Origin of the sequence: Mycobacterium sp. NPDC050041, assembly GCF_049541695.1 — a bacterium.
In the GTDB taxonomy this organism is placed as follows: domain Bacteria; phylum Actinomycetota; class Actinomycetes; order Mycobacteriales; family Mycobacteriaceae; genus Mycobacterium.
Window position 1 is genome coordinate 1 of record NZ_JBMVDG010000002.1, and the last position, 57,671, is coordinate 57,671.

A 57,671-nucleotide genomic window follows, 5' to 3' on the forward strand; every position below is an offset into this window, starting at 1 on the left:
CGGTACCCCGGGCCCCCGGGTGGTGCGGCCCCCCACCCCGACCGGTGTGAAACGGGCTACGTGTGGGGGGGCTAAAACGCCCCCGACACTGGGGGGGGGCGCCGCGCGAATCGCGCGGCGCCCCTTCTGTGAAGCGTGTGACGGCCGAAGCCGACCCGGCCCCTAACCGAGGATGAGCCCCTTGGCTGCACCGGTGGCGGTGGCGAACCGGTTCTGCACGTCGGCCCAGTTGACGACGTTCCAGAAGGCCTTGACGTAGTCCGCCTTGACGTTCTTGTACTGCAGGTAGTACGCGTGCTCCCACATGTCGACCTGCAGCAGCGGGATGATGCCGAGCGGCACGTTGGCCTGCTGGTCATAGAGCTGGAAGGTCAGCAGGCGCTGGCCCAGCGTGTCGTAGCCGAGCACCGCCCAACCCGAGCCCTGCAGGCCGTTGGCGGCGGCGGTGAACTGCGCCCGGAAGTTGTCGAACGAACCGAAGGCGTCGTCGATGGCCGCGCCCAATTCGCCGGTCGGCTTGTCACCGCCGTTCGGGGACAGGTTCTTCCACCAGATGGTGTGGTTGACGTGCCCGCCGAGGTGGAAGGCGAGGTTCTTCTCGTTGAGGAAGATCGCGGAGTGGTCACCGCTGGCACGGGCCTCCTCCAGCTTCGACAGCGCGTCGTTGGCGCCCTTGACGTAGGTCGCGTGATGTTTGCTGTGGTGAAGCTCGTTGATTTGTCCGGAGATGTGGGGCTCTAGGGCTCCGTAGTCGTAATCGAGTTCGGGCAGGGTGTATTCGGCCACGAGTTTCCTTCCTCTTGCTGATCGATGAAGCTCGACATCCTCGGTATCAAGGTCAACATTGCTCCATCACTGCGCGCACCGCAAGGACACGCGGCGCACCTACAGCAGTACCCGTCGGAGCCGACTTCAGAACAGGACGATCAGCGCGAGAATGCCCAGCAGCACCAGGGCGATCGCGCCGGCCCGCATGCAGGCCATCAGCTGGCTGCGGTTGTAGACGTGAGTGGACGTGTGCCATTCAGAGGGCGGCATGGCCGAACCCGAGCCCATCGGATGCGATGCCATCAAACGCTCCTGACCAGCACAATCAATGTCCGCCCCCAGGTGAGATCAATCACAGAAACCTCGTGTGACGCTGATCATAGCCCTTTGCGGGCCGACAGAAAAATCGGACCCGCAAACCCGCCGTAGGCCGCGTCGGCGGCGTTGCGATCATCCTGAGGCGATGTCGGCCGCGGCCCCTCCGCCGCCGGTGGCAAGGGCCCTGACGCCGGCAGGCCCGCCGGTGCACTCCGGCGCCCGACGGCGCCCGCGCGACCGTCGGCGAACGGCCGTCGCAACCTTCCGGGCAGGCCCACGACGCTGCCGCCGCCGCGCGAGCGGCAGGGTGCCGGAGCACGCGCGGCGGATGCCCTCGACGGCTGCGACCGGCGGCGCGGGTGATTAGCTCGGCATGTTGATCACCGGCCCGTCGGACCCCGCAGGTTATCCACAGCGACACGCAGCCCCGACACAGATTCAGCGGCTCACGAGGCGTTGCGGCAGCTGGTCACCCTGTGGATAGACCTGTGGAAACTGTGGATAGCCCCGAGATAGCTGCCGTCGCGGGCTGCGGCGTCGTTGGATGCGGCAGCCGGCCGGCCGTGCCAGCATGGGGGACATGGACGACGTGGAGGTCGCACAGGTCGGCGTCGCGCAGCTGCCCGACGCCTTCGACGACTCGGTGATCCTGCTCGACGTACGCGAGGACGACGAGTGGCAGCGGGGGCACGCCGCCGACGCGCGGCACATCCCGATGGGTGACGTCCCGTCCCGGCTCGCCGACATCGACACCGGAGCCCAGGTGTACGTGGTGTGCCATGCGGGCGGGCGGTCCCAGCGGGTGGCGCAGTACCTGGTCCGCAACGGCTACCAGGCGGCCAACGTCAGCGGAGGAATGCTGGCGTGGGCGGGTGCCGGCCGTCCCGTCGTCACCGACGCCGGCGGCGTGGGCAGCGTCTGACCAGCAGGTGCCCGACCGACTGCGCTACGACCACCACCGCCATCGCTAGGCTGATCGGATGATCCAGGTGTGTTCCCGCTGCGGGACGCGGTGGAACGTGCGCGACCGGCAGCGGCAGTGGTGCCCGCGCTGCCAGGGCGCGCTGCTCGCGCCGTCGGGTCCCGCGCCGGTCTCGGAGTGGAGCGCGCCGCCCGGGGAAGGCGCATCGCGATCCGCCGGCCAGAGCCCCTCGCCGAAGATTCCCCCGGGCTACCGCTGGATCGCCGTGCGGCCCGGCGCGCCGCCGTCGAGACGCCGCAGGCGCGGCGCACTCGGACCCACGCCCCGTTACAGCACCATCCCGCCGTGGGGGCTGGTGGATTACTTCCCTCCGGACGATCAGCAGATCGAGCGCACCCGTCCCGGGCCTTCCCTGCGCGCGGTGCGTCGCCTGCTCACCGCCACGACGATCGCGTTCGGGATCGCCGCGTTCCTGCTGCTCCTGCGCTACGTCCTGCTGCTGGTCAACCGCAGCATGCTGCTCGCCCCATGGCTCGCCGACGGCGTGACCTGGCTCGGCGTCGTGGCGGCCGTCGTCGCGTTCTTCCTGCTGCTCGCCCTCGCGATCGTGCTGTCCAACTGGCTGATCGCCCGGCGGGCGGCGGCCTTCGCCCACCGCGGCCAGACGGATCCCCGGCCGGCGTGGACGCTGCGCTGGGGATGCCTGCTGCCCTTCGTCAACCTGGTCTGGGCGCCGGTGTTCGTCTACGAGCTGGCCCGGATCGAGAGCCGGGTCAGCCTGATGCGCCGGCTCCTCCTGGTGTGGACGATCCTGTGGACGCTGTGCACGATCCTGGCCGTCTTCGCGTTCGCGACGAGTTTTCCCGACACGCCGCAGGGCGTCGCCGACAACACGGTCACCACGACGATCGCCTACCTGCTGTCGGTGGCGGTTCTGCTCCTGACGAGGCGGATCTACCTGGGCTTCGAGCGCACCCCGGTGGAGCGGGCGGCCCGTCGCTGGGTGCTGGTCCCCGACGACCGGGCGGAGCCGGCGGGTGCCCGGCAGGAGCACGAGCGGGTACCCGAATCCGCCGTTGCGGTTGAGACCTGAGGGCAGCACCCGGCAGCATGGCCCTATGGATTCGGGTGATGCCGGAACCGCCGGGGCGGCGGAGTCCGGTCCGGCGCTCAGCGGACACCCGTTCGTGGTGGCCCACCGCGGTGCGTCCGCCGACCGCCCGGAGCACACCCGGGCGGCCTACGAGCTGGCCCTGAAGGAGGGCGCCGACGGCGTCGAGTGCGACGTGCGGCTGACCCGCGACGGCCACCTGGTGTGCGTGCACGACCGCCGGGTGGACCGTACGTCGACGGGCAGCGGTCTGGTCAGCGAGATGACGCTGGCGCAACTGCGCGAACTCGACTACGGGTCCTGGCACGCCGGCGGCGCCATCGGTGACACGGGGCTGCTCACGCTCGACGACCTCGTCGGCCTGGTGCTCGACTGGCACCGGCCGGTCAAGCTGTTCATCGAGACCAAGCACCCGGTGCGCTACGGCGCGCTGGTCGAGAGCAAGGTGCTGGCGCTGCTGCACCGCTACGGCATCGCCGCACCGGCGTCGGCGGATCTGTCACGCGCGGTGGTGATGTCGTTCTCGGCCGCGGCGGTGTGGCGCATCAGGCGGGCGGCGCCGCTGCTGCCGACCGTGCTGCTCGGGGAGACGTCGCGCTATCTGGGCGGCAGTGCGGCCACTACCGTCGGCGCCACGGCGGTGGGCCCGTCGATCGCGACGCTGCGCGAACACCCGGAGCTGGTGGACCGTGCCGCGGCGCAGGGCCGCGCGCTCTACTGCTGGACCGTCGACCATTACGAGGACGTGCAGTACTGCCGTGACGTCGGGGTCGCGTGGGTGGCGACGAACCACCCCGGCCGGACCAAGGACTGGCTGCAGAACGGTCTGACCGGGGCGGAACGCGACTGATTACAGGTTGCCGCCGGCGGCGCGGGGCGCGGTCGGGTCGGCGGCGGGCACGCTGATCTCGCGGGCCACGAAGTCCTCGAGGTGGAACAGGTCGGTGCCGGCCCGGTCGGCGATGCGCACCAGGGTGGTCATGGTCGCGACCTCTTCGACCTGCTCCTTGAGGAACCACTGCATGAACTGCTCGCCGAGGTAGTCGCCCTCGTCGCGGGCGACGCTCGCGAGCCGGGAGATCTGCTCGGTGACGGCGCGCTCCTGGTCGAGCGCCAGCTTGAGCGCGTCACGCGGGGTGTCGAAGCGGTTGCACACCGCGTCGACACCCGGGATCGCCACGTCCACGTCGCGGTCGAGCAGGTACTGCACCAGCATCATGGCGTGGTTGCGCTCCTCGACGGCCTGGCCGTAGAAGTGCTTCGCCAGCTGCGGCAGGTCGGCGCCGTCGAAATGCACCGCGATCGCGATGTATTGCTGGGCGGCGGTGAACTCGCTGCGCACCTGGTCCGTCAAGAGCTCGTGGAACTTGGTGTCGAGTGCGCTGTCAGTGCTCATGAGAGCGAGGATATAGCAGGTCAGAGGGGGTTGTCAGCAAAGGTCTGCCTTATTGAGGCGAGGTTTCCCTAAGTGCTGTGAGCCCGCTCACGCGCATGTGACACCGTTTGCTGAGGGTCGCCTAACCGAACTCACGGCTGCGCGTCGATGGTGTCGGCGGGGATCGCAGAATCCGTGGCGAGCGCGTCGAACAGCCGGCTCGCTGCATCGCTGTCCCACACCACGACGGCGCCGGAGTCGCTGCCGGTGAACTCGCCGATCGGCACGGTCGTCGTCGTGACGTCGCCGCGCAGCGCCCACGCCAGCCGGGCGAGGTCCCACACGTGTGCGCCCTCGTCGACCGCCAGCGCGCCACCAGCGGCGTGCACCAGGGGATACCAGCGCAGCGGGTTGAGCAGTACTGCGGGGCTGGCGGCGCGGTGCAGCAGTGCCGACATGAAGGCCCGCTGATTGGTCATCCGGTCGAGGTCGGCACGCGGGGTGGCGCGGGTGCGCACGTAGCCCAGCGCGCTGCGGCCGTCGAGTTCCTGACAGCCGGCGGGCAGGCTGATCCCGGCCAGCGGATCGTCGATCGGCTCGGGCGGGCACATGGTCACGCCGCCGACCGCGTCGACGGCCTCGGCGAAGCCGTCGAAGCCGATCTCCGCGTAGTGGTCGAGACGCAGCCCGGTCGCCTGTTCGACCGTCTGTGCCAGCAGCGGCGCGCCACCGATCGAGAAGGCGGCGTTGATCTTGTCCTCGCCGTAGTCGGGGATCGGCACGTAGGAGTCGCGCGGGATGGACACCATCGTCGTCGGCGCACCCGAGAACAGGCCGGGGACGTGGACGAGCAGGATGGTGTCGGTGCGGCCGGCGCCGATGTCGCCGCCCGTCGCCAGTTCGGCCTGCTGTTCGGGGGAGAGATTCTGGCGGCTGTCCGAGCCGACGAGCAGCCAGGTGGTGCCGCGCCCGGCGGCTGGCCGGTCGGGGTAGTCCGCCAGCGCCGGGATCCGGTGCAGCGAGGTGTCGATCCACACCGCGGCGCCCACCAGGACGAGCACCGTGACCAGCAGCAGTGAGGCGATGATCCGGCCCCAGCGTCGGCGCCGTCGGGGCTTGGCCACCGGCGCGGGCGGCCGCGGGGGCGGTGTGGCCGGCCTGCCTGCGGGCTCGGGGACCCGTGGCGGAGGGGGTGGCCGCCGTCCGGCGTCCGGCGGGCCGGGCCGGCGTCCGGGCGGTGCGGGCGGTGGCGGCAGCCGGCGCGGGGGAGTGGGCGGACTGGGCGGCCACACCGGTGGGGGCCGGTGCGCCGGGTTGCGGCGGATCATCTCCGGCGGCTCCCGTGGCGGCTGCCGTGGTGTCGGCCGGTTGTCGTCCACAGCAGAAATGTACGTGCCCCGGGTGCCCGTACCCCGGCGACGGGCTACGCGAGCCAGCCGAGTCGGTCGGCCAGCAGGGCGTAGCCGACGAAGGCGACCGCGTCGATCAGCGCGTGCGCGAGGACCAACGGCCACAGCCTGCCGGTCCGCTGGTAGACGTAGCCGAACACCAGGCCCATCGCCACGTTGCCCAGCCCCGCGCCGAATCCCTGGTACAGGTGGTACGCGCCGCGCAGCAGGCTGCTGATCACCACTGCGGCCACCGGACTGAGCTTCAGCTGGCGAAACCGGGTGAGCAGGAAGGCCACCACGATGATCTCCTCGGCCCAGGCGTTGGCGAACGACACCGCGAGCAGCACCGGGATCCGCCACCAGGTGTCGTAGAGCTCCGCGGGTTCGACGTCGGCGTTCGCGCCGAGCACGCGGGCCACCTGGTACAGCGCCAGGCCCGGCAGCCCGATCAGCGCCGCCAGCCCGAGCCCCCCCAGCACGTCGCTCCGGCGGGGTCGGCCGAGGCCGATGCGTGCCGGGCCGAACCCGCTGCGCCACAACAGGTACAGCCCGAGGGCGCCCCAGGCCAGCAGCTGGAACACGCGGGTCAGGTTGAATCCGAGGTCGATCAGGTCGAACGGCGAACGCTTCGGATTGAGCGCGATCACCTGGCCGGACAGGCCCTGCAGCACCGATTCGATCAGGCTCAGGGACGCGGTGTAGGCGCTCAGGCCGAAGGTGACCGCCAGCACGACGGCGATCTCGATGCTCAGCCCGCGCCGCTGCGGCACCTGCGGGTCGGCGGGCTCGGTCACCGCCACAGGCTAGTGCGGCGTGGGGTCAGACGCGGCGCGCGCGCAGGCCGTTGAGGAACGGGCAGCCCATCAGGACCCGGATGGCCTGGCTCAACCCGGTGACGTCGTCGACGGGTTTGGCGAACGGCAGCCGCACGTCGTGGTCGCCGTCCTCGTTCTCGACACGCAGTTGGACGCCGTAGCGGTCCAGGCCGAGCGGGCGCACGCGGCCCCGGCGCAGCGCGGTGGGCAGCCGGGTGGCCAGCCGCTCCACCACGTCGCGGTGCGCGGAGTCCATGTGCTGCAGCCAGCACGACTCCATCTCGCAGAACGGGTCGGGCCGCGCCTCGAGCAGGGTGTTCAGGCCGACGGCCTCGGCGCCGGTGGAGTCGGCGACCACCACCGACTCGATCTCCAGCCGCATCAGCGCATAACGGGTGTCGCCACCGCTGTTCTCGCCCGAGTTGACTTGGAGCAGAGCCGGATTCGGGTCGGACGTCGCGATGAGGTCGAGCATCGGCGCAACGTGCACGGCGGCCACCTCCCGCAGCCGGCCGCGGATCCAGACCAGCGACCGCACCGGCTCGCGCAGCGGCAGCGGGGCGTAGTCGGTCATCTCGAGAACCGCCTGGACTCCCGCGGTGCCCGAGCCGACGACCATGCCCGCGACCATGCCGTCGACCGGGACGGTCAACGCGAACGAGCCGTCCTCGAGGAGGTGGTGGATCGGCGTGGCGACGGGTTCGACACCCTCCACGGCCAGCATCGCGCCGCCGCCGCGCGCACATGCGCTGCGGATCCGCTCGGCTGTCGTCGGTGCCGCATTCGTCATCGCTCGCCCTCCCGGTAGATAAGGTGAGCCTAACTTAACTAACGCCATGCGTAGGGCGCAAGACCTTCCCTCCAGCGGAACGGCGTTACCACGGCCACCCGATAGGGTTGAGACGTGCCGAGCATCGCCTATCTGGGGCCCCAGGGAACCTTCACAGAGGCGGCGTTGCTGCAGTTGACCGCCTCGGACGCGATCCCCCTCGCAGGTGCCGTCACCCCGCTGCCGGTCGAGAGCACATCCGCGAGCCTGGAGTGTGTCCGCGCGGGCACCGCCGACTACGCGTGCGTCCCGATCGAGAACTCGATCGAGGGCTCGGTGCTGCCGACGCTGGACAGTCTGGCCGTCGGCGCCCCGCTGCAGATCTTCGCCGAGACCGTCCTCGAGGTGTCGTTCACCATCGCGGTGCGGCCCGACCACACCGGTGACGTCACGACCGTCGCCGCCTTCCCGGTGGCCGCCGCGCAGGTCCGGCGGTGGCTGGCCGACAATCTGCCGGGCGCACAGGTGGTGCCCGCCCAGTCGAACGCCGCCGCGGCGCACGACGTGGCCGACGGCCGGGCCGATGCCGCGGTCAGCACCGTGCTGGCCGCCGAACGTCTCGGGCTGCGGGTGCTCGCCTCCGGCGTCGTCGACGAGGCCAGCGCCCGCACCCGGTTCCTGCTCGCCGGCCGGCCGGCGCCGCCGCCCGCCCGCACCGGCGCCGACCGCACCTCGGTGGTGCTGCGGCTGGCCAACGAGCCCGGCGCGCTGGTCACCGCGATGACCGAGCTGTCCGTCCGCGACATCGACCTGACCCGCATCGAGTCCCGGCCCACCAGAACGGGACTGGGCACCTACATGTTCTTCCTCGACTTCGTCGGCCACATCGACGACGACGCCGTCGCCGAGGCACTCAGAGCGCTGCACCTGCGTTGTGCAGATGTGCGCTATCTCGGATCCTGGCCGACGGGCGTGGCCGTCGGTGCGCCGCCGCCCCAGCTCGACGACGCATCGCGCTGGCTGGCCGCGCTGCGCGACGGCACACTTGGTGATGCGGAGGTGAACGAATGAGCGGACGGCTGGTACTGGTCCGGCACGGGCAGTCGCTGTCGAACGTGGAACGGCGGCTGGACACCCGCCCGCCCGGCCGCGAGCTGACCGAGCTGGGTCGCGAACAGGCCAGGGAGTTCGCCCGCGGGCTCGCGCAGCCGCCGGCGATGGTCGCCCACTCGGTCGCGGTGCGGGCGGTGCAGACGGCCGCAGAGATCGCCGCGCACGCCGGGCTGCCCGCCCACGAGTTCGACGGCCTGCACGAGGTCCAGGTCGGCGCGCTCGAGGACCGCAACGACGACGACGCGGTCGCCGAGTTCGAATCGATCTACCAGCGCTGGCACCAGGGTGACCTCGACGCCGTGATGCCCGGCGGCGAATCCGGCAACGAGGTCCTCGACCGCTATGTCCCCGTCCTCACCCAGCTGAGGTTGCGCCACCTCGACGACGACGCCTGGCGCGGCGACATCGTGGTGGTCAGCCACGGCGCGGCCATCCGGTTGGTCGCGGGGGTGCTGGCGGGCGTCGACGGCGGCTTCGCGCTCGACCACCACCTGGCCAACACCGAGGCCGTGGTGCTGGCGCCCGTCACCGACGGCCGCTGGAGCTGCGTGCAGTGGGGCACGCTGACCCCGCCGTTCTATCCCGAGACCGACGTGCACCCCGTGCAGGACGCGCTGGAGTCCGCCGACCCGATGGGCTGACCCGCGCGGCGGTGGGCGTCAGCCGACGCGGACGACGGACCCGCCTGCGGCCTGGCCGCATTCGCAGCCGATCGCCTCGCAGTCGATCTTGAACGTGTGCAGCACCTCGGGCGTCTCGCAGCCGTCCTCGGTGCACTCCATACGGAACCGGACGTGGTGGACCACCGTGCCATGGCAGTGCTCCAGCCCGGCCCGGCACTCCCGGCACTGGAAACTCATGGCCCGTTCATAGCACCGCGGGGCGACATCACACGGTTGCCGCGCCAATTACCCCCACCCCAACTCGTGCAGGCGCTCCTCGTCGATGCCGAAGTGATGGGCGATCTCGTGGATCACGGTGATCGCCACCTCGTCGACCACCTGCTCCTCGGAGTCGCAGACGTCCAGCAGCGCACCGCGGTAGATCGTGATCGTGTCCGGCAGCGAGCCGGCGTACCAGGAGTCCCGCTCGGTCAGCGCGATGCCCTCGTAGAGGCCGAGCAGGCCGGGCTCCTCGTCGTGGCGGTCGGCCACCAGCACCACGACGTTGTCGATGGCAGCCGCGAGGTCGGCGGGAATCAGGTCGAGTGCATCCGAGACCAGCTCGTCGAACCGCTGTGGGCTCATCCGGACGCCCACCCGGTTACGGCACCGGGGGAGGCGGCGGCCCTGGTGCCGGCGCGGGCGGCGGCGGTGGCACCGGTTCGGGCGCGGGCGGCGGCGGCGGGGCGGCCGCGGGCGGCGGCACTGCCTCGGGCGGAGGCGGCGCACCGGGCGGCGGCGGTGCCGGTGCCGGCGGCGCGCCGTTGAGGAACGTGTTGCCGCCCCCGGGCGGGGCATCCGCGGGCGGCGGATCGCCCGGGGCCGGCGGGGTGGCCTGCTGCGGGCCGTGCTGGGTGCCCTGGGACTCGCTGCCCGAGTCGCTGGACCCACTGGAGCTGGAGTCGTCGGTGCTCGACGAGGACGAGTCCGACGACGAGCTGGACGAGTCCGACGACGAGTCCGACGACGAGTCCGACGAGGTGTCGACGGCGTCGGGGAACGGGATCGGCGGCAGGTTGAGCCGCTCCTCCGGGATGTCGGGCGGCGGCACCGGCGGCTGACCGTTGATCTGCAGCGGGCCCTTCGCGCTGTTCAGCAGCGTCGACCAGCCGCCGTTGCCCAGCGTCGCGCCGATGCTGCACGACACCTGATGGCTGCCCGCAGACCAGCTGGGCAGCGAGATCGTGCTGTAGATGAGGGTCAGCGTGGTGTTGCGCAACTGGATGGGCGCCAGGTAGGCGTCGGTCATCCGGGTGCAGGCGTCCTTGATGAACGTGTCCTGCTCCGGTTCCGCGGGCAGGCCGGCGGGCCACTTCTCGGCCAGGTTCACCGAGCCGGTGACCTCCATGGCGTGCGGCGCCGCGCAGTCGACCGGGATGTCGGTGGGCTGATTGGTCGACGGGTCGATGCCGAGGCAGGTGCCTGCAGGCCAGACCTTGGACTGGTCGATCTCGGCGACCTTGCCCTGGAACGCCAGCTGTTGGTTGTTCGGGCCGGGCAGCTGCAGCCCGCACAGCATCCGGCGCTCGCCGTTCTGACGCCACGCCTTGTCGCCGGACCACAGCATGCTCACGGTGAAGCGGCTGTTGGGGTCGAACCGCTGCCCGAGGTAGCGACGGACGGCCGGCTGGCACTGCTCCTGACTGATCTGCTGGATGCGGGCGGTCGACGGGGGCGGGGCCTCCGGGCCGTACTCGCTGCCCGGGAACGTGCGCATGTCGACCGACTCGGCCACCTCGAAGCGGTGCTCGTCCTTGCAGTCGACGATCTCCGCCGCGTCCGGGGTGCGGTCCGGCCAGTTCAGGCAGGCGCCGTCCTTCGCTTGGTTGAACGTGTCGTTGCCGCGCGGTCCCAGGCTGATGGCGCTGGCGTTCAGGCCCATGCCGTTGGCGCCCTCGCTGCGCGGCAGCGCGGTGATCAGGCCGGCGATCAGCAGCCCTCCCAGCGCCGTCAGCAGCAGAGCGCGACGGGTCGAGGCGGCCTGCAGACTGTGCCACCATGCCACCCGCTGTGCGGGCGCATCGGGCCCGTCGGCGCGCGGGTCGTGGTGCTCTGGTGCCTCCAACATCCGCTCCATTGTGACAGGCGTGTCAGGTGCTGTGACAAGTGATGCAGTTGTAACGTTATGGGGTTGTGTTGGGAGCCCGGTCCGGCGCGCTACGTTGACCGGTGTGCCGGCACCCGACGAGGACATCGACCCGGCGCTGAGCGAGCTCGCCGGCCGCCTCTTCGACATGGCCCGCCGCGGCGACGCCGACACGCTCGCCGCCTACGTCGACGCCGGGGTGCCCGCCGATCTCACCAACGGCAAGGGCGACACCCTGCTGATGCTGGCGGCCTACCACGGCCACCCTCGGACGGTGCGGGTGCTCGTCGCCCGCGGCGCCGACGTGGACCGGCCCAACGACCGCGGACAGACCCCGCTGGCCGGGGCGGTGTTCAAGGGCGAGGACGCGATCGTGGCATTGCTGCTCGACGCGGGCGCCGACCCCGAGGCGGGCGCACCGAGCGCGGCGGACACCGCGCGGGTCTTCGGACAGACCGGCTACCTCCAGATGTTCGCGGCCACCGGCCGAAAGTAGGGTTGACGTCCGTGATCGACCTCAAGGTGCTGCGCGAGAACCCGGACCTCGTACGAGCCTCGCAGCGCGCGCGTGGCGAGGACCCCGACCTGGTCGACGCGCTGCTGCGCGCGGACACCGCCCGCCGCGCAGCGGTGTCGGCGGCCGACAACCTGCGCGCCGAGCAGAAGTCGGCGAGCAAGCAGGTCGGCAAGGCGTCGCCGGAGGAGCGGCCGGCGCTGCTCGACCACGCCAGGGCGCTGGCCGACAGGGTCAAGGCCGCCGAGGCGCAGCAGGCCGAGGCAGACGCCGCCTTCACGGCCGCGCACATGGGCATCTCCAACGTCATCGTCGACGGCGTGCCCACAGGCGGCGAGGACGACTTCACGGTCCTCGAGACCGTCGGCGAGCCGCCGCGCCTGGACGACCCGAAGGACCACCTCGAACTCGGCGAGGCGCTCGGCCTGATCGACATGGAACGCGGCGCCAAGGTGTCCGGTTCCCGGTTCTACTTCCTCACCGGCGCAGGGGCACTGCTGCAACTCGGGCTGATGCAGCTCGCCGTCCGGCTGGCCACCGACAACGGTTTCACCCTCGTCATCCCGCCGGTGCTGGTGCGCCCCGAGGTGATGGCGGGCACCGGCTTCCTGGGCGCCCACGCCGACGAGGTCTACCACCTCGAGGCCGACGACATGTACCTCGTCGGCACGTCCGAGGTGCCGCTGGCCGGCTACCACGCCGACGAGATCCTCGACCTGTCCGCCGGGCCGCGCCGCTACGCCGGCTGGTCGTCCTGCTTCCGCCGCGAGGCGGGCAGCTACGGCAAGGACACCCGCGGCATCATCCGGGTGCACCAGTTCGACAAGGTCGAGGGCTTCGTCTACTGCCGTCCCGACGAGGCCGAGGCCGAGCACGAGCGGCTGCTGGGCTGGCAGCGCCGGATGCTCGAGCTGATCGGCGTGCCGTACCGGGTGATCGACATCGCCGCGGGCGACCTGGGCTCGTCGGCGGCCCGCAAGTTCGACTGCGAGGCGTGGGTGCCCACCCAGCAGACCTACCGCGAGCTCACCTCCACGTCGAACTGCACCACTTTCCAGGCGCGCAGGCTGGCGATCCGCTACCGCGACGACAGCGGCAGGCCGCAGATCGCGGCGACCCTCAACGGCACCCTGGCCACCACGCGGTGGCTGGTGGCCATACTGGAGAACCACCAACAACCCGACGGCAGCGTCCGCGTCCCCGAGGCGCTGGTGCCGTTCGTCGGCAGGGAGGTACTGGAACCGTGATCGAACTCGAACTCGACGAACTACGTTCCTGGTTCGGCTTCGGCGTGGCGGGAAACTTCGCCGGTCACCTCGAACAGGCCGGTGAGGCAAGCGATTTCGTGAACGTCACCTCCGAAGGTGGTGCGCCGAAGGGGATCTTCCCGTGGTACGCGCCCGGCCATGATGGATTCCTCGGCGAGTTCCCGCTGTCGCACGACTCGATCGTGCTGCCCGCCAGCGACACTCCGCTCAACCTGCAGATCGAACCCGAGGTCGGCCTGGCCTGCCGGGTGAACTGGAGCGGCGACACCGTCGCGAGCCTGGAGCCGTTCGCGCTCGGCGCGTTCAACGACTGCTCGATCCGCCGTCCCGGCGCGCCGAAGATCAGCCACAAGAAGAACTGGGGCCCGGCGTCCAAGGGTGTCGCCGCGCAGTTCTTCGACATCAGCGACCTGACGCCGGACGGTCCGACCGCGACGCTGCGGCTGGTCTGCTACCTGCGTGACGGCAGCGGCCAGGAGCACGAGTACGGCCTGGACAGCCCGCTGCTCGGCTACTCCTACTACGGCGAGGTGCTGCTGGACTGGGTGGTCGAGCGGCTGGCCAACCAGAAGGGTTCGGCCGAAACGCCGTTGGAGGACGTCGGAGCGTTGATGGCGGCGTCGGGTCACCCCGGGCACGTCCTGATCGGCATCGGCGCGACGCGCTACACAGAACTCGGCGAGTCGACGTTCCTGCAGGCCGGCGACCAGGCCATCGTCCGGGTCTACGACACCGAGTCCGACGCGGTGTCCGAACTCCGCCAGACCGTCTCGTCCCGCTAACCGGAGGCCGCCGTGACCGCGACGCCGATGACCACGACCACGGTGACCGAGCTGTGGCGCTTCCCGGTCAAGTCGATGGGCGGTGGCCGGGTGGACCACGTCCGGGTGGACGCCCGCGGCGTGCACGCCGACCGGTTGTGGGCGGTGCGCGACCTCGATAAGGCCATCACCGCGACGGCCCGGCGGATCCCCGCGCTGCTGGGCTGCTCGGCCCGTTACGCCGACGAGCCGGGACCCGACGCCGGGCCGGGCAACGCGCCGCCCGTGGTGATCACGCTGCCCGACGGCTCCGAGCACACCAGCGACGACCCGCGGATTCACGCGCTGCTCTCCGAGGTCGCCGGGCGGCCGGTGCGCCTCACGGCGCTGCCTCCTGCCGATGACACCAGCGCCCACCGGCTCTCGGTCCAGCAGAGCCGGGCCAACTTCGCCGCCGCGGAGGTCCGCCGCGACTTCGGCCTCGCCGAGTCCGACCCGCTGCCCGACACCTCGGTGTTCACCACCCGCCAGGTGCTCACCCTGGCGCGCTTCTCGACCCCGCCGGGCACCTTCGTCGACCTCAGCCCCGTCCACCTGCTCAGCACCAACAGCCTGGCGGCGCTGTCGGCCGACGGCGGGCCCTACGACGTGCGCCGGTTCCGGCCGAACATCCTGGTCACCGTCGAAGGTGCAGGCAGCGAGTTCCCCGAGGCCGAATGGACCGGCGCGACACTGCAGGTCGGCTCGTCGGCGCTGCACGTCACCATCCCGACCATCCGCTGCGCGGTGCCCACCCGGCCGCAGCCCGGGGTGGACACCGACCGGGCACTGGGCCGCAGACTCTCCGATCGCACCAACCGGTTCCTCGGGGTGTACGTCGACGTCGCCACCCCGGGAACCGTGCGGATCGGGGACGTGGTGTCGGTACACCGGCCCACGCCGCCGGGAACACTGCAGCGCGCCGCGGCCGCAGCGGGCCGCACCGCCAAGCGCAGGATGCAGCAGGTGCTCGAGGCAACGGTGCTGCGCGGGCAGAACTGACCCGCCGCGGGTTTCACCGCCACGGTGCCGGGTACCGCGACGGGACCCGACACGAGGAGTTCTGCGAATGCGAGCGATGGTCTACCGCGGCCCGTACAAGGTGCGGGTGGAGGAGAAGGACATTCCGACGATCGAGCATCCCAACGATGCGATCGTCAAGGTGCAGCTCGCCGCCATCTGTGGCTCTGATCTGCACCTCTACCACGGCATGATGCCCGACACCCGGGTCGGCATGACGTTCGGCCACGAGTTCATCGGCGTCGTGCACGACGTCGGCCCGTCGGTGCAGAACCTGCAACCCGGCGACCGGGTGATGGTGCCGTTCAACATCTACTGCGGGTCGTGCTTCTTCTGCGCCCGCGGCCTGTACTCGAACTGCCACAACGTCAACCCCAACGCCACCGCCGTCGGCGGCATCTACGGCTACTCGCACACCTGCGGCGGCTATGACGGCGGCCAGGCCGAGTTCGTCCGGGTGCCGTTCGCCGACGTCGGCCCGACGGTGATCCCGGACTGGATGTCCGACGAGGACGCGCTGATGTGCACCGACGCGCTGGCCACCGGGTACTTCGGCGCCCAGCTCGGCGACATCGTCGAGGGCGACGTGGTCGCGGTGTTCGGTGCCGGGCCGGTCGGCCTGTACGCCGCCGCGTCGGCGTGGCTGATGGGCGCGGGCCGGGTGATCGTGATCGACCATCTGGAGTACCGGCTGGAGAAGGCCCGCACCTTCGCCCACGCCGAGACCCGCAATTTCGCCGAGTACGACGACATCGTCGTCGAGATGAAGAAGGCCACCGGCTACCTCGGCGCGGACGTGGTGATCGACGCGGTGGGCGCCGAGGCGGACGGCAACCTGATGCAGCACGTCGCCGCCGCGAAGCTGAAACTGCAGGGCGGCTCGCCGATCGCGCTGAACTGGGCCATCGACTCCGTGCGCAAGGGTGGGACGGTGTCGGTGATGGGCGCCTACGGGCCCATCTTCAGCGCGGTCAAGTTCGGCGACGCGATGAACAAGGGCCTGACGCTGCGGATGAACCAGTGCCCGGTCAAGCGCCAGTGGCCGCGTCTGTTCTCGCACATCCAGAACGGTTACCTCAAGCCCACTGAGCTGATCACACATCGAATTCCGTTGGAGCACATCGCCGAGGGTTACCACGTGTTCTCCGCCAAACTCGACGGCTGCATCAAGCCGGTCGTCGTGCCGAACGCCGCGTGAGCAGGAGCCAGCCATGACCTACACCGCCGATCACCCGCCCGTTCCGTCCTCGGAGGAACTGCGGGCCCGCATCCCCGGCTGGGGCGCCGACCTCGACCCGAAGGACCGGCCTTCGGTGCCGAAGCTCCGCTTCGAGGAGACCGGTGCGCACTGGGACTTCCCGGACCGCCAACTGGAGCTGCAACCCCGCGAACGGTCGATCGAGCACCAGTTCCTCACCCCGGTGTTCGGCACGTCCACCCCGCCGCGAGGCCTGTCGGGCGCGATCCGCCGCTACGCCTACCGCAGGTTCAGCGAGGGCCGCGCCGCGCACTGGCTGCTGCTGATCCTCGGCGATCGGGTGGACGCGATCGAGAGCCACGCACTGGCACTGGCGAAGGGCCATCCGGACAATCCGATCACCGAGTCCGGCATCAAGACCGAATTCACGTACAACGGCCTCGCGGCGCGCACCGGCACCCGGCGGGTCGACCGTAACCACGCGTGGATGGATCCGCTGCTCGTCGCCGGACCGTGGGTGGTCACCGGGGTCCTCGGCACCCGCGCGATCAGTCGGGTGGCGCGGCGGGTCAGGCGCTAGCGCCGAACCGGTCCCAGATCCGTTGGGTCTGCGCGCCGACGCTTCCGTCGTTGGTGCGCTGGAAGTTCCGGCCGCCCCGCCCGAACGTGGCGAGAACGGCGGGCGGCGCCGTGGATTCGGTGACGGGTGTGTCGAGCCACGAGCAGGCCCGGACGTGCACGAGGTCGACGGCGGCCGCGTCGGCGTCGCTGTCGTAGAAGTAGGAGCCGGTGATTCGGCCCAGCCAGAACAGGCCGTCCCCGTCGCGGGTCCACACGAACGAGCCTTCCTCGACGGCGGCGAACCGTTCGATGCGGCGCGCCAGCCGCTCGTCGTGCTGCTCGGCGGCGAGCGTCACCGCCGCCTCCAGATCGTCGGGTGCGGGTGTCAGCACACCGCCGAACCCGCAGCGGGACAACGAGAACGCCCGGTCGAGGGCGTCCTGCGGGTCGACGTCGTCGCGCCGGGACCGCATCGGCGCGCGGTACACCGCAGTCAGCGCTGCCCCAGCAGATCGTCGAGGATCGCGACCAGCGACTCGGGGTGTTCGGGGGTGAACGCGGGACGCCACCGGTTGTCCTCGACGTCGAGGGTGACCAGGGTGCTCTTCAGCGGCCTGCGGATGTCGAGCGGCAACCACAGCCGCAGATCCGAACTCCCCCACAGCCGGCAGCGCTGCAGCAGGTCCAGCGGACGCGCCTGGTAGCCGCGGATCGACCGCAGCGGGATGACCTTCGACGTGCCCGACGGGAAGTGGTAGCGGCGCAACGTGATCGCGTACTGGTCGAGCTGGATCAGCCCGTCGTCGTAGTGCTGCTGCGGTGCACTCACAGCGGACGGCTCCGCAGCTCGTGGCCCTTGGTGGTCAGGCACCGGCCGGTCTCGAGATTCCACTGCCAGCCGTGCAGGTTGCAGGTCAGCGTCTTGCCTTCCACCACGCCGAACTTCGACAGGTCGGCCTTCAGGTGCGGGCAGCGGCGCTGGAATTCGTAGCCGTCCATGGTGATCGACGCGGAGTCGTCGTGCGCCTCGGCGAACCACCCGTCGGCGTAGGCCACCCGCTCGTCGGTCAGGCACTTGAAGAACGTGTAGAGGTATTCGTTGTACCCGCCGACGCGCCACGCGGCGAACCGGGTGGACAGGAAGATGGTGTTCACCCAGTCCGGTTCGGCGTCCCGTAGCACGGTGCGCACCAGTTCCGGCGCGATCTCGAAACCATACCGGAACTTCTCGTCCGGGATCGGTTCGCGGACAACTCGTTTCGGGAAGTCGATCACCACGGTTTCACGGCCCATGCGCAGTTCCACCGGATAGCCGATGCCGTCGCAGATCTGGTCGCTCTGCAGCATGATCGGCTCGAAGCGGGCCCGTAGTGGCTCGAGCAGCGGCTCACCCTCGGCGGGCGCCCAGCGCGCCTTCTCGGCGGCCAGCACGGGCGCCATCCGCTCGGCGTAGGCCGCGATGTAGTCGGCCTTGCCGGTGGTGAAGATGGCCTCCACCTCGTCCGCGGGCAGCGGATGTGTGAGCGAATTCAGTTGTGAGCCGGTCAGATCCGCCGTCGAGCCGGGCATCATCAGCAGGCCGCGGTCGTGGCCGTGCCTGCGCATCTGGTCCAGGAACACCATCTGGTCGGGGAAGATGTTCGCCGGATCGCCGTGGTCGTCGTTGAGATGACGCAGCTCGGGGTCCAAAAAGCACGGCGGTCCCGCCGACGGCACCACCCACGTCGCGCCGACCTGGGCGATGTACTGCCGGCAGCGGTCCATCTGGCGCTGCCGCTTCTGGATGCCGAACGCCTCCTTGGCCCTGGCCGGCATGTCGTAGACCATCGGGTACCAGATGGCGCCGGAGAACTGCAGCATGTGCACGTCCACCTGGCCGAAGTCGGCGGCCAGTACGTCGAGGTCCACCGGCCGGGCGTCGTTCATGTTGAAGGCCACGGTCTCGCCGTCGTCGACCACCAGGCCCGAGTCGCCGATGGGCCCGTCGGCGGGCGCCCTCAGCGCGATGATCATCACGCCCAGATCGCCCTTGGGTCCGCTGATGTCGTGGCGCACCGAATCGGTGGTCTCGAAGAACCGGTGGAAGCCCAGTTCCTCGAGTTCGCGGCGCAGGTCGGGCACCGGGTAGTCGGGCAGCAACACCGTGGCGTCCTTGTTGACGTACGTGCGCAGCGTGTCCGGGTCGAAGTGGTCTTTGTGCAGGTGGGACACGTAGAGGTAGTCCACGTCGCCCAGCGCCGCCCAGTCCAGGCCGCTGTTGTCGGGGAACGGGAACCAGGAACCGAAATAGGCGGGGTTGACCCAGGGGTCGCACAGGATGCTGCCGGCGCGTGTGTCGATCCGGAAGCCGGCATGTCCGACGCTGGTGACCTGCACTGATGCCCTTTCTCGGGTGCGCTGTTCGGTACCGAGCTTAACGGGAGTGAGGCGCTGCGCCTGCCACGGCCGGGGCCTGGGGGACCGGCGCGCCGGGTCGGGCAGGAGGGCGCGCACTACGCTGGCAACCGTGGAACCGGTATACGGAACTGTCATCCAGCTGGCCCGCCTGGCCTGGCGGCTTCAGGGGCTGAAGTTCACCGTCACCGGGGTGGAGAACCTGCCCACCACGGGCGGCGCGGTGGTGGCCATCAACCACACCAGCTATTTCGACTTCACCTTCGCCGGCCTGCCCGCGTACCGGCAGAAGCAGGGCCGCAAGGTGCGGTTCATGGCCAAGCGTGAGGTGTTCGATCACAAGATCACCGGCCCGATCATGCGCAGCCTGCGCCACATCGAGGTGGACCGCGACAGCGGTGCGGCGTCGTTCGACGCGGCGTGCGCGGCGCTGAAGGGCGGCGAGCTGGTGGGCGTCTACCCCGAGGCGACGATCAGCCGCAGCTTCGAGATCAAGCAGTTCAAATCGGGTGCCGCAAGGATGGCGATCGCTGCGGGCGTGCCGATCGTGCCGCACATCGTGTGGGGCGCCCAGCGGATCTGGACCAAAGGCCATCCGAAGAACCTGTACCGGCCGAAGGTGCCGATCACGGTGGCGGTCGGGGAGCCGATCGAGCCGACGCTGCCTGCGCACGAGCTGACCGCGCTGCTGCATTCGCGGATGCAGCACCTGCTGGAGCGGGTCCAGGAGTCCTACGGCCCGCACCCGCCCGGCGAGTTCTGGGTGCCGCACCGGCTCGGCGGCGGTGCGCCGTCGCTGGCGGAGGCCAATCAGATGGACGCCGACGAGGCCGCCGAGAAGGCCGCCGCGCGGGCCCGACGGGCCGAGGAGCCGGGACCCGCCGGAGCGCCGGGGTAGCCCTCATGGAACCGGTGTATCGGACGTTGGAGCTCGCGGCTGCGGCGGCCGTGCGCGCCACCGGTGCCCGGATCGGCTTTCACGGCGTGCAGAACATCCCGGCGACCGGTGGCGCCGTGGTGGCGATCAACCACACGGGCTACGCGGACTGGCTGCCTGCGGGGCTGGCCGCCCGGCTGCGCAGGCGGCGGCTGCGGTTCATGATCAAGGCCGAGATGCAGGACGTCAGGGTGGTCGGCTTCCTGATCAAGCGGACCGGGACCATCCCGGTGGACCGGCGGGCCGGGGCGGGCGCGTACGCGGTGGCGGTGCAGCGGCTGCGCGAGGGTGAGTTGGTGGCCGTCTATCCGGAGGCCACCATCAGCCGCAGCTTCGAGCTCAAGGGCTTCAAGACCGGCGCAGCCCGGATGGCGCTGGAGGCGCAGGTGCCGATCGTGCCGATGATCATCTGGGGCGCCCATCGGCTGTGGACGAAGGATCATCCGAAGGCGATGGCCCGCAACAAGATCCCGATCGAGGTGTGCGTCGGCGCACAGATCCCGCCCGAGGGTGACGCCAGCACGCTGGAAGCGGCCATGCGGGAGTCGATGACGGCGCTGCTGGACCGGGTGCAGACCGAGTACCCGCACCCCGAGGGCGCATACTGGGTGCCTCGCCGGCTGGGTGGCACGGCGCCGACCCCCGAGGAAGCGGCGCGCCTCGACGAGGCCGAACTCGCCGAGCGTGCCCGCAGGCGTGCCGAACGCGACGCCAGGAGCCGTAGATGACGCTGCCCGCATTGATCGCCACCGATGTGGACGGCACGCTGCTCGACGACGACGAGAAGGTGTCCGCGCGCACCCGCGCCGCCGTGCACGCCGCCGTCGCCGCCGGCGCCGTGTTCGTGCTGGCCACCGGTCGCCCGCCGCGGTGGATCCACCCCGTCGTCGACGGGCTGGGGCTGGCGCCGATGGCGGTGTGCGCGAACGGCGCCGTCATCTACGACCCGTCGACCGACCGGATCGTGTCGGCCCGGACGCTGTCCGCCGACGTGCTGGGTGAGCTGGCCGAGATCGCGGCGAGGGTGATCCCCGGCGCCGGCCTGGCCGTGGAGCGGGTGGGCCGCTCCGCCCATGACGCCGCGACGCCGCAGTTCGTCAGCTCGCCCGGCTACGAGCACGCGTGGCTCAATCCGGACAACACCGAGGTGTCGGTGGAGGACCTGCTCAGCGCGCCCGCAGTGAAGCTGCTGATCCGCAAGGCCGGTGCCCGCAGCGCCGACATGGTCGCGGCCCTGGCCCCGCACATCGGCCTGCAGGGCGACCTCACGTATTCCACCAACAACGGCCTGGTCGAGGTGGTGCCGCTGGGCATCAGCAAGGCCACCGGCATCGAGGAACTGGCCCGCCCGCTCGGTCTGGTCGCCGGTGACGTGGTGACGTTCGGTGACATGCCCAACGACGTGCCGATGCTGCGGTGGGCCGGCCTCGGGGTGGCGATGGGCAACGCGCACCCGGAGGTGATCGCGGCGGCCGACGAGGTCACCGCACCCAACGTCGACGACGGGGTGGCCCGGGTGCTCGAACGCTGGTGGCTCTGAGCCCCTACGGGTCGATCGCGCGCGGCGCGGTGAAGCGTTCCAGCTGGACGGGCGGATGGTCGGCCGACGGCGGCGGCAGCTCGAGCGGCACCCCGTCGATCACCCGGGTGATGGTGAACTTCTCCCGGTCGAAGTTGAGCGTGCCGTGTTGGAAGTTCTGCACGATCCACTGCGGTTCGGGGATCTCGGCGCTGGTGGGCAGGCCGAGCGCGCCGCGCTCGAAACCCAGTGCGCCCCAGGCGTCGTAGATCGCGCCCTTGACCGGGTTGGCTCCGGTGGACGGTGACCAGTACACCGCGCCGTGCTGGAACCGGACGTAGCGGGCGTCCCCCGCACCCGCGGCTTCCGGTGTGGTCGGTGCGCCGAGCGGGCCCGCCGTGCCGCCCGTCTGGTCCCAGCGGGCGAAGATCGCCCCGCCGCGCAGCGATTCGGCGAGGTCCTGGGGCCCGGGGGGCCGGTCGAACCGGGCGGCGATGTCGCGCAGCTGGTTCATCGCCGCGTATGCCGCGTTGCCGGGGCACTCGGTGTTCCCGACGTCGCGGTGGGTGAAGATCGCGGGCAGCCTGGGGGCGGCGCCGCGCGGGAAGTGCGTGAACGAGCCGCCCGCGGAGGTCAGTACGACGCTGCCGAGCGGGTCGACGCGGTCGAGGCCGAGCCGCCAGCCGAGCAGCCGGCCGGTGGTGCGCAGCTGGATCGGCGTGGGAGGTACCGCTTCGAAGTTCCCCATCATCGCCACGCCCCAGGTGTCGACGTTGAACCCGCCGGTGTGGGAGCCCTCGACGGGCCGGTCGATGCCGCCCGCCCGTCCCTCGAACACTTGCCCGTACTTGTCGACCATGGCGTTGTAGGCGACGTCGCACCAGCCCAGCGTGCGGGTGTGGTACGCGTAGATCGACCGCACGATGCCGGCGGAGTCCTGTGGGGCGTAGTCGTTGCTGCCTGCCGTGTGGTGCACCACGCCTGCGCGCACCCGGCTGTCGTAGCGGGGTCCGCCGCACCGCATCGACTCGTCGGCGCCCCACTGGCCGCGGGAGATGACGTTGGGCGGTACGCCGGGTGCGGTGACGGCGCCGGGCAGCGGGACCAGGTCCACCGGCGCCTGTGGCGGGCTGATCAGCACCGCGTTGATGTTCTGGGCGAATGGCTGCTCGGTCGCTGCCGGGAGGTAGCCGAGATCGGCGTGCGGCGCGCCCTGCGGGACGGCGCTCGGGGGAGCGTCGGGCGGGCGGGTGACGGCGATCTGCACGGTGGTGGTGCGGCCGACGAACACCGGTTCGGTTCCGCGGATGCCTGCCGACTCCTCGCCGACGCCGCCGAGCGTTTCGGCCTCGTACCAGGGACCCCATGACCCGTCGGACTTCTTGGCCCGGACCCGCGCCGATGTGCCGGTCAGGTCGTCGGCGGTCAGGGCGACCAGAGAGAAGGGGGTGTCCTGGCGGATTTCGCGGATCGTCTCACCGCCGCCGAGGCCGGTCAGCGGCTGTTCGGCCAGCGTGGGCGCCTCGATGCCGGGCGCGTCGTCGCGGTCACCGGGCACGCCGTCGACCGCCAGCGGGAGCAGCAGCACGGTCGCCGCGACCGCGGTGAAGAGGATCGTCGGCGCAGGGCGGCGTGACAGCACGGACTGATGTTACGTATGAGTCAGCTGTTACCACTGTTTCGACACGTTCGAACATCTGACGAAATTTGCGGGCCCCTGCGACGGCACCGCAGAGCGCGAGCGTCTGCGGTGCCGTTCGGGGCCAGGTCTTATGCGGGTGGCGCGGGCGGCGCCGGAGCGGGAACCGGCGGCGGCACCGCTCCCTTCATCGCCGACGTGATCGCCGGCATCAACATGCCCTTGAGCAGATCGATCGCCTGTCCGGCGCCGAGCTGGTTCGCCGCGCTCGACAGGTCGCCAATCAGTCCGGTGCTTCCGGTGCTTCCGGTGCTGACCGGGCTGGCGGCGGCCAGTGACGGATCACCCAGGATCGGGTAACTGCCGAGTGCGGGATCGGCGATCGGTGCCGAGATCGGAATCTCACCCGGCACGCCGAGTCCCGGAGTGCTTGAGATCGGGGTGAGCGCGGGATCGAGGCCGGGGGTGGTCAGGCCGGGCAGCCCGCCGGGCGCGGCGGCCGCGGGGCTGGTCAGCGCCGGATTCGTGAGTCCGGGGCTGGTGAGTGCGGGATTGGTCAGCCCCGCATCGGCCAGGCCGGGCGCGGTGGCGGTCACCGGCGGCACGCTCAGGCCGGGCGTGGACAGCCCCGGCGTGGTCAGTGCGGGCGTGGTCAGGCCCGGTGCCCCCGGCGCGGTCAGGCCCGGTGCGGTGAGCCCCGGCGTGGTCAGGCCCGGTGCCGCCAACCCCGGAGAGGTCAGCGACGGCGAGGCCAGCGACGGGCTCGGGGTCGAACCGGTCAGCACGCCCGTGGGCGCAGGCGGCAGGTTGATGCCGAACTGCGACAGGCCCTGGGAGAGGGCGCCGATCAGCTCGCCCGGCAGGTCGGTGACCATCGCGGCCTGGACGAATTCACGGTGCTGGGGTGCGTTCCGGTCGGACAGGTCGGAAACGGCGATCACTGCGGCTGGACTTGCGACGGCCAGGGCGGCGAACGCGCTCATGGCTGTCGAGAGCTTGCGTCGACGTCTGTTCGGCACGAAAGTCTCCTCAATACATGGACTACATAAGGTCAGTGCTCGTGCGGTACCGGCGGGTGCCCGGCCGATGCGGGTGTCCGGCTCCCGACCATGTCCGAAGGTCAGGAGGCCGACGTGATCGATGGTACGGGTGTGATTGCCGTGAATAGAGTGACGATATTGAATCGTGAGCCAATGGAGACCTTGCGCCGCTGACACCGGAGCGGCGACGCGAGGGACGGTGGGACGGGACGGCCGCCGGGGTCCGATACCCTGGCTGCCGATGACCGCTCCAGATACCCGGGCGCCCAGCCAGTCGGATCGTGCCGGAGACTTCGACCTCATCGTCGTCGGTTCCGGATTCTTCGGCCTGACCATCGCCGAGCGCGTGGCCACCCAACTCGACAGGCGCGTCCTGGTGCTCGACCGCCGGCCGCACATCGGTGGCAACGCCTACTCCGAGGCCGAGCCGCAGACCGGTATCGAGGTGCACCGCTACGGTGCGCACCTGTTCCACACCTCCAACCAGCGGGTCTGGGACTACGTCCGGCAGTTCACCGACTTCACCGGCTACCAGCACCGCGTCTTCGCACTGCACAGCGGGCAGGCCTACCCGCTGCCGATGGGACTCGGGCTGGTCTCGCAGTTCTTCGGCCGCTACTTCACCCCCGACGAGGCGCGCGCGCTGATCGCCGAGCAGTCCGCCGAGATCGACACCGCCGACGCACAGAACCTCGAAGAGAAGGCCATCTCGCTGATCGGGCGCCCGCTCTACGAGGCGTTCATCAAGCACTACACCGCCAAGCAGTGGCAGACCGATCCCAAGGAACTGCCCGCGGCCAACATCACCCGGCTGCCGGTCCGGTACACCTTCGAGAACCGCTACTTCAACGACACCTACGAGGGCCTGCCGGTCGACGGCTACACCGCGTGGCTGCAGAACATGGCCGCCGACGACCGCATCGAGGTGCGGCTCGACACCGACTGGTTCGACGTCCGCGATCGGCTGCGCGCCGAGAGCCCGGACGCGCCGGTGATCTACACCGGCCCGCTGGACCGGTACTTCGACTATGCCGACGGCAGGCTCGGGTGGCGCACGCTCGACTTCGAGCAGGAAGTCGTGGAGACCAGCGACTTCCAGGGCACACCGGTGATGAACTACAGCGACCCCGAGGTGCCCTACACCCGCATCCACGAGTTCCGGCATTTCCATCCCGAGCGGGCGTACCCGACCGACAAGACCGTCATCATGCGGGAGTTCTCCCGTTTCGCCGACGACGACGACGAGCCGTACTACCCGATCAACACCGAGGCCGACCGTGCGCTGCTGGCCGCCTACCGGACCCGGGCCAAGGCCGAGACCGCTTCGGCCAAGGTGCTTTTCGGCGGCCGGCTGGGCACCTACCAGTACCTCGACATGCACATGGCAATCGCCAGCGCGCTCAACATGTACGACAACGTCCTGGCGCCGCATCTCCGCGACGGCGCCCCGCTGACCGTGAGCGAGAACACCACACCATGAGTGACATCCCCACCGGCGCACTGGATGCCGGCAAGCCCAAGTCGGTCAGCCTGCTGTCGCGGGTGATCCTGCCGCGCCCGGGCGAACCGCTCGACGTCCGCAAGCTCTACATCGAGGAGTCGACCACCAACGCGCGGCGCGCACACGCGCCCACCCGCACCACGCTGGAGATCGGCGCGGAGTCCGAGGTGTCGTTCGCGACGTACTTCAACGCCTTCCCCGCGAGCTACTGGCGGCGCTGGTCGACGCTGGAGTCGGTGGTGCTGCGCGTCGAACTCGTCGGCAGCGCCCGCGTGGACGTGTACCGCTCCAAGGCCACCGGTGCGCGGATCACCGTCAGCGGCACCGAGGCGGTCAGCGCGGACGACGACACCCCGGCGGTCGTCGAGTTCGAGATCGGCCTCGACCCGTTCGAGGACGGCGGCTGGATCTGGTTCGACATCACCACCAACGCCAGCGTCACGCTGCGCAGCGCGGGCTGGTACGCCCCGGTCGCCGCACCGAACCGGGCCAACGTCGCCGTCGGCATCCCGACGTTCAACCGGCCCGCGGACTGCGTCAACGCGCTGGCGGCGCTCACGTCGGATCCGCTCGTCGACGAGGTGATCAGCGCGGTCATCGTGTCCGACCAGGGCACCAGCAAGGCCAAGGACCATCCCGGCTTCGCCGCCGCAGCGGCCGCTTTGGGTGACCGCCTCACCATTCACAACCAGCCCAATCTCGGTGGCTCCGGCGGATACAGCCGCGTGATGTACGAGGCGCTGAAGAACACCGACTGCGAACAGATCCTGTTCATGGACGACGACATCCGCGTCGAGCCGGATTCGATCCTGCGGGCGCTGGCGATGAACCGGTTCGCGAAGGTGCCCACGCTCGTCGGCGGCCAGATGCTCAACCTGCAGGAGCCGAGCCATCTGCACGTGATGGGCGAGATGGTCGACGCCGAGAACTTCATGTGGACCAACGCGATCAACACCGAGTACGACCACAACTTCGCGAAATACGCGCTCAGCGACGAGGAGAGCGTGCGCAGCAGGCTGCTGCACCGCCGCATCGACGTCGACTACAACGGCTGGTGGATGTGCATGATCCCGCGGCAGGTCGCCGAGGAGCTCGGCCAGCCGCTGCCGCTGTTCATCAAGTGGGACGACGCCGAGTACGGCCTGCGGGCAGGCGAGCACGGCTACCCCACCGTCACCCTGCCCGGTGCGGCGATCTGGCACATGGCGTGGAGCGACAAGGACGACGCGATCGACTGGCAGGCGTACTTCCACCTGCGCAACCGCCTCGTGGTGGCGGCGATGCACTGGGACGGCAACATCAGCGGGCTGATCGCCAGCCACCTGAAGGCGACCATCAAACATCTTCTCTGCCTTGAGTATTCGACGGTCGCCATCCAGAACAAGGCAATGGACGACTTCCTCGCGGGCCCCGACCACATCTTCTCGATCCTCGAGTCGGCACTGCCGGACATCCGCGCGATGCGCCAGCAGTATCCCGACGCGGTGGTGCTGCCGAGCGCGACCGCGCTGCCCACGCCGTCGGACAAGCGGTGGCGCAAGAAGATCAAGATCCCGGTGGGCCCGGTCTCGATCGGCACGAGGCTCGTCCACGGTGTCGTGCACCAGCTCAAGGCGCACGACCCCGAGCACCACCGCAGGCCGCAGATCAACGTCGCCACCCAGGACGCGCGGTGGTTCTCGTTGAGCAAGGTCGACGGCGTCACCGTCACCACCGCCGACGGCCGCGGTGTGGTGTACCGCCAGCGCGACCGGGAGAAGATGTTCGAACTGCTCCGGGAGTCGCTGAAACGTCAAGCGCGCCTTGCCCGCAGGTTCAACCGGATGCGCAAGGTGTACCGGGAGGCGCTGCCGGTGCTGACCAGCAAGCAGAAGTGGGAAGAGGTCCTGCTGCCCAGTCTCGACGGTTCCGCAGAGGCGCAGCCCGCGGCCGCCCGCACATGACGGAACCGCCGCGGGGCGAGGACGCCGCGCTGGTGGCCGTTCAGGCGGCGTTGGCCGGCCGGCCGGGCGTACTCACCGCCGCCCGCACGCTGTCGCACTTCGGTGAGCACAGCGCGGGCTGGCTCGGCGCTGCGGGGATCGGCGCCCTGCTTCAGCCCGCGCGGCGTCGGGCCTGGCTGACCGCGGGCGTTGGGGCGTTCGCCGCCCACGCGGCCGCTGTCGTCATCAAGCGGGTGGTGCGCCGCGAGCGGCCCCATCACCCGGCGATCGCGGTGAACGTCGGTACGCCGAGCCGGCTGTCGTTCCCCTCGGCCCACGCCACGTCCACCACCGCGGCCGCGGTGCTGCTCGGCCGGGTGTCCGGGCTGCCGCTGCCCGTCGTGCTGGTGCCGCCGATGGCGTTGTCGCGCCTGGTGCTCGGGGTGCACTACCCCAGCGATGTGCTCACCGGCGTGGCGGTCGGCGCGACGGTCGCCGAGGTGGTCTCCAGGATCAGCGAGCGCTACGGAGCGGACCCGAGATGAGTGTGCAGCCACATGAGTACCAGAATGTCTGAGGAAGCGGCGCCGGTGACCGGCCCGCCGAAGAATCTCGCCAGCGGCATCGTCAAGGCGCTGCGGCCACGCCAGTGGGTGAAGAACGTGCTGGTGTTCGCCGCGCCGGTGGCCGCCCTCGGCGACGACCGCTACGCCTACGACTACCGCGTGGTCCTGGTCAACGTGCTGGTGGCGTTCCTGGTGTTCAGCCTCGGCGCGTCGGCGGTGTACCTCGTCAACGACGCGCGTGACGTCGAGGCCGACCGGCAGCACCCGACCAAACGCTTCCGGCCGATCGCCGCGGGCGTGGTGCCCGAATGGCTGGCGTACACGCTGGCCACGGTGCTGGCGGTGGCCTCGATCGGCATCTCGTATCTGGTGACGCCGAACCTGGCCCTGGTGATGGCGATCTACATCGCCATCCAGCTGGCCTACTGCTTCGGGCTCAAGCACCAGGCCGTCATCGACATCTGCATCGTCTCCTCGGGCTTCCTGATCCGGGCGATCGCAGGCGGCGTGGCCGCCGATGTGCCGCTGTCGCAATGGTTCCTGCTGATGATGGCCTTCGGGTCGCTGTTCATGGCTGCCGGAAAGCGCTATGCCGAACTGCAGTTGGCGGAACGCACCGGCGCCAAGATCCGCAAGTCACTGGAGAGCTACACCAGCAGCTACCTGCGCTTCGTCTGGACGCTGTCGGCAACCGCCCTGGTGCTCTGCTACGGGCTGTGGGCCTTCGAGCGCGACGACCTCGCAGGCACCTCCTGGTTCGTGGTGTCGATGATCCCGTTCACCGTCGCGATCCTGCGCTACGCGGTCGACGTCGACGGCGGGCTGGCGGGCGAGCCGGAGGAGATCGCGCTGGGTGACCGGGTGCTCCAGTTGCTCGCGGTGGCCTGGATCGGGACCGTCGGTGCGGCCGTCCTCTTCGGCTGAGCCCGCCGGCGCGTCGGCCCTGCGCCGGCCGGCCTTCCCGTTCGACGTGACCGCCCGCGTCAGCCTCTGGGTGGGGGTCGCGGTGGTGGCCGTGCTGTTCGGCTGGGGCGCCTGGCAGCGCCGGTGGATCGCCGACGACGGCCTGATCGTGTTGCGCACGGTGCGGAACCTGTTGGCGGGCAACGGCCCGGTCTTCAACGCAGGCGAACGCGTCGAGTCGAACACCTCCACGCTGTGGACATACCTGATCACCCTGGGTTCGTGGGTGGGCGGCGCCGTGCAGCTGGAGTACGTGGCGCTGTGGTTCGCGCTGGTGCTCTCCGTCCTCGGGGTGGCGCTGGCGATGCTCGGCGCGGGCCGGCTCTACGCGCCGAGCCTGCAGGGCCGCCGCGCGCTGCTGCTGCCTGCCGGCGCACTGGTCTACATCGCGGTGCCGCCTGCCCGCGACTTCGCCACCTCCGGTCTCGAGAACGGTTTGGTGCTGGCCTATCTCGGCCTGCTGTGGTGGATGATGGTGTGCTGGTCGCAGGCGCTGCGCAGCCGCCCCGCAGACGCGCCCGACGGGGACGCGGTGAGCCGGACCTTCGCCGCCGCACTGGCTTTCGTCGGCGGCCTGAGCGTGCTGGTGCGTCCCGAGCTCGCGCTGATCGGCGGACTGGCGTTGGTGATGATGCTGATCGCCGCCCGCGGCTGGCGCCGCCGGGTGCTGATCGTGGCCGCAGGCGGCGCGCTGCCGGTGCTCTACCAGATCTTCCGGATGGGCTACTACGGGCTGCTGACGCCCAACACCGCGCTGGCCAAGGACGCCTCGGGCGCCAAGTGGCCGCAGGGCTTCATCTACCTCGCCAACTTCAATCAGCCCTACCTGCTGTGGATTCCGGCCGTGCTGCTGGTGGTGCTCGGCGCGGTGCTGGTGGCCACCAGGTCGCGGCCGTGGTGGATCTCGCACCGGTCGCCGCGCGGGTACGGGTGGGTGGCCCGTACCGTGCAGAGCCCGCTGGCCGTGGTGATCTTCTTCGTGGTGAGCGGTCTGCTGCAGGCGATCTACTGGGTCCGCCAGGGCGGCGACTTCATGCACGGCCGGGTGCTGCTGACACCGCTGTTCTGCCTGCTGCTGCCGGTCGCGGCGATCCCGGTGGTGCTCCCGGACGGCAGCCGGTTCACCCGCGAGACCGGCTACCTGCTGGCCGCGGCCACCTCGGTGCTCTGGCTCACCGTCGTGGGATGGTCACTGTGGGCGGCGAATTCGCCCGGCATGGGGGCCGACGCCACCCGGGTGACCTACACCGGCATCGTCGACGAACGGCGGTTCTACGCCCAGGCCACCGGCCACGCCCACCCGCTGACAGCGGCCGACTATCTGGACTATCCGCGGATGCGCGCGGTGATCACCGCGCTGGACAACACCCCCGACGGCGCGCTGCTGCTGCCCGCGGGCAACTACGACCGCTGGGACGTGGTGCCCGCGATCCCGCCGCCGCCCCGCCCGCCGCACGCGTCGGCGGACTGGGTCGACGAGCACCAGCCACAGCACACGGTCTTCTTCACCAACCTCGGCATGCTGGGCATGAATGTCGGCCTCGACGTGCGGGTGATCGACCAGATCGGCCTGGCCAACCCGCTCGCCGCGCACACCGCCCGGCTCGAGGACGGCCGCATCGGGCACGACAAGAACCTCTACCCGGACTGGGCGGTGGCCGAGGGCCCGTTCCTCAAGACCCGCCCGTACGTGCCGCAGTACCTCGACGAGGACTGGATCCGACAAGCCGAGGCGGCACTGAAGTGCCCGGACACCGAAGTCGTGCTCACCTCCATCCGCGGGCCGATGGGACCGCGCCGGTTCCTGTCGAATCTCGTGCACGCCGCCGAGTTCACCCGCTACCGCATCGACCGGGTGCCGCGCTACGAACTTGCCCGCTGCGGGCTCGCGGTGCCCGAGCCGATCAACCCGCCCTACACCGGTATGCCGGCCACCGGACCTTAGACCTACGAGATTTGTGATCGGAATGGATTGTCTGTTTGGGTAACGCCGCAACCACCTCCGGACGATATGCAGTCAGGTGTGTTGCATTCCTCGGCCCACGACCGCCGTTCGTACGGCGCCGGCAGAAGTGAAACGGACGGTTAGGACCTTTGCGTAGGACCCCGGGTGCTGTCGCTGTGCGCCGGCTTCTCGCCGTGCTGGCCGCGCTGGTCGTACTGCCCGGCCTGGTCACGGTCACGGGCGCGCCCCAGGCCGCGGCGTTCTCCCGCGAAGGCCTGCCCGTCGAGTACCTCGACGTCTACTCCACGGCGATGGGCCGCAACGTGCGCGTCGAGTTCGAGGGCGCCTCGGGGCCGGCTGCGAAGGCCGTCTACCTGCTCGACGGCCTGCGCGCCCAGGACGACTACAGCGGCTGGGACATCAACACCGCCGCCTTCGAATGGTTCCACGACTCCGGTGTCGCGGTGGTGATGCCCGTCGGCGGGCAGTCCAGCTTCTACACCGACTGGTATTCGCCGTCGAGCTTCAACAACCAGCCCTACACGTACAAGTGGGAGACCTTCCTGACCGCCGAGCTGCCGCAGTGGCTGGCGGAGAACAAGCAGGTGTCGGCCACCGGCAACGCCGTGGTGGGGCTGTCGATGTCGGGCAGCACCGCGCTGACCCTGTCGGCCTACCACCCGGCGCAGTTCCGTTACGCCGCTTCGCTGTCGGGCTTCCTCAACCCGTCGACGGTCGTCATGCAGCAGGCCATCCGGGTGGCGATGCTCGACGCGGGCGGCTTCAACGTCGACAACATGTGGGGCCCGCCGTGGAACCCGGCCTGGAAGCGCAACGACCCGGTGGTGCAGGCGGCCCGCATCGCGGCCAACGGCACCCGGCTCTGGATCTACTGCGCACCCGGTGGCGCGACACCGCTGGACACCGCTGACCCCGGCCAGGCGCTCAATGCGACCAGCCTCGAGGCGATGGCGATCACCAGCAACAAGGCGTTCCAGCAGGCCTACACCGCCGCCGGCGGCCGCAACGCCACCTTCCAGTTCCCGCCCGCGGGCAACCACGCATGGGGCTACTGGGGCGCGCAACTGCAAGCCCTCAGACCCGACCTGCTCGCCACCATCGGCGGCTGACGGGCAGATCATGATATCGGTAAAGGCGCAGTTCAGAAGCGAATTCACGCACACATGGGTAACAGCCGGAGAGAGTTGTCACACCGAGGTGTGGTTGACTACACGGGCAACGCGGCCTGCTCCGGTGGACACAGGCCGGGTTCGGCATTCGACAGATGGGATAGGTAAAGCATGAAGTTCGTTGGGAAGATGCGCGGCGCCTGGGCGCGCCGGCTCACGGTTGTGGCCTTGGCGGCCGCCGTGCTGCCCGGCCTGGTCAGTGCGGTCGGCGGCTCGGCGACTGCGGGGGCCTTCTCCCGTCCGGGTCTGCCGGTCGAGTACCTGATGGTGCCGTCCGCGGGTATGGGACGTGACATCAAGGTGCAGTTCCAAAGTGGTGGCCAGGGAGCGCCGGGCGTGTACCTGCTCGACGGCCTGCGCGCACGTGATGACTTCAACGGTTGGGACATCGAGACCAACGCGTTCGAGATGTACTACGAGTCGGGCCTCTCGGTGATCATGCCCGTCGGTGGTCAGTCCAGCTTCTACTCGGACTGGTACGAGCCCGCCTGCGGCAAGGCCGGTTGCTCGACCTACAAGTGGGAGACGTTCCTGACCCAGGAGCTGCCCGCCTACCTGTCCGCCAACCACGGCGTGAACCCGAACCGCAACGCGGCGGTCGGCCTGTCGATGGCCGGTTCGGCCGCGATGACGCTGGCGATCTACTACCCGCAGCAGTTCCAGTACGCGGCGTCGCTGTCGGGCTTCCTGAACCTGTCCGAGGGCTGGTGGCCGATGCTGGTCGGGATGTCGATGGGTGACGCCGGCGGCTACAAGTCCGAGGCCATGTGGGGTCCGTCGAGCGATCCGGCGTGGAAGCGCAACGACCCGATGGTGAACATCGACAAGCTGGTCGCCAACGGCACCCGCGTGTGGGTCTTCTGCGGCAACGGCAAGCCTGCCGACATCAACGGCAGCGGCGTCGCCGCGGGCGACAACTTCAACGCGAAGTTCCTCGAGAGCTTCACGCTGCGGACCAATGAGACCTTCCAGGAGCAGTACATCGCCGCTGGCGGCAAGAACGGCGTGTTCAACTTCCCGCAGGCCGGTACCCACAGCTGGGAGTACTGGGGTCAGCAGCTCGGCCAGATGAAGCCGGACATCCAGCGCGTGCTGGGTGCCACCCCGGGCCCGGTCGCCGCTCCTGCGGCGGCTCCGGTCGAGGCCGGCAACTGATCCAGCGTTAGACGAACGACGCCTGCGGCGGCGATCCCTTCGGGGGTCGCCGCCGTCGGCCGTTTCCGGGTCGTCCGACCGGCCCCTTTTGGCGCGACCCCGGGGGCAGGTGTGATTCACTACCTGCGGCGGGGACAGCCGAGACGTGAGGTGGATGAATGGGTCGGTCACTGGTCCGGGGACTTCTGAGCGTGCTACTGGCTGCCGGCCTGTGGGGGGCCGTCGGGACCACATCCGGCACCACCGCGGGCGCCGAGCCCGTCGAGTACCTGATGGTGCCGTCGGCGGCGATGGGCCGTGACATCCCGGTGGCCTTCCAGGGCGGTGGACCGCACGCGGTGTTCCTGCTCGACGCGTTCAACGCCGCACCGGACGTGAGCAACTGGGTGACCGCGGGCAACGCGATGAGCACGCTGGCGGGCAAGGGTGTCTCGGTGGCCGCGCCTGCCGGCGGCGCATGGAGCATGTACACCAACTGGGAGCAGGACGGCAGCAGGCAGTGGGAGACCTTCCTGTCCTCCGAGCTGCCCAACTGGCTGGCGGCCAACAAGGGCCTCGCCCCGGGCGGACACGGCATCGTCGGCGCCGCCCAGGGCGGCTACGGCGCCATGGCGATGGCCACCTTCCACCCCGACCGCTTCCGCTACGCCGGATCGCTGTCGGGCTTCCTGACGCCGTCGCTGACCCAGATGAACGGCGCCATCACCGACGGGCTGGCCCGCTTCGGCGGCGTCGACATACGGAACATGTGGGGTCTGCCGCAGCTCGGCCGGTGGAAGTGGCACGACCCCAACGTGCACATCCAGCTACTGATCAACAACAACACCCGGTTGTGGGTGTTCAGCCCCGCCACCCTGACGTGCAGCGACCCGGCCGCGATGATCGGCTACTGCGATCAGGCCACGGGCAGCGCGCGCACGTTCTACCAGCATTACCGGGACAACGGCGGCGGCAACGGGCGCTTCGAGTTCCCCGCAGGCGTGCAGCACGACTGGGGTAGCTGGTCGTCGCAGCTCGCCGCGATGGCGGGCGAACTGTCCAGCGTCCTGCGCTGACCCGCGGTTCACCGCGAATCCGCTGGCCAGGAGCACTTTTGGGCAGCCGGTACCGTGGAAGGGTGCAACGCAGGAGTGAGCGGTCGTCGCGGCGTGCCCGGCGCGGCGCGCTGCCGGCGCTGCTGGTCCTCTCGGCGGTGCTGCTGGTCAGTGCCTGCGGGCTGACCGACGACCTGCGGGCGACCGTCGGGCTGCCGACCTCCGAGACCACCCCGGCCGGTGTGGACGCGCAGTCGGCGCGCAGCGCGCCGGACATCACCGGACCGCACGCAGACGCCGAACAGGGGCAGATGACCGTGACCGCGCAGCAGCGCGACTACCTCGACGCGCTGGCGGCCGCGGGGGTGACGCCCTCGAGCGACCTGCTCGCGCTGTCCATCGGGTCCTACGTCTGCCAGGCGCGGGCGGCCCAGCAGACCGATCAGGCGGTGTGGGACTTCGTGGTGCCGCTGGTGCGCAGCGACGTGCGCACCGCCGGGTCGGACGCGGCCCACACCGCGCGGGCCGACCTCGACACCGCGACCGCCGACTACATTCGCATCGCGACCGAACGACTCTGCTAGCAGGAGAACATGGCCAGGACCAAAAGGACCCGCCGGAAACGGCACCGCATCCTCGCGCTCATCGCGGCCGGGGCGATGGCACTCGTGGTGGTGCTGGTGGTGGCGATCGTGGTGATCGTGCTGCGCAAGCCCGACACCCCGGATACCGCGCTGCCGCCCAGCGCGGTGCCTCCCACCAGTGATCCCGGCACACCCGGCCAGCGCAAGCCCCGTCCGGAGTTCCAGGACGCGAGCTGCCCGGACGTGCAGCTGATCTCGATTCCCGGCACCTGGGAGTCGTCGGTGCAGATGGACCCGTTCAACCCGGTGCAGTTCCCGGCGGCGCTGCTGCTGCGGGTGACCAACCCGATCCGTGCCGAGTTCGACAACCAACGGCTGGAGATCTTCACCGTCCCGTACACGGCGCAGTTCCACAATCCGTTCTCCGCGGACCGGCAGATGTCGTACAACGACAGCCGCGCCGAGGGCACCCGTGCCGCGGTCAAGGCGATGACCGACATGAACAACCGCTGCCCGCTCACCAGCTACGTGCTGGTCGGCTTCTCCCAGGGTGCGGTGATCGCGGGCGACATGGCCAGTGACATCGGCAACGGCCGCGGGCCGGTCGACCAGGATCTGGTGCTCGGCGTGGTCGCGATCGCCGACGGTCGCCGCCAGACCGGCGTCGGCCGCGACGTGGGCCTCAACCCGCCAGGGGTGGGCGCGGAGATCACGCTGCACGAGGTGCCGACGCTGTCGACGCTCGGGCTGACGATGACCGGGCCGCGGCCCGGCGGTTTCGGCACGCTCAACGACCGCACCTTCGAGATCTGCGCCCCCGGCGACCTGATCTGTGCCGCGCCGGAGTCGGCGTTCTCGATCGTCAACCTGCCCAAGACGCTGGAGACGCTGTCCGGAGGGGCGGGGCAGCCGGTGCACGCCATGTACGCCACCCCTCAGTTCTGGAACGACAACGGCCTGACGGCGACCGACTGGACGCTGAACTGGACCCGTGACCTGATCTCGAACGCGCCGCAGCCGAAACATGGCTGATTTGTGACCGTGGCGGATTTGGCCGCCGCCGATCCGTACCCTTAACATTAAGAGAAAAGTAAGAGGGGTGTCCCGTGGTGGCGTCTGCGGCGGTTTCGCCGGTGCTGCCCTCACCCCGGTAGGATTCCGGGGGTTTGGGGTCGAGCAGCTGGCCTCGCCCATGACAGGAGTATGAAATGGCCTTCCACAACCCGTTCCTCAAGGACGGTCAGATCCGGTTCCCCGACAACGGGAGCCTGGTCCGCCACGTCGAACGGTGGGCGAAGGTGCGTGGCGACAAGCTGGCCTACCGCTTTCTGGACTTCTCGACCGAGCGCGACGGTGTCGAGCGCGACCTGAGCTGGTCGGTCTTCGGCGCCCGCAACCGCGCCGTCGGCGCCCGGCTGCAGCAGGTCACCCAGCCCGGGGACCGGGTGGCCATCCTGTGCCCGCAGAATCTCGACTACCTCATCGCCTTCTTCGGCGTCCTGTACTCCGGCCGGATCGCGGTCCCGCTGTTCGACCCGAACGAGCCCGGCCACGTCGGCCGGCTGCACGCGGTGCTCGACGACTGCCACCCGTCGGCGATCCTGACCACCACCGACGCCGCCGAGGGCGTGCGCAAGTTCTTCCGCAGCCGGCCTGCCAATCAGCGCCCGCGCGTGATCGCCGTCGACGCCGTTCCCGACGAGGTCGGCGCCACCTGGGAGCCGGTCGAGGTCAACAACGACAGCATCGCCTACCTGCAGTACACCTCGGGGTCGACCCGCATCCCGACCGGCGTCCAGATCACCCACCTCAATCTGGCCACCAACGTGGTGCAGGTGATCGAGGCGCTCGAGGGCGAAGAAGGCGACCGCGGCGTGTCCTGGCTGCCGTTCTTCCACGACATGGGTCTGATCACCGTGCTGCTGCCGGTCGTCATCGGCCACTACATCTCCTTCATGACGCCCGCGGCGTTCGTCCGCAGGCCCGGCCGGTGGATCAGGGAGATGGCCCGCAAGGAGGGCGAGACCGGCGGTGTCATCTCGGTGGCGCCGAACTTCGCGTTCGACCACGCCGCGGTCCGTGGCCTGCCCAAGGACGGCGAGCCGCCACTGGACCTGTCCAACGTCAAGGCGCTGCTCAACGGCAGCGAGCCGATCTCGGCCGCCACCGTGCGCAACTTCAACGAGGCGTTCGGGCCGTACGGCTTCAAGCCGCAGGCCATCAAGCCGTCCTACGGGCTGGCCGAAGCCACGCTGTTCGTCTCCACCACGCCGGTCAACGAGTCGCCGAAGATCATCACCGTCGACCGCAACGAGCTGAACAACCACCGGTTCGTCGAGGTGCCGCCCGACTCCGAGAAGGCCGTCGCGCAGGCGTCGGCGGGCAAGATCGGCGTCGCAGAGTGGGCGGTCATCGTCGACAACGACACCGCCACCGAGCTCCCGGACGGGCAGATCGGCGAGATCTGGATCAGCGGCCAGAACATGGGCACCGGCTACTGGGGCAAGGAAGAGGAGACCCAGGCCACCTTCCGCAACATCCTCAAGTCGCGCACCGAGCCCTCGCACGCCGAGGGTGCGGCCGACGACGCGACGTGGGTGCGGACCGGTGACTACGGTGCCTACCACGAGGGCGACCTCTACATCACCGGGCGCGTCAAGGACCTGGTGATCATCGACGGCCGCAACCACTACCCGCAGGACCTGGAGTACTCGGCACAGGAGTCGACCAAGGCACTGCGCACCGGCTTCGTCGCGGCGTTCTCGGTGCCGGCCAACCAGCTGCCCGAGGAGGTCTTCGAGAACGCCCACGCCGGCCTCAAGCGCGACCCGTCCGACACCTCCGAGCAGCTGGTGATCGTCGGCGAGCGGGCGCCGGGCGCGCACAAGCTGGACATGGCGCCGATCGCCGACGACATCCGGGCCGCGATCGCGGTGCGCCACGGCGTGACCGTCCGCGACGTGCTGCTCACCCCTGCGGGTGCCATCCCGCGGACGTCCAGCGGCAAGATCGGCCGCCGGGCCTGCCGCTCGGCGTACCTCGACGGCAGCCTGCGCAGTGGGAAGGTCGCCAACGCCTTCCCCGACGAGACGGATTGACCGGAGCGTCCGGCGACCCTGAGGACTCCCGACGACTGAGATTCCACCGTTGCGGGTGGCGAAAGAGATTTGAACATGTCTGACACACCGAACGATTCGCCGTCCGCACCGGACCAGCCGGCGCAGGTCGACATGACCGTCAACGAGATGCGCGAATGGCTGCGCAACTGGATCGCCAACGCCACCGGCCAGGCCGCCGACAAGATCGACGAGTCCGCGCCGATGGTGGAGCTCGGCCTGTCCTCACGCGACGCGGTGGCGATGGCCAGCGACATCGAGGACCTCACCGGGGTCACGCTGACCGCGACCGTGGTGTTCCGCAACCCGACCATCGAGTCACTTGCGGCCGTGATCATCGAGGGTGAGCCCGAGGTCGACCACACCGACGACGGCACCGACTGGACCCGGGATCGCGACGTGGAAGACGTCGCGATCGTCGGCCTGGCGACCCGGTTCCCCGGTGACCTGAACACGCCGGGGCAGATGTGGGACGCGCTGCTCGAGGGCCGCGACGCCATCACCGACCTGCCTGAGGGCCGCTGGTCGGAGTTCCTCTCCGAGCCGCGGATCGCCGAGCGGCTGGCCAACGCCCGCACCCGCGGCGGCTACCTGTCCGACATCAAGGGCTTCGACTCCGAGTTCTTCGCGCTGTCGAAGATGGAAGCCGACAACATCGACCCGCAGCAGCGGATGGCGCTCGAGCTCACCTGGGAGGCGCTCGAGGACGCCCGCATCCCGGCGTCGAGCCTGCGCGGTCAGCGGGTCGGCGTCTACATCGGCAGCTCCACCAACGACTACAGCTTCCTGGCCGTCGCCGACCCGGGGACGGCGCACCCGTACGCCATCACCGGCGGCGCGAGCTCGATCATCGCCAACCGGGTGTCCTACTTCTACGACTTCCGCGGCCCGTCGATGGCCATCGACACCGCGTGCTCCAGCTCGCTGGTCGCCGCGCACCAGGGTGTCGCGGCGCTGCGCGCCGGCGAGGCCGACGTCGTGCTGGTCGGCGGCGTCAACGCCTTGGTCACCCCGCTGGTGACGGCCGCGTTCGACGAGATCGGCGGCGTGCTCGCCGCCGACGGCCGGATCAAGTCCTTCTCCCAGGACGCCGACGGCTACGCCCGTTCCGAGGGCGGCGGCATGCTGGTGTTCAAGCGGCTGTCGGACGCGCGCCGCGACGGCGACGAGATCTACGCGGTGGTCGCGGGCAGCGCGGTCAACCACGACGGCCGGTCCAACGGCCTGCTGGCCCCCAATCCCGACGCGCAGGCCGAGGTGCTGCGCAAGGCGTACAAGGACGCGGGCATCAACCCCCGCGACGTCGACTACGTCGAGGCGCACGGCACCGGCACCATCCTCGGCGACCCGATCGAGGCCGACGCGCTGGGCCGCGTGGTGGGTCGCACCCGCCCGGCCGACCGGCCCGCGCTGCTCGGTGCGGTGAAGTCGAACCTCGGCCACCTGGAGTCGGCCGCGGGCGCGGCGAGCCTGGCGAAGACGGCGCTTGCGCTGAAGAACAACAAGATCCCGCCGTCGATCAACTACACCGGTCCGAACCCGTACATCGACTTCGACGCGGTGCGGCTGAAGGTCGCCGACACCGTCACCGACTGGCCGCGCTACAGCGGCAACGCCATCGCCGGCGTGTCCGGCTTCGGCTTCGGCGGCGCGAACGCGCACATGGTGCTGCGCGAGGTGTTGCCGTCTGACCTGGTGGAGCCCGAACCCGCAGAAGAGGTGGTCGCGGTCACCGCGGCGCCGAACCAGCCCGCCCAGTACGTCGGCGGGGTGCGGATGGACGAGTATGGCGAGTTCATCGATGACGACGACGACGACGATCTGGACCGCCCCGCCGCCGCGCTCGACGACGAGTACGAGCTGCCCGGGATCACCGACGAGGCCAAGCGACTGCTGCAGATCGCCCGTGAGGAACTCGCGGCCGGCGAGCAGCCGACCCCGGTTGTGCCCCTTGCTGTCTCGGCGTTCCTGACGTCGCGCAAGCGGGCCGCCGCGGCCGAGCTGGCCGACTGGATCGACAGCCCGGAGGGCCGGGCGTCATCGCTGGAGTCGATCGGCCGCTCGCTGTCGCGGCGCAACCACGGCCGTTCCCGCGCGGTGGTGCTGGCCCACGACCACGACGAGGCGGTCAAGGGTCTGCGCGCGGTCGCCGAGGGCAAGCAGAGCCCCAGCGTGTTCAGCGCCGACGGCCCGGTCACCAACGGCCCGGTGTGGGTGCTGGCCGGATTCGGTGCGCAGCATCGCAAGATGGGCAAGAGCCTGTACCTGCGCAACGAGGTCTTCGCCGAGTGGATCGACAAGGTCGACGCCCACGTGCAGGACGAGCGCGGCTACTCGGTGCTGGAGCTGATCCTCGACGACTCGCAGGACTACGGCATCGAGACCACCCAGATCACCATCTTCGCCATCCAGGTGGCGCTCGGTGAGCTGCTGCGCCACCACGGCGCCAAACCCGGTGCGGTGATCGGGCAGTCGCTCGGCGAGGCCGCCGCGGCCTACTTCGCCGGCGGCCTGTCACTGGCCGACGCCACCCGCACCATCTGCTCGCGCAGCCACCTGATGGGTGAGGGCGAGGCGATGCTCTTCGGCGAGTACATCAGGCTGATGGCGCTCGTCGAGTACTCCGCCGACGAGATCAAGACGGTGTTCTCCGACTACCCCGACCTGGAGGTGTGCGTCTACGCCGCACCCACCCAGACCGTGATCGGCGGTCCGCCCGCGCAGGTGGACGCGATCATCGAGCGGGCGGAGAAGGAGGGCAAGTTCGCCCGCAAGTTCCAGACCAAGGGCGCCAGCCACACCACGCAGATGGATCCGCTGCTGGGCGAGCTGGCCGCCGAATTGCAGGGCATCGAGCCGCATCCCGTGCAGATCGGCTACTTCTCGACCGTGCACGAAGGGCAGTACATCCGGCCCGGCGGCGAGCCGATCCACGACGTCGACTACTGGAAGAAGGGCCTGCGGCACTCGGTCTACTTCACCCACGGCATCCGCAACGCGGTCGACAACGGGCACACCACGTTCCTGGAGCTGGCCCCGAATCCGGTGGCGCTCATGCAGGTCGGGCTGACGACGGCTGCCGCAGGCCTGCACGACGGGCAGCTGATCGCCACGCTGGCCCGCAAGCAGGACGAGGTCGACTCGATGACCGCGGCGATGGCGCAGCTGTTCGTGCACGGCCACGACCTCGACATGCGCACCCTGTTCCCGCGCCGCTCCCGCGGCCTGGCCGGTGCGCTGGACTTCGCCGACATCCCGCCCACCCGCTTCCGCCGCAAGCCGCACTGGCTCGATGTGCGGTTCAGCGGTGACAACTCGGGCATCATGCCGGGCACGCACGTCGCCACCCCGGACGGCCGCCACGTGTGGGAGTACGCCCCGCGCGGCGGCACCGACCTGTCGGCGCTGGTGAAAACCGCTGCTTCGCAGATCCTTCCGGATGCCGCGGTGGTCGCCGCCGAACAGCGCGCGGTACCCGGCGAGGACGCCCGGCTGGTCACCACGCTGACCCGTCACCCCGGTGGCGCCTCGGTGCAGGTGCACGCCCGCATCGACGAGTCGTTCACGCTGGTGTACGACGCGATCGTGTCCCGCGGCGGCCAGGGGATCGCGCTGCCCGCAGCGGTCGCCACCGGAGTCGTCGCCGCGCAGCCGCTGACGGCCGCGCCGGAGACGGCGCCCACTGAGGACCCGGACGCCGAAATCCTGCACGACAACCTGACCGCAGGCGCCAATCTCGGTGCCTCGCTGGGTAAATGGAGCCCGGAGTCCGGTGAGTCGATCCACGACCGGCTCGGCACCATCGTCGGCAGCGCCATGGGCTACGAGCCCGAGGACCTGCCGTGGGAGGTGCCGCTGATCGAACTCGGCCTGGACTCGCTGATGGCGGTGCGCATCAAGAACCGGGTCGAATACGACTTCGACATGCCGCCGATCCAGCTGACCGCGGTGCGCGACGCCAACCTCAACGCCGTGGAGAAACTGATCACCTACGCGATCGAGCATCGCGACGAGGTCGACCAGCTGGCCGAGGCGCAGAAGGGGAAGACCGCCGAGGAGATCGCCGCCGCCCAGGCCGAACTCCTGGGCGGTGCCAGCACGGTCGCCGAACTCGAGGAGAAACTCGCGTCGGCCGGCCACCCGCTGGGCGCTGCGGAGGAGGTCAGGGAGCAGGCGACGGTGCTCAGCGGCGCCAGCCCCGCGACGATCGCGGCACCCGCTCCCGACCCGCAGGCCGAGCCGGACACCCAGTCGGGCGGGGCGCCGATCCCGCCGCCGCCCACCAACCCGGCCGGCCCGTCAGCGGCGAGCGTCCCGCCGCCGCCCACCGATCCGTCCGGACCGTCGAAGCCGTCCCAGTCCACGGTCGCCGCGGCGTCCAAGGTGCTGACGCAGGAGGCCGTCACCGAGGCGCTCGGCGCCGACGTGCCGCCCCGCGACGCTGCGGAGCGGGTGACGTTCGCGACGTGGGCCATCGTCACCGGCAAGTCGCCCGGCGGCATCTTCAATGAGCTGCCGAGCATCGGCGAGGCGACGGCGACCAAGATCGCCGAGCGGCTCACCGAGCGGGTCGACGAGGGCACCATCACCGTCGACGCCGTCCGCTCGGCGAAGACGGTCGAGGAGCTCGCCACCATGGTGCGCGACTACCTCGAGGGCGGCAAGATCGACGGCTTCGTGCGGACGCTGCGGCCACCGGTGGAGGGCTCGAACAGCGTGCCGGTGTTCGTGTTCCATCCGGCGGGCGGGTCGACGGTGGTGTACGAACCGCTGCTGCGCCACCTGCCGCCGGACACCCCGATGTACGGCTTCGAGCGGGTCGAGGGTTCGGTCGAGGAACGGGCCGCCGAGTACCTGCCGAAGCTGATGGAGATCGGTGGCAAGGGGCCGTACATCCTGGTCGGCTGGTCGCTGGGCGGCGCGCTGGCGTACGCCTGCGCGATCGGGCTCAAGCGCGCGGGCGCCGACGTCCGGTTCGTCGGGCTGATCGACATGGTGCGTCCGGGCGAGGAGATCCCGCAGACCCAGGAGGAGATGCGGGCGCGCTGGGACCGCTACGCCCGCTTCGCCGAGCGCACGTTCAACGTCGAGGTGCCCGAGATCCCGTATGAGGAACTCGAGAAGCTCGACGACGAGGGCCAGGTCCGGTACGTCCTGGACGTCGTCAGCCAGAGCGGGGTGCAGATCCCCGGCGGCATCATCGAGCACCAGCGGACGTCCTACCTGGACAACCGGTTGCTCGAGACCGCGGAGATCCAGCCCTACGACGGGCACGTGACCCTGTACATGGCTGATCGTTACCACGACGACGCGATCTTCTTCGAGCCGCGCTACGCCATCCGTCAGCCCGACGGCGGCTGGGGCGAGTTCGTCGAGGATCTCGAGATCGTGCCCATCGGGGGTGAGCACATCCAGGCGATCGACGAGCCGTACATTGCCAAGGTGGGTGCCCACATGAGCGAGGCGATCAACCGCGTCGAGAGCGAGAGCAAGTGACCACAGGAGAAGCGCCCGCCGTTCGTGCGGCGACCACGGCGGAGAAGCTCGCGGAGCTGCGGGAGAAGCTGGAACTGGCCAAGGACCCCGGCGACGAGAAGTCCAAGGCCCGCCGGGACAAGAAGGGTCTGCCCACCGCCCGCGCCCGCATCCACTCGCTGCTCGACCCGGGCAGTTTCCTCGAGATCGGCGCCCTGGCCAAGACGCCGGGCGACCCGAACGCGTTGTTCACCGACGGCGTGGTCACCGGTCACGGCACCATCAACGGCCGCCCTGTCGGGGTGTTCAGCCACGACCAGACGGTGTTCCAGGGGTCGGTCGGCGAGATGTTCGGCCGCAAGGTGGCCAAGCTGATGGAGTGGGTGGCGATGGTGGGCTGCCCGATCGTCGGCATCAACGACTCGGCCGGCGCCCGCATCCAGGACGCCGTGACCTCTCTGGCCTGGTACGCCGAACTCGGCCGCCGCCACGAACTGCTGCGCGGCATGGTGCCGGAGATCTCGATCATCCTTGGCAAGTGCGCCGGTGGCGCGGTCTACTCGCCCATCCAGACCGACCTGGTGATCGCCGTGCGTGACCAGGGGTACATGTTCGTCACCGGGCCCGACGTGATCAAGGACGTCACCGGTGAGGACGTCAGTCTCGACGAACTGGGCGGCGCCGACGCCCAGGCCCGCTACGGCAACATCCACCAGGTGGTCGAGGACGAGGCCGCGGCGTTCCAGTACGCCCGCGATTACCTCAGCTTCCTGCCCGCCAACACCTTCGACGATGCGCCGGTGGTCAACCCGGGTCTGGAGCCAGAGGTCACGCCGCACGACCTCGAGTTGGACGCGCTGGTGCCCGACAACGACAACATGGCCTACGACATGCACGAGATCCTGCTGCGGATCTTCGACGACGGCGACGTGTTCGACGTGGCCGCCAACCAGGGCCAGTCCATCATCACGGCGTTCTCGCGGGTCGACGGCCGGCCGATCGGCGTGATCGCGAATCAGCCGATGTACCTGTCCGGCGCGATCGACAACGAGGCCTCCGACAAGGCGGCGCGGTTCGTCCGCTTCTGCGACTCGTACAACCTGCCGCTGGTCTTCGTCGTCGACACCCCGGGCTTCATGCCGGGCGTCGAACAGGAGAAGGGCGGAATCATCAAGCGCGGCGGGCGTTTCCTCAACGCCGTCGTCGAGGCGGACGTGCCGAAGGTGACGATCACCATCCGCAAGTCCTACGGCGGCGCGTACGCGGTGATGGGTTCCAAGCAGCTCTCCGCGGACCTGAACTTCGCCTGGCCGACCGCGCGCATCGCCGTGATCGGCGCCGAGGGTGCGGCGCAGCTGCTGGTGAAGCGGTTCCCTGATCCGACGTCGCCCGAGGTGCAGCAGATCCGCAAGGACTTCATCGAGGGCTACAACCTGAACATGGCAACACCGTGGATCGCCGCCGAGCGCGGCTTCATCGATGCGGTGATCCAGCCGCACGAAACCCGGTTGCTGCTGCGCAAGTCGTTGAAGCTGCTGCGGGACAAGCAGATCAACCGCGTCAACCGCAAGCACGGCCTCACCCCGATCTAGCCCCTTACGGCTGGATGCGGATCCGCCCCGGCGAGTACAGGCCGCTGTGGGTGTCGGTGCCGAGGTCGATCTGCGCGGGTTCGGCGTCGACGACGGTGTCGAACCTGCGCAGCGACCCCCAGTCCTGGCCCCAGTCCTCGGACAGGTATGTCGACATCACCGAGGCCTTCAGCAGCAGGTCGGTGATGCCGAGCAGGCCGCCCTCGAGGCCGTTCTGCCAGGTGTCGGTGCTCTGCAGCTTCGCGAAGTAGTCCGGCGAGATGCGGTACTTGGGCACCTCGGTGACGCCGTTGGCGTGCAGCATCGGCTGCTGGCACGGGAAGGCCATTCCGACCGCCCAGTCCATCAGCACCGGCTGCTCGGACCCGACGTACTCCTGCAGCGACTTCACCTCGGGAACCCGGGGCGGCGTGACGGCGATCCAGTCGCCCTGACCGAGGTTGAGGTCCTCGGCGATCACCCGCACGGCGACGGCGTCGCCTGGGATCTCCGAGCGCGGGTAGCGCAGGTTGCGCCACGATGGCGTCGGTCCGATGTCGTAGGGGTCGACGCGTCCGGCGGGTGCGACGGCGCCGTCGGGTCCGCGCCGGCCGTACTCCAGCGCCACCGTCTGGCCGGACGAAACGCCCTCGGCCACACTGTTTCCTGCGACGGTGCCGGCTGCGGTGATCACCACCAGCGGGTGCGCCTCGTCGGCGGCGGGCAGCTCGTACCAGGCCGACGCGAGCGTGCTCTCCTGCTGGGCGGTGGTGGAGTAGGTGCCCGCGACCGGCACCCGCGCCGGGTCCAGCCCGTAGGGCAGCGGCATTGTCGACCCGTTCACCCCGGGGCGTGGCAGCCGCCGCGGGCCGTTCCAGTCGGCGTCGGTGCCGGGCTGCGGGTTGTTGAGCCTGATCGCCTCGGCGATGATGCGGTCGGGAACGCCGTTGGGGGAGAAGCCGACCGGGTCGGTGCCGCCGAGTGGGCCGAGCGGGCCGTAGCGTCCGGGCGCGGCGCGCAGGAAGCCCGCGTTGGAGTCGGGCTCGACCAGCACGTCGTCGGCCATGCCGCAGCCGCCGACGAACGCCCGTACGTTCGCCCAGCCGTTGGAGTAGGTCGGATACTGGCGGACCACGCCGACCGCCATCGACGCGACGAACACCACGACCATGAACCCGGCGGCCAGGGGGACCGGTGCGGCGGTCAACCGGTCCACCACCCGCGACTCGCGCCGTCCGGACACGTGTAGCCAGAACGCCCACAGCGCGGCGACCGCGAACAGGACGAAGAAGACCGCCGACACGGTGACGCCGCCCAGCTGGGGCACCGAGTTGTTGAACGGCACACCGTAATTGGAGACGTACCACCAGCCGTTGACCGAAGCGAAGCACAGCGCCAGCACGAAGAACACCAGCGCAAGGAACGCCATCCTGTTGCGCGCCGAGCGCAGTACGGTCCGTGACATCAGCACGGTGGTGAGCGCGGCCATGGCGCCGCCCACGGCGGCGAACAGCCCGAAGTGGTGGATCCACTTGGTGGGGGTGAACATCAGGAAGAAGATCGTCGCGAAGATGATGCCCATCAGCCGCCAGGCCGGACCGCGGGCGATGCCGGCGATCCTCTTGCGGCGCAACATCATGAACAGCGCAGGGAACAGGCACAGTGCGGTGAACAGGAACGCGAACCGGCGCGAGATCGCCGCGTCCACCGTCGGCAGCACCAGGTAGTAGTAGCGCAGGTTCTCGGTCCACCACTCCTGGCTGGGGCCGATCGCCGTGCGGATCCGGGTGGCCTCCAACACCGTCGCGAAGGTCTGGTCGATGAACACCACGCACAGGATCACGGTGCCCGCCGCGAGCATCGGCGCGATCAGTGGCCACGTGCCGACGGTCTGCCTGCGGCGCATCACGATGCGCAGGATCGGTCGTCCGCCTGCGACCAGCGCCGCAACCGCGATCAATCCGGTGGGCTGGATGCCCAGCGTGAACGCCGCCGTGAAGATGGCCAGCGCGGCCGGGGTCAACCGGCCCGAACTGACCGCGCGCTCGATCAGCACGTAGGTGATCAGGGCGCCGGTGGCGATCTGTCCCTCCGGGCGCAGGCCGTTGTTGAACGGCATCCACGCGCCGATCAGCACCAGACCGGCCGCCCACAGCGCAGGGCGGCTGGCGATCACGGCGGGCCCCAGTCGAGGCAGCACCTCGCGGCTCAGCAGCAGCCAGCAGATCAGCGAGCAGATCAGGTCGGGCAGGCGCATCCAGATGCCGGCGGTGCTCACCTGGGACATCAGCGCCAGCACGTTGTAGTACCAGCCGAACGGGTCCTCGGGCACACCGAACCAGCGGAAGTAGTTGGCCATGTAGCCGGAGTGCTCGGCCGTGCGGGCCATCTGCATCTGGTAGCCGTCATCGGAGGAGTTGGTGCCGATGATGTACCAGAGCGCGAACACGCCCACCACGAACACGTCCACGGCGGTGAATGTCCGCCACCGGGTGGGGATCAGCCTGCGCATGCGGCGGCCGTCGGCCCGGTCCAGCCGCCACAGCGCGACCAGCGCCACGACCGTGCACACGATGCCGAGGACGATCGCGAGCAGTTTGACTGCCGTCGGATGGGTGGTGAAGCGGGTGTCGATCGCCGCCGAGAACTCCAGCCCGGGCGGGGCGGGACCGGTCAGGTCGGTGAACACGCCGACGATCGCCGGCCGCAGGTTGGGGTCGGCGAAACCGCTGCGCTGCGGGGAACCGTCGCGCTTCTTCAGTCCGACGAATTCGGCGTAGGTGCCGTCGATCGTCGAGGTGATGTGGATGCGCTCGCAGCCGGGCCCGGCGACGCGGCCACGTTCCACGCTGGCCACCACGACGTTGCGGACGATCACGTCGACGCGCGAGGCGGTGACGTTGACCAGCATCGCGTTCAGTGCGGCGTCGCGGCCCTCGGCGGGCGCGGTGCCGAGCACGAGTCCGCCGTCGCGGGGCATGCCTCGGATCACGTCGCACGGGATGGTCGCGGTGAGGCCGACCGGCGCCTGGGTGATCAGCGGCGCCGTCAGATTGGCGAACTGGCCCTGCTGCGGCCAGTTCAGCGTCGCCGTGGTCTGGGTGACCGGCAGCAGCGGGGTGGCGACCGACATGACGAACCCGAGCAGGCCGGCGATCGTCGCGACCCAGCGCGCCACCCGCACGTCCCGGCTCACGGCAGGGCCCTGATCGGTCCGCCGCGGCTCCAGCCGAACACCCGCTTCGAACCCTCCTCGACCACCGCGTCGGGTGCGTCGTCCCGGGGCACCACCCGGCTGTAGCGCTCGATGGAGCCCCAGTCCCGGTACCAGTCGTCACGCAGGTACGTCGGGATCGACTCGGTGCGCAACAGCGCCTGGATGAACAGGAACGGCCCGCCGTCCTCGGCCGACTGCCACTGGTTCGACGAGGTGACCACCTGCTTCAGGTTGGGCAGCACCCGGTACTCGGGCAGTTCTGCCACCCCCAGGTGTTCGGAGAACGGGCGCTGGCACGGGAAGTTCGCGGCGGTGGCGATGTCCATCAGTACCGGCGTCCGGTCACCGAGGAAGGCCTGGGCGCTCTGCAGCACCGGCACCCGTGGCGGCGTGAACCCGAACCACTGGTCCTCCGACAGGTTGGGGTCGTCGGCCACGATGCGCGCCACGTTCGCCTCCGGCGGCGCCCAGGCCAGCGGGAAGCGCAGGTTGCGCCATGCCTTCTGCTGGAAGATGTCGATCGGCTGCACCTCGCCGAGCTCCTGGTAGCTGCCGTCGGGCCGGTGCACGCCCCACTGCAGCTTGAGCGACTGGCCGTAGTTGAACGAGCCGTCCTCCTCGTAGTACCAGATGGCGCCCGCGGCGGCGACGGTCACCAGCGGCCGGTCGGCGGTGCGGGGCGGCAGCTGGTACCACGCCGAGGTGGCCGTCGCCGCGATCCCTGCCTCATCCGAGCCGGGCTCGGCGAAGCTGCCCATCACCGGCGTGCGGTCGGGGTCGAGCCCGAACGGCAGGAACACCCGCGAGCCGTTGACGCCCTCTGGGCCGTAGCCACCACCGGTGCCCGCCGCGTAGCCGATGCCGATGTTGGGTTTGTCCACCGGGCCGTCGGCGTTGGGGGTGCCGGGGTTGGCCGCCACCGGTTCGGGGGGCTCGAGGGTGTCGTTGACGCCGTTGGGGGTGAAGCCCACCGGGTCCTCGCCGCCCAGCGGGCCGTACTCGCCGAAGCGCTGTCCCGGGACGGGTTGCAGCATGCCGGCGTTGGTGTCGGCCTCGACGAGCACGGCGTCGGCCATCGCGCAGCTGTCGTCGGAGAACCCCGACCGCAGCGCCGCCAGGTTGGCCGCCCCGGTGGTGTAGACGGGGTAGCGGCTCGCGGTGGCCTTGAGCATGGACCCCAGCTCGAGCACCACCATGATGGTCGCCACGACGAGCAGCGGGGTGGATGCCAGCGCCCGGTTGCGGCCGGTGTCGGCGACCTGGGTGTGCCCGGCGTAGTCGATCCGAAAGTGCAGCCAGCCGGTGAGCAGGCCGCCGGCGATGGCGAGCACCAGGAAGATCGTGGTGACCGGGTAGCCGACGATCACCGGCTGCTTGTCGAACCACGGCACGCCGTAGTTGCCCACGTAGAACCAGCCGTTGAGGCCCGACGTGGCCCACGCCAGCACGAACAGCAGTGCCGTCACGTACAGCGCGAGATTTCGTCGGCTGTGCAGGCCTACGCGGGCGAACGCGAACGCGGTGACGGCGCCGAGCGCACCCGCCAGCCCGGCGAACGCGCCGAACTGCACCGCCCACTTGGTCGGGGTGAGCGTCAGAAGCAGCAGCCCCACCGCGGTGGTCCCGGTGAGACGCCACACGGGTGCGCTGAACGCGCCGGGCACCCGGCCCCGCCGCAGCAGCACCATGAGCAGGCCGAACACGCACAGCAGCAGGATCAGCACCGAGAAGCGCCGCGTCAGCGAGCCGTCGACGCTGTCCTCGACGGTCAGGAAGTAGTACCGCAGGAACTCCTGGTACCACGGGATCGTCGGGCCGACGACGTACTTGATGCGGACCGACTCGGCGACGGTGGCCAGGGTCTGGTCGCGGAACGCGATCACGAAGACCAGCGACGCGGCGGCGGCCAGCGGCGCCAGCGCGGCGGCCAGTCCGTGGGACGCCCTGCGGGCGGAGACGATGCGCGCGATGGGGCGCGCCCCGACGAGCAACGGCGCCAGGGCGATGAGGCCCTGTGGTGCGAGTGTCACCGAGAACATCGCGATGACGATCGCCGCCGCCGCCGGCCACAGCCGCCGCGTTCCGATGGCGCTCTCCACCAGCATCCACACCGCGACCACGCCGAACGCGATCAGCGGCTCCGGGCGCAGGCCGTTGTTGAACGGCAGCCACGCCGCCAGGAACACCGCACCCGCGGTCAGCACGGCGACGCGGTTGGCGGCCAGCCGCCTGCCCAGTCGTGGCAGCGCGCACCGGCTGACGATCAGCCAGGTGGCGATCGCGGCCGCGGTGGCGGGCAGCCGCATCCACGTCCCCGCGGTGCTGACGGACGCCAGGTGCGTGAGCACCGACTGGTACCAGTCGAACGGCGCCTCGCTGGCGCCGAAGTAGCGGTAGTAGTTGGTGGCGTAACCGGCCTCGCCGGCGATGCGCGCGATGGTGAGGTTGTAGCCGTCGTCCGAGGACTGCGGGCTGACGACGTGCCACACCAGCAGGCCGCCGACCACGCCCACGTCGGCCAGCCAGGTCGCGGGCCCGGCCCGCCATACGCCGCGCCACGCCAGGGCGATCCGCCGCCTGCCGCGGCGGTCCAGCACGGCCAGCGCGACGATCGAGGCGATCACGCACGCGACGCCCAGCACCATCACCGCGAGCTTGAGCGGCGTCGGGGTGGTGGCGAACCGGGTGTCGACGTCGATGCGCGCGGTCAGGCCCGGTTGCGCCGTCACGTCGAGGTCGGTGAAGACGCCTGCGACCTGCGGCTTCTTGTCGGCCGGCAGCACGCCCGTCGCACCGGCGATGCCGATGAAGTCGGCTCCCGAGCCGCCGGCGTCGGCCCACACGTGCAGGGAGCTGCAGCCGCCGCCGGCCACCGCGGCGCGCGGAGCGACGGCGGCCACCGTGTCACGGAACGCCACCAGCACGGCGTCGGTGGTGGCGCGGACGAACAAGCCGTTGCGGCCGGAGGCGATGCCGCCCTCGGGGATGGTGGAGAACACCGTGCCGCCCTCGGGGGGCAGGCTCGCGATCGCCTGGCACGGGATCGACACGTCCAGTGCGAGCGGCGCGCCGGACACCAGCGGCGCGGTCAGCTGCCCGACGGTGCCTGCTGGGGTCGGGGCCTGCGGCCACAGGATGGTGGCGGTGGTCTGCTTCACCGGCAGCAGGGGGACCAGCGCGCACAGCACGACACCGGCCAGGCCGGCGACGACGGCGATCAACCGGGCGATGCGGGGACCGCGGACGGCGGCGTCTTCGGCATCGGCGGGCACGAGGGACGATGGTATGCGACGGTCCTCGGCGGTCAGGAGAGGCGCAGCGGTGCCGGGCTCCACAACCCGCTTCGGGTCGCCGAGCCGAGGTCCAGCCGGGCCTGCGGTGCGTTCGGGGAGTACGGCGTGAGCCGCTGCAGGGCGCCCCAGTCGCGGAACCAGTCGTCGCGCAGGTAGGTGGGCACGGTGCCGGGACGCAACAGCAGTTCGGTGATGCCGAGCGGTCCGCCGCCCAGGTAGTCCATCACCGGCGAGTTGGCCTCGGCGCCGAACCGGTCGGGCAGGATGCGCCACTTGGGCACCTCGGTCACGCCGTTGCGGTGGAAGAACGGCCGCTGGCACGGGAATGCCATGCCGACCAGCCAGTCCAGCATCACCGGGTCGGTCGACCCGACGACGTCCTGCAGGGTGCGCAGCTCCGGGATGCGGGGCGGGGTCAGCGCGATCCAGTGCTGTGGTGAGAGGTCGTCGTCGGTGGCCACCAGGCGGATCACGGTGGCCTCCCGGGGGATGGCCGCAAGCGGGGCCCGCAGATTGCGCCAGGCGGGGGAGGCGCCCACGTCGGCGAACCCGACGGCGCCGCCCGGCTCGTCGGCGGCCGCGCCCGCGTCGGTGGCCCACTGCACGACGACCTCGCCGGGATCGAAGCGGCCCGCGGCCGCCACGGCCAGCAGCGGTGGCTCCTTCTCGCTGTCGCGCGACGGCAGCCGGTACCACGCCGAGCGCAGTGCGGCCGTCTGCTGGGTGCCGCTGCGCCAGCTGCCGAGCACCGGGGTGCGGGCGGGATCGAGGCCGTAGGGCAGCCGGGCCCGCGAACCGTTGACGCCCGCCCTGGCCGTGGTGCCGCCCTCGGTGCCGGCCTCGCCGTCGGTCTCCAGGCCGCTGTCCTCGGGTGTGTCGGCGAAGTTGGCCGAGCCGGGCTGGTCCATCACCGGGTCGGCGGACACGTCGGTCGGGATGCCGTTGGGGCCGAAGCCCTGGTCGGTGACTGCGCCGAGGGCGTCGCCCACCGGCACGTCCACCGGCTGCAGCAGCCCGGCGTTGATGTCCTGCTCCACCATCACGTCGTCGGCCAGCCCACACGTCTTGCCGGTCAGCGCCTCGAGGTTGGACCGGCCGTTGCTCCACGCCGGGTACTGGTCGGTCATCGCCAGCGTCAGCGAGACCACCTCGAACATCACCAGCAGCCACGTGGCGATCGCCAACGGCGACTGCATGATCCGTCGCCAACGCAACCGGCCGGCCGCATCGGGTGAGGTGTCGCGGCCGGAGAAGTGGTACCAGGCCGCCGCCAGCAGGGCGAGCACCGCCAGCCCGAGCAGGATGGTGCTGAATCCGAACTTCCACTCCGGGAACGCGTTCGACCACGGCACGCCGAAGTTCGAGACGTACCACCAGCCGTTGACGGTGGCGAACGACAGCGCCATCACGAACAGCACCGCCGCGGCGAACATCGACCGGTTGCGACGCGAACGCATCGCCGCGGCCGTCACCGCGACCGCCGCCAGCGCGCCGAGCGATCCGGCCAGTCCGGCGAACACCCCGAAGTGGTGCGTCCACTTGGTCGGCGTGAACATCATCACCAGGAACGAGATGATCGTGATGCCGACGATGCGCCGGCTCGGGCCTGCCGCGGTGCCGGGGATCCTGCCCTTGCGCAACGTCATCGCCACCGACACCGCCAGCGCGAGCAGCAGTGTCAGCACGGCGAACCGGCGTGCCACCGAGCCGTCGGGGCTGAGGGTGAACAGCCGCTCGTACCGGATGTGTTCGTCGAACCAGCTCAGGCTGGGTCCGATCGCGGACTTGAAGGAGCTGGCCTGGATCTCCGCGGCCAGCGTCTGGTCGCGGAAGACCAGGATGACGGTGACGGTCGCCGCGGCCAGGATCGGCGCCAGTAGCGCCAGGTAGCCGAATTGCGAGACATGGCGCGCCACAATGGTTTTCAGCGGTCCGACCGCGACGAGCAGGGCGCCGACGGCGGCGATGCCGGTGGGCCCGGAGAACAGCGTGAGCGCGCCGATGATGATGGCGATCGCGACCGGGAGCAGCCTGCTGGTGGCCACGCCACGCTCGACCGAGCACCAGGTCAGCAGGATGCCGAGGGCGATGATCGGCTCCGGCCGAAGCCCGTTGTTCAGCGGCAGCCAGAAGGCCAGGAACAGCCCGGCCGCCGTCCACGCCGCCGCCTGACTGGTCTTGACCGTGTGGCCGAGCCGGGGGATCACCTCACGGCTGATCAGCGCCCAGCACAGCAGCCCCATCACCAGGGTGGGCAGCCGCACCCAGGCGCTGGTGGTGCTCACCTGTGCCCACAGCGCGAGCAGGTCGTAGTACCAGCCGAACGGCGCTTCGGGGGTGCCGAACCAGCGGTAGTAGTTCGCCATGTAGCCGGCGTGCTCGGACACCCGGGCCATGGTGAGGATGTAGCCGTCGTCGGCGGTGTTGGCGCCGACGAAGTGCCACCACACCAACACCGCGGTGACCAGCCCGTCCAGCGGCTTCACCCGCCACCAGCGGGCGGGCAGCAGGCGCCGGTGTCGCATTCCGTCGGCGGTGTCGAGGACGTGCAGGGCGCCGAGGGCGACCAGCGTCAGCACCACGCCGAGCACCATCGTCAGCGACTTCAGCAGTGTCGGTGTGGTGCTGTAGCGGGAGTCGACGGTCGCGGAGAACTCCAAGCCCGGCGGCGCCCGGCCGGACAGGTCGGTGAACACCCCGACGATCTGGGGACGGAAGTCGTAGCCGCCGCGTTCGCCGCGCAGGGGCGCACCGGGGTTTTCGTCGTCGGGTCCCTGCGTCAGCCCGACGAACTCCCCGGTGATCTTGTCGGCGTGCGCGGTGAACGTGAGTTCGCGGCAGTCCGGCCCGAGCACCTGTGACAGCGGTGCGCTGACCACCGGCGTGTTGCGCACGATCACCAGCAGGTTGTTGTCCACCCGCTCGATGAGCAGTCCGCGGTCGATGGCCTTGGGCGCCTGCTTGGGCACCGTGGACACCAGCACGGTTCGGCCTGCGTTCTGCGGACCGACCAGTCCCGCGGCGGCCTGGCAGGGCACGGTGATGGTGAGGTCGGTGGCGACGTAGCCGATCAGCGGGGCGTTGACGCTCTCCAGCACGCCGTCCTGCGGCCAGTTGAGTGTCGCGGTGGTCTGCTCCACCGGCAGCAGCGGGGTGGCCATCGCCATCGCGGCGCCGAGCAAGCCGGCGACGATCGCGATGATGCGCGCGGTGCGGTGGTTACCGTTGCGCACCGCCTCGCCGACCACGGGGCTTGATGTTAGTGGCCTGGATTCCGTGTCAGCCATCGACCGGTTTCCGGATCGCCAGGACGAACGGCCCGATCTCGCTGACCTCGAAGCGGGGGTCGTCGAACAGCGCCGCGTCGAGCGCCACCTGGTAGCGGCGCACATTGGGCTGGTTGGGGTAGACGTCGGAGGCCAGCCGCAGCGTGTAGCTGTCCGACGACCCGCCGGGCCCGCCGTGGCGCATCAGGAACACCGTCGGCGGATCCCAGGGCAGTGCGTCGAGGGCATCGACGAACTGGTCGGCGCTGCTCAGCGAGCCCCAGCTCTCGATGGCGTCGGCGCGCTTGTCGAACTGCGCGAGCGGGTTGGCGTAGTGCGACGTCAGGCCCTGGAAGCCGTAGTAGGGGTAGAAGGACAGGAAGCTGTAGTCGGCGGTCAGCACCACGGTCCGGTCGCGGGGCCGCCCGGTGGTCGCCAGGATGGTCTCGTCGATCTTGCGGTAGTGCTTCTCCGCGCCGGGTGGGCGGCGGTCGGCGCGCTGGCCGTCGCCGCCGGTGTCGGTGTAGGCCACCGTGATGTCGGGCCGCAGCACGTCGGGGATGTCCTGGGTGAACGTCAGCGCGCCGATCGCACCCAACGCCGTCGCTGTGGCCAGCAGCCTCCTGCTGGAGAAGCTGTCGGCGAGCCCGCGGGCGCCCTCGATGAAGCCGAACGTGCCCGCCGCCGCCAGCAGCACCACCAGTGTCGGCTGCAGCCGGAAGGACAGCAGCGTGGTGCCTGCGAGTGTGGTCAGCATCGACAGCAGCGACCAGGCGTAGACCGCCAGCACCGCGGCGGCCAGCGCACCGGCCCGCACCGATACGCGGGCCCGCACGATCAGCCAGATGGTGCCCACCATGCACAGCGCGCCGAGCATCGTGAAGCTCAGCATCGGGAACGACAGCTGGGCGCCGTCGGCGGGCAGGTAGTGCTGCGCGGTCCCCGAGCCGGCCGGCGACCCCTTCGCCGCGGCGATGACGTACGGGCCCCAGTGGATCAGCGCGATCAGGCCGGACAGCACGGCGATCACGGCCAGTCGCAGCACCGGCTGCCAGCTGCGCCGGTGCACGGCGAGCGCCGCACCCATGATCGCCAGCGTGAACGCGGCGAACCCGAACAGCAGCGTGTAGAACAGTGCGGCCACGCCGAGGAACACCCCGACGCCGACCACCGCCGCCCAGCCCCGTTCTCGCCCCCGCAGCCCGGACCACCCCAGCACGAACACCGGCGGCAGCAGCACGGCGATCACCGCGGCGTACGGTTCGGCCGGCGAGTAGGCCAGCATCACCGCGGCGGTCGCGGCGGTGACGAGCACCGCGTACTCGAAGCGGACCATCGCCGCCCACAGCGCCAGCGCGATCGCCACCGCGATCGCGATCGACGTGATGGCCCACGGCTTGAACATCTCCCAGGCCGGGGTGCCGGTCAGCGCTGCCAGCCTGCCGCCGATCCAGAACCAGCCCGACGGGTAGTACGGCGGCAGCCCGATGTAGGTCATGTCGTGCGGGGCCGCGGTGTCGGTGAGGCGGGTCAGGTACTCGGTGCGGAACTGCTGGTCGACGGAGACGCCGAACAGGTAGAGCTTCGTCGCGCCGAGCGGCATCGCCAGCGTCACCACCGCGAATGCGGCCAGGAACACCTGCGCGGCCAGCCGGGCGATCAGCCTGCGGCCGCGCCGCCACAGCCAGATGGCGGCGAACAGCCCTGCCAGCGCACCGAACTGGCCGACCGTCGTCAGTGCGTGCAGCTGGTTGGACGAGTTGTAGGCGGGCCACTCGACGCGTGCGATAGCGACGAGCGACACCACCGACACCAGTACGGCGATCGCTGCGGCGACCGCCATCTGACCGAGTACGGCCAGCGCGCTGCGCACTGCCGACACCCCGGTCGCGCCGCTCCCGCCCACCGTCAGATCGGCAGTTTGCGGAAGATCGGCCGCGGGATGTGCCGCAGCACCATCATCACGTAGCGGAACAACCCCGGCGCCCACACGAGGTCCTTGCCCTTGGTCGACGCCGTGACGGCCAGCTCGGCGACGTCTTCTTTGTCGACGGTGAACGGCGCCTCCTTGGCCCCGGTGGCCTCCCAGTGCCGGATAGTCGTCGTCGTCCGTACCTGGCCGGGCCGGATCACCAGCACGCGAACCCCGTACTCGCGCAACGCCTCTCCGAGGCCAAGGTAGAAGCCGTCCAGGCCGGCCTTGGTGGATCCGTATACGAAGTTCGACCGCCGCACGCGCTCGCCTGCCGCCGAGCTCATCGCGATGATCCGGCCGGAGCCCTGCGCGCGCATCCTCTCCCCGAGCAGGACGCCGACCGACACCGCTGCGGTGTAGTTGATCTGGGCGATCTGCACCGCCTTGCGCTGGTTCTGCCACAGCTCCTCGGCGTCGCCGAGCAGGCCGAACGCCACGATCGCGACGTCGACGTCGCCGCCCTCGAAGGCCGCCTCGATCACGCCGGGATGGCTTGTGGTGTCGACCCCGTCGAAGTCGATCCACTCGACGGACCGGGCGCCGGCGGCACGCATGGCGTCGATCGCCCTGTCCTTGGCGGGGTGGTCGGGCAGGTCGGCCAGCACGATGCGGGCGCGCGCGTTGCGCAGGTAGCGCTCGCAGATGGCCAGGCCGATCTCCGACGTACCTCCGAGCAGC

Annotated in this window: 46 protein-coding genes (1 of these 46 running past the window's edge); 27 read left to right on the forward strand and 19 right to left on the reverse strand. The window is 70.3% G+C overall.

The window, feature by feature from the left end; genetic code table 11:
• Positions 1 to 162 precede the first annotated feature (162 nt).
• Positions 163 to 786 (reverse strand): superoxide dismutase, encoded by a 624-nt coding sequence (locus ACPCHZ_RS05290; RefSeq protein ID WP_364982622.1) that lies wholly within the window; start codon positions 784 to 786, stop codon positions 163 to 165.
• A gap of 126 nt (positions 787 to 912) precedes the next feature.
• Entirely contained in the window at positions 913 to 1,071 is a 159-nt protein-coding gene (locus ACPCHZ_RS05295; RefSeq protein WP_364982625.1) for a hypothetical protein, read from the reverse strand.
• Between the two features lie 595 nt (positions 1,072 to 1,666).
• On the opposite strand from ACPCHZ_RS05295, the gene ACPCHZ_RS05300 reads away from it, so the two are divergent.
• Genes ACPCHZ_RS05300 through ACPCHZ_RS05310 form a run of 3 tightly spaced genes read left to right on the forward strand, consistent with a single transcriptional unit; the run spans position 1,667 to position 3,969 of the window.
• The gene (locus ACPCHZ_RS05300) at positions 1,667 to 2,008 is read left to right on the forward strand and encodes a rhodanese-like domain-containing protein (protein ID WP_423483816.1); all 342 of its coding nucleotides are present in this window, start codon (positions 1,667 to 1,669) and stop codon (positions 2,006 to 2,008) included.
• Between the two features lie 58 nt (positions 2,009 to 2,066).
• The gene (locus ACPCHZ_RS05305) at positions 2,067 to 3,101 is read left to right on the forward strand and encodes a DUF4328 domain-containing protein (RefSeq protein ID WP_423483817.1); all 1,035 of its coding nucleotides are present in this window, start codon (positions 2,067 to 2,069) and stop codon (positions 3,099 to 3,101) included.
• A 25-nt stretch (positions 3,102 to 3,126) separates the two neighbouring features.
• The gene (locus ACPCHZ_RS05310) at positions 3,127 to 3,969 is read left to right on the forward strand and encodes a glycerophosphodiester phosphodiesterase (RefSeq protein ID WP_423483818.1); all 843 of its coding nucleotides are present in this window, start codon (positions 3,127 to 3,129) and stop codon (positions 3,967 to 3,969) included.
• Here the strand turns inward: ACPCHZ_RS05310 and ACPCHZ_RS05315 are convergent, their stop codons facing one another.
• The 4 genes from ACPCHZ_RS05315 to ACPCHZ_RS05330 all read right to left on the reverse strand — a co-directional run bounded on the left by ACPCHZ_RS05315 (position 3,970) and on the right by ACPCHZ_RS05330 (position 7,490).
• Positions 3,970 to 4,515: a ferritin gene (locus ACPCHZ_RS05315; RefSeq protein ID WP_364982637.1), complete on the reverse strand. Its 546-nt coding sequence runs from the start codon at positions 4,513 to 4,515 to the stop codon at positions 3,970 to 3,972. It lies immediately after the preceding gene.
• Positions 4,516 to 4,646: 131 nt separating this feature from the next.
• Complete coding sequence (locus tag ACPCHZ_RS05320) at positions 4,647 to 5,822, reverse strand: LCP family protein (RefSeq protein ID WP_423484643.1); 1,176 nt, start codon at positions 5,820 to 5,822, stop codon at positions 4,647 to 4,649.
• 95 nt (positions 5,823 to 5,917) lie between these two features.
• Positions 5,918 to 6,679 (reverse strand): CPBP family intramembrane glutamic endopeptidase, encoded by a 762-nt coding sequence (locus tag ACPCHZ_RS05325; RefSeq protein ID WP_423483819.1) that lies wholly within the window; start codon positions 6,677 to 6,679, stop codon positions 5,918 to 5,920.
• Between the two features lie 25 nt (positions 6,680 to 6,704).
• Complete coding sequence (locus ACPCHZ_RS05330) at positions 6,705 to 7,490, reverse strand: DUF2470 domain-containing protein (RefSeq protein WP_423483820.1); 786 nt, start codon at positions 7,488 to 7,490, stop codon at positions 6,705 to 6,707.
• 114 nt (positions 7,491 to 7,604) lie between these two features.
• On the opposite strand from ACPCHZ_RS05330, the gene pheA reads away from it, so the two are divergent.
• Both pheA and ACPCHZ_RS05340 read left to right on the forward strand, forming a co-directional pair.
• On the forward strand, positions 7,605 to 8,540 hold the full coding sequence (pheA, locus tag ACPCHZ_RS05335; protein WP_423483821.1) for a prephenate dehydratase: 936 nt from the start codon (positions 7,605 to 7,607) through the stop codon (positions 8,538 to 8,540).
• The gene (locus ACPCHZ_RS05340) at positions 8,537 to 9,223 is read left to right on the forward strand and encodes a histidine phosphatase family protein (protein WP_423483822.1); all 687 of its coding nucleotides are present in this window, start codon (positions 8,537 to 8,539) and stop codon (positions 9,221 to 9,223) included. The genes pheA and ACPCHZ_RS05340 overlap by 4 nt, the downstream gene beginning before the upstream one ends.
• A gap of 18 nt (positions 9,224 to 9,241) precedes the next feature.
• Here the strand turns inward: ACPCHZ_RS05340 and ACPCHZ_RS05345 are convergent, their stop codons facing one another.
• From ACPCHZ_RS05345 to ACPCHZ_RS05355, 3 genes are read right to left on the reverse strand one after another with little or no spacing between them, the layout of a single operon-like run.
• Entirely contained in the window at positions 9,242 to 9,442 is a 201-nt protein-coding gene (locus ACPCHZ_RS05345; protein ID WP_423483823.1) for a hypothetical protein, read from the reverse strand.
• Between the two features lie 48 nt (positions 9,443 to 9,490).
• Positions 9,491 to 9,829, reverse strand: a complete 339-nt coding sequence (locus tag ACPCHZ_RS05350; protein ID WP_364982659.1) for a metallopeptidase family protein — start codon at positions 9,827 to 9,829, stop codon at positions 9,491 to 9,493.
• 16 nt (positions 9,830 to 9,845) lie between these two features.
• The gene (locus tag ACPCHZ_RS05355) at positions 9,846 to 11,321 is read right to left on the reverse strand and encodes a septum formation family protein (protein ID WP_423483824.1); all 1,476 of its coding nucleotides are present in this window, start codon (positions 11,319 to 11,321) and stop codon (positions 9,846 to 9,848) included.
• 157 nt (positions 11,322 to 11,478) lie between these two features.
• On the opposite strand from ACPCHZ_RS05355, the gene ACPCHZ_RS05360 reads away from it, so the two are divergent.
• From ACPCHZ_RS05360 to ACPCHZ_RS05385, 6 genes are all read left to right on the forward strand, one after another.
• Positions 11,479 to 11,826 carry an ankyrin repeat domain-containing protein gene (locus ACPCHZ_RS05360; protein WP_423484644.1) on the forward strand — a complete coding sequence of 116 codons (348 nt, stop codon included), beginning with the start codon at positions 11,479 to 11,481 and terminating at the stop codon, positions 11,824 to 11,826.
• Positions 11,827 to 11,837: 11 nt separating this feature from the next.
• Complete coding sequence (serS, locus tag ACPCHZ_RS05365; protein ID WP_423483825.1) at positions 11,838 to 13,091, forward strand: serine--tRNA ligase; 1,254 nt, start codon at positions 11,838 to 11,840, stop codon at positions 13,089 to 13,091.
• Positions 13,088 to 13,894, forward strand: a complete 807-nt coding sequence (locus tag ACPCHZ_RS05370) for a DUF5718 family protein (protein WP_423483826.1) — start codon at positions 13,088 to 13,090, stop codon at positions 13,892 to 13,894. The genes serS and ACPCHZ_RS05370 overlap by 4 nt, the downstream gene beginning before the upstream one ends.
• A 12-nt stretch (positions 13,895 to 13,906) precedes the next feature.
• Positions 13,907 to 14,914, forward strand: coding sequence for an MOSC domain-containing protein (locus ACPCHZ_RS05375; RefSeq protein ID WP_423483827.1), 1,008 nt, complete (start codon positions 13,907 to 13,909; stop codon positions 14,912 to 14,914).
• Positions 14,915 to 14,981: 67 nt separating this feature from the next.
• Entirely contained in the window at positions 14,982 to 16,130 is a 1,149-nt protein-coding gene (locus tag ACPCHZ_RS05380) for a zinc-dependent alcohol dehydrogenase (protein WP_423483828.1), read from the forward strand.
• 13 nt (positions 16,131 to 16,143) lie between these two features.
• Positions 16,144 to 16,710 (forward strand): hypothetical protein, encoded by a 567-nt coding sequence (locus tag ACPCHZ_RS05385; protein ID WP_423483829.1) that lies wholly within the window; start codon positions 16,144 to 16,146, stop codon positions 16,708 to 16,710.
• On the opposite strand, the gene ACPCHZ_RS05390 is transcribed toward ACPCHZ_RS05385, so the two are convergent.
• From ACPCHZ_RS05390 to ACPCHZ_RS05400, 3 genes are read right to left on the reverse strand one after another with little or no spacing between them, the layout of a single operon-like run.
• A complete protein-coding gene (locus tag ACPCHZ_RS05390) occupies positions 16,700 to 17,164 on the reverse strand; it encodes a GAF domain-containing protein (protein WP_423483830.1) in 465 nt (154 codons plus the stop codon). The genes ACPCHZ_RS05385 and ACPCHZ_RS05390 overlap by 11 nt on opposite strands.
• A gap of 20 nt (positions 17,165 to 17,184) precedes the next feature.
• Entirely contained in the window at positions 17,185 to 17,520 is a 336-nt protein-coding gene (locus tag ACPCHZ_RS05395) for a hypothetical protein (RefSeq protein ID WP_364982682.1), read from the reverse strand.
• Entirely contained in the window at positions 17,517 to 19,067 is a 1,551-nt protein-coding gene (locus ACPCHZ_RS05400; RefSeq protein ID WP_423483831.1) for a Rieske 2Fe-2S domain-containing protein, read from the reverse strand. The genes ACPCHZ_RS05395 and ACPCHZ_RS05400 overlap by 4 nt, the downstream gene beginning before the upstream one ends.
• A gap of 130 nt (positions 19,068 to 19,197) precedes the next feature.
• On the opposite strand from ACPCHZ_RS05400, the gene ACPCHZ_RS05405 reads away from it, so the two are divergent.
• From ACPCHZ_RS05405 to ACPCHZ_RS05415, 3 genes are read left to right on the forward strand one after another with little or no spacing between them, the layout of a single operon-like run.
• A complete protein-coding gene (locus ACPCHZ_RS05405) occupies positions 19,198 to 19,983 on the forward strand; it encodes a lysophospholipid acyltransferase family protein (protein ID WP_423483832.1) in 786 nt (261 codons plus the stop codon).
• Positions 19,984 to 19,988: 5 nt separating this feature from the next.
• Entirely contained in the window at positions 19,989 to 20,750 is a 762-nt protein-coding gene (locus ACPCHZ_RS05410; protein WP_423483833.1) for a lysophospholipid acyltransferase family protein, read from the forward strand.
• Positions 20,747 to 21,562, forward strand: coding sequence for an HAD family hydrolase (locus ACPCHZ_RS05415; protein ID WP_423483834.1), 816 nt, complete (start codon positions 20,747 to 20,749; stop codon positions 21,560 to 21,562). Before ACPCHZ_RS05410 ends, ACPCHZ_RS05415 begins: the two co-directional genes overlap by 4 nt.
• A gap of 4 nt (positions 21,563 to 21,566) precedes the next feature.
• Here the strand turns inward: ACPCHZ_RS05415 and ACPCHZ_RS05420 are convergent, their stop codons facing one another.
• Positions 21,567 to 23,183 (reverse strand): N-acetylmuramoyl-L-alanine amidase, encoded by a 1,617-nt coding sequence (locus tag ACPCHZ_RS05420; protein WP_423483835.1) that lies wholly within the window; start codon positions 23,181 to 23,183, stop codon positions 21,567 to 21,569.
• Positions 23,184 to 23,311: 128 nt separating this feature from the next.
• On the reverse strand, positions 23,312 to 24,199 hold the full coding sequence (locus ACPCHZ_RS05425) for a hypothetical protein (RefSeq protein ID WP_423483836.1): 888 nt from the start codon (positions 24,197 to 24,199) through the stop codon (positions 23,312 to 23,314).
• A gap of 262 nt (positions 24,200 to 24,461) precedes the next feature.
• Here ACPCHZ_RS05425 and glf point away from each other — a divergent pair, with 262 nt between their 5' ends.
• From glf to ACPCHZ_RS05490, 13 genes are all read left to right on the forward strand, one after another.
• Positions 24,462 to 25,700: a UDP-galactopyranose mutase gene (gene glf / locus ACPCHZ_RS05430; protein WP_423483837.1), complete on the forward strand. Its 1,239-nt coding sequence runs from the start codon at positions 24,462 to 24,464 to the stop codon at positions 25,698 to 25,700.
• Positions 25,697 to 27,664 carry a glycosyltransferase gene (locus tag ACPCHZ_RS05435; RefSeq protein WP_423483838.1) on the forward strand — a complete coding sequence of 656 codons (1,968 nt, stop codon included), beginning with the start codon at positions 25,697 to 25,699 and terminating at the stop codon, positions 27,662 to 27,664. The genes glf and ACPCHZ_RS05435 overlap by 4 nt, the downstream gene beginning before the upstream one ends.
• On the forward strand, positions 27,661 to 28,188 hold the full coding sequence (locus tag ACPCHZ_RS05440; protein ID WP_423483839.1) for a phosphatase PAP2 family protein: 528 nt from the start codon (positions 27,661 to 27,663) through the stop codon (positions 28,186 to 28,188). The genes ACPCHZ_RS05435 and ACPCHZ_RS05440 overlap by 4 nt, the downstream gene beginning before the upstream one ends.
• Before the next feature lie 24 nt (positions 28,189 to 28,212).
• Positions 28,213 to 29,133, forward strand: coding sequence for a decaprenyl-phosphate phosphoribosyltransferase (locus ACPCHZ_RS05445; protein ID WP_423484645.1), 921 nt, complete (start codon positions 28,213 to 28,215; stop codon positions 29,131 to 29,133).
• Positions 29,111 to 31,117 carry a flagellar motor control protein ZomB gene (gene zomB / locus ACPCHZ_RS05450; protein ID WP_423483840.1) on the forward strand — a complete coding sequence of 669 codons (2,007 nt, stop codon included), beginning with the start codon at positions 29,111 to 29,113 and terminating at the stop codon, positions 31,115 to 31,117. The genes ACPCHZ_RS05445 and zomB overlap by 23 nt, the downstream gene beginning before the upstream one ends.
• A gap of 176 nt (positions 31,118 to 31,293) precedes the next feature.
• Positions 31,294 to 32,247, forward strand: a complete 954-nt coding sequence (locus ACPCHZ_RS05455) for an alpha/beta hydrolase (RefSeq protein WP_423483841.1) — start codon at positions 31,294 to 31,296, stop codon at positions 32,245 to 32,247.
• A 171-nt stretch (positions 32,248 to 32,418) separates the two neighbouring features.
• Positions 32,419 to 33,462, forward strand: a complete 1,044-nt coding sequence (locus tag ACPCHZ_RS05460; RefSeq protein WP_423483842.1) for an esterase family protein — start codon at positions 32,419 to 32,421, stop codon at positions 33,460 to 33,462.
• Between the two features lie 158 nt (positions 33,463 to 33,620).
• Positions 33,621 to 34,517, forward strand: coding sequence for an alpha/beta hydrolase-fold protein (locus ACPCHZ_RS05465; RefSeq protein WP_423483843.1), 897 nt, complete (start codon positions 33,621 to 33,623; stop codon positions 34,515 to 34,517).
• A 62-nt stretch (positions 34,518 to 34,579) separates the two neighbouring features.
• On the forward strand, positions 34,580 to 35,080 hold the full coding sequence (locus ACPCHZ_RS05470; RefSeq protein WP_423483844.1) for a DUF732 domain-containing protein: 501 nt from the start codon (positions 34,580 to 34,582) through the stop codon (positions 35,078 to 35,080).
• Between the two features lie 9 nt (positions 35,081 to 35,089).
• Positions 35,090 to 36,112, forward strand: a complete 1,023-nt coding sequence (locus tag ACPCHZ_RS05475; protein WP_423483845.1) for a cutinase family protein — start codon at positions 35,090 to 35,092, stop codon at positions 36,110 to 36,112.
• Between the two features lie 176 nt (positions 36,113 to 36,288).
• Positions 36,289 to 38,178, forward strand: coding sequence for a long-chain-fatty-acid--AMP ligase FadD32 (fadD32, locus tag ACPCHZ_RS05480; RefSeq protein WP_423483846.1), 1,890 nt, complete (start codon positions 36,289 to 36,291; stop codon positions 38,176 to 38,178).
• Positions 38,179 to 38,253: 75 nt separating this feature from the next.
• On the forward strand, positions 38,254 to 43,692 hold the full coding sequence (pks13, locus tag ACPCHZ_RS05485; RefSeq protein ID WP_423483847.1) for a polyketide synthase Pks13: 5,439 nt from the start codon (positions 38,254 to 38,256) through the stop codon (positions 43,690 to 43,692).
• Complete coding sequence (locus ACPCHZ_RS05490; protein ID WP_423483848.1) at positions 43,689 to 45,263, forward strand: acyl-CoA carboxylase subunit beta; 1,575 nt, start codon at positions 43,689 to 43,691, stop codon at positions 45,261 to 45,263. The genes pks13 and ACPCHZ_RS05490 overlap by 4 nt, the downstream gene beginning before the upstream one ends.
• Before the next feature lie 4 nt (positions 45,264 to 45,267).
• On the opposite strand, the gene ACPCHZ_RS05495 is transcribed toward ACPCHZ_RS05490, so the two are convergent.
• The 5 genes from ACPCHZ_RS05495 to ACPCHZ_RS05515 all read right to left on the reverse strand — a co-directional run.
• Positions 45,268 to 48,438, reverse strand: coding sequence for an arabinosyltransferase domain-containing protein (locus ACPCHZ_RS05495; protein ID WP_423483849.1), 3,171 nt, complete (start codon positions 48,436 to 48,438; stop codon positions 45,268 to 45,270).
• A complete protein-coding gene (locus tag ACPCHZ_RS05500; RefSeq protein WP_423483850.1) occupies positions 48,435 to 51,731 on the reverse strand; it encodes an arabinosyltransferase domain-containing protein in 3,297 nt (1,098 codons plus the stop codon). The genes ACPCHZ_RS05495 and ACPCHZ_RS05500 overlap by 4 nt, the downstream gene beginning before the upstream one ends.
• 32 nt (positions 51,732 to 51,763) lie before the next feature.
• Positions 51,764 to 55,039, reverse strand: coding sequence for an arabinosyltransferase domain-containing protein (locus tag ACPCHZ_RS05505; RefSeq protein ID WP_423483851.1), 3,276 nt, complete (start codon positions 55,037 to 55,039; stop codon positions 51,764 to 51,766).
• Positions 55,032 to 56,861 carry a galactan 5-O-arabinofuranosyltransferase gene (locus tag ACPCHZ_RS05510; protein ID WP_423484646.1) on the reverse strand — a complete coding sequence of 610 codons (1,830 nt, stop codon included), beginning with the start codon at positions 56,859 to 56,861 and terminating at the stop codon, positions 55,032 to 55,034. Before ACPCHZ_RS05510 ends, ACPCHZ_RS05505 begins: the two co-directional genes overlap by 8 nt.
• A gap of 65 nt (positions 56,862 to 56,926) precedes the next feature.
• On the reverse strand, positions 56,927 to 57,671 hold the 3' portion of the coding sequence (locus ACPCHZ_RS05515; protein ID WP_423483852.1) for a decaprenylphospho-beta-D-erythro-pentofuranosid-2-ulose 2-reductase. 38 nt of this gene lie beyond the right edge of the window; 745 of the gene's 783 nt are visible here — the last part of the coding sequence; the start codon falls outside the window, past its right edge; its stop codon occupies positions 56,927 to 56,929.

Bases quoted from the DNA above. Each gene is read 5' to 3' on its own strand.
- ACPCHZ_RS05295 (WP_364982625.1), bottom strand. From the start codon at position 1,071: ATGGCATCGCATCCGATGGGCTCGGGTTCGGCCATGCCGCCCTCTGAA.
- ACPCHZ_RS05300 (WP_423483816.1), top strand. From the start codon at position 1,667: ATGGACGACGTGGAGGTCGCACAGGTCGGCGTCGCGCAGCTGCCCGAC.
- ACPCHZ_RS05305 (WP_423483817.1), top strand. From the start codon at position 2,067: ATGATCCAGGTGTGTTCCCGCTGCGGGACGCGGTGGAACGTGCGCGAC.
- ACPCHZ_RS05310 (WP_423483818.1), top strand. From the start codon at position 3,127: ATGGATTCGGGTGATGCCGGAACCGCCGGGGCGGCGGAGTCCGGTCCG.
- ACPCHZ_RS05315 (WP_364982637.1), bottom strand. From the start codon at position 4,515: ATGAGCACTGACAGCGCACTCGACACCAAGTTCCACGAGCTCTTGACG.
- ACPCHZ_RS05320 (WP_423484643.1), bottom strand. From the start codon at position 5,822: ATGATCCGCCGCAACCCGGCGCACCGGCCCCCACCGGTGTGGCCGCCC.
- ACPCHZ_RS05330 (WP_423483820.1), bottom strand. From the start codon at position 7,490: ATGACGAATGCGGCACCGACGACAGCCGAGCGGATCCGCAGCGCATGT.
- ACPCHZ_RS05340 (WP_423483822.1), top strand. From the start codon at position 8,537: ATGAGCGGACGGCTGGTACTGGTCCGGCACGGGCAGTCGCTGTCGAAC.
- ACPCHZ_RS05345 (WP_423483823.1), bottom strand. From the start codon at position 9,442: ATGAGTTTCCAGTGCCGGGAGTGCCGGGCCGGGCTGGAGCACTGCCAT.
- ACPCHZ_RS05350 (WP_364982659.1), bottom strand. From the start codon at position 9,829: ATGAGCCCACAGCGGTTCGACGAGCTGGTCTCGGATGCACTCGACCTG.
- ACPCHZ_RS05355 (WP_423483824.1), bottom strand. From the start codon at position 11,321: ATGGAGCGGATGTTGGAGGCACCAGAGCACCACGACCCGCGCGCCGAC.
- ACPCHZ_RS05360 (WP_423484644.1), top strand. From the start codon at position 11,479: ATGGCCCGCCGCGGCGACGCCGACACGCTCGCCGCCTACGTCGACGCC.
- ACPCHZ_RS05380 (WP_423483828.1), top strand. From the start codon at position 14,982: ATGCGAGCGATGGTCTACCGCGGCCCGTACAAGGTGCGGGTGGAGGAG.
- ACPCHZ_RS05385 (WP_423483829.1), top strand. From the start codon at position 16,144: ATGACCTACACCGCCGATCACCCGCCCGTTCCGTCCTCGGAGGAACTG.
- ACPCHZ_RS05390 (WP_423483830.1), bottom strand. From the start codon at position 17,164: ATGCGGTCCCGGCGCGACGACGTCGACCCGCAGGACGCCCTCGACCGG.
- ACPCHZ_RS05410 (WP_423483833.1), top strand. From the start codon at position 19,989: ATGGAACCGGTGTATCGGACGTTGGAGCTCGCGGCTGCGGCGGCCGTG.
- ACPCHZ_RS05415 (WP_423483834.1), top strand. From the start codon at position 20,747: ATGACGCTGCCCGCATTGATCGCCACCGATGTGGACGGCACGCTGCTC.
- glf (WP_423483837.1), top strand. From the start codon at position 24,462: ATGACCGCTCCAGATACCCGGGCGCCCAGCCAGTCGGATCGTGCCGGA.
- ACPCHZ_RS05435 (WP_423483838.1), top strand. From the start codon at position 25,697: ATGAGTGACATCCCCACCGGCGCACTGGATGCCGGCAAGCCCAAGTCG.
- ACPCHZ_RS05440 (WP_423483839.1), top strand. From the start codon at position 27,661: ATGACGGAACCGCCGCGGGGCGAGGACGCCGCGCTGGTGGCCGTTCAG.
- ACPCHZ_RS05445 (WP_423484645.1), top strand. From the start codon at position 28,213: ATGTCTGAGGAAGCGGCGCCGGTGACCGGCCCGCCGAAGAATCTCGCC.
- ACPCHZ_RS05460 (WP_423483842.1), top strand. From the start codon at position 32,419: ATGAAGTTCGTTGGGAAGATGCGCGGCGCCTGGGCGCGCCGGCTCACG.
- ACPCHZ_RS05465 (WP_423483843.1), top strand. From the start codon at position 33,621: ATGGGTCGGTCACTGGTCCGGGGACTTCTGAGCGTGCTACTGGCTGCC.
- ACPCHZ_RS05475 (WP_423483845.1), top strand. From the start codon at position 35,090: ATGGCCAGGACCAAAAGGACCCGCCGGAAACGGCACCGCATCCTCGCG.
- fadD32 (WP_423483846.1), top strand. From the start codon at position 36,289: ATGGCCTTCCACAACCCGTTCCTCAAGGACGGTCAGATCCGGTTCCCC.
- pks13 (WP_423483847.1), top strand. From the start codon at position 38,254: ATGTCTGACACACCGAACGATTCGCCGTCCGCACCGGACCAGCCGGCG.
- ACPCHZ_RS05505 (WP_423483851.1), bottom strand. From the start codon at position 55,039: ATGGCTGACACGGAATCCAGGCCACTAACATCAAGCCCCGTGGTCGGC.
- ACPCHZ_RS05510 (WP_423484646.1), bottom strand. From the start codon at position 56,861: ATGGCGGTCGCCGCAGCGATCGCCGTACTGGTGTCGGTGGTGTCGCTC.